Below are 56,003 nucleotides of genomic sequence, written 5' to 3'. Positions count from 1 at the left end.
CGGCTTCCATCTGGTTCACGACCGGCGCCTGGTTTGCTTTCGGCGCTTTGTTCACGACCTGGACGTCAGCGGTGCTGCTCAACCCTTTCGCGTCAGTGACCGTCAGGCGGAACGCCAGAGTCTGGTTACTGGTGACAGCGGCAACGTTGAAGGTCGCTTTCGCTTTGGTGCTGTTGGTGAGGGTCACCGACGGGCCAGAGATCTGCGTCCACTTGTAGGTAATGGCATCGCCATCCGGATCGGTAGAAGCCGAGCCATCCAGGGTCACCGTCGCCGGACCGGTTACGCTCTGGTCAGCGGAAGTCGCTACCGGCGCATGGTTGGTCACCACCGGATCAACCGGCGCAGCGCCGCCGCCTGTCAGGCTTTCATTCATCGCGTTCAGAATGTCTCCGGTATCGGAGTCGATAGACCAGGCAAACAGACCGCCCAGGTTTTTCGCCAGCACATACTGACCTTTCGCCGTTGCGGAACGCGCATCTTCATAGGTGATCAGATCGCCGGTGGTTTTGTTAAACAGATACGGCGCTTCAGCGGTGGCATCATAGTTGTATTCCCAGCCCGCTTTGCCTTTGTACTCGTTAACGATCTGACGATAGTCAACCACGCCCGGTTCCCAGGTCCCTTTCACCATGCCCGTTGCCGTGCCGGTGAACGGGTTGTTATTGCTGTAACCGTGAACGCCGGTCCAGCCGCGGCCATACATGGCCGTCCCCACGACAATTTTGCCGGGCTGTACACCCTGCGCCAGCAGCGCATTGACGCCGTTTTCGGTGGTGTAATTGGTATCCGGTTTGTTCGCCGGCGCACGCAGTGCCGCCTGGTGACCCAGATCGGTATTGCTCCAGCCGCCGTAGAAGTCGTAGCTCATCAGGAAGATGTGATCCATGTACTGCTGGGCAGTGGTGTAATCAACGTCTTCAATTTTGTCGCTGCCTGAACCGATTGCTGAGGTCAGTTCAAAGGTACGGCCGGTTTCGGCTGACAGTTCATTCATCATGGCGCGCAGTTCGCGCATCAGTGCGGTATACGTCTCTTTATCCTGCTGCGGGTTGCCCAGCGTTTCGTTCTGACCGCCGCCGCCCGGGAATTCCCAGTCGATGTCCACGCCGTCGAAGAATTTCCAGGTTTTCAGGAAATCTTTCACGGAAGCCACGAAGCGATCGCGGATCGCTTTGTCATGCATTTTGAAGAACGGATCGGAGAGGGTCCAGCCACCGATAGACGGCAGCACTTTCAGCCCTGGATTGGCTTTCTTCATTGCCATCAGCTGGCCGAAGTTACCTTTGTAGGGCTCGTCCCAGCTGTCGAGGCCAGTCCGGGATTGCTGCAGTGCGGCCCACGGGTCGTGAATCGCCACCTGGAAGTCCTGACGGCCCGCACAGGCGCGCTTCAGCGCTTCGAAGCTGTTACCCCCTTCGATGGTTTTCAGGCTGTCGTTGATGCCATCGCCGCCGCAGATTGGAATGAAGCCATACAGAATGTGGTTAAGGTTAGCTGCCGGGATTTTATCCACCGGGAATTTACGGTCATAAACGCCCCACTCAGGGAAATAGGCACCGACCACTTTATCGGTATGCTTAGAGAGGGTTTTATTATTTTCCTGCATGGTGGTGTTAAGCGGCAGCAGATGGCTACCGTCGGTATCCGCGACGATAATCAGTTTGCTGGCGCTGGTGCTGCACCCGCTGGCATTGCAGAGTTCAACCGTTTCCTGATAGCGACCGCCTTTGGTCACTTTAAATGTTGCCGTGCCGGACATGCTGCCTGCACCGGTCCAGACGGTTTTGCCGTCGAGCAACACTTTCGCTGAAGTCGGCGCCGCGCCGCTCCAGACATCCCACTGCACTTTAACATCGGCGCCATCATGAACTTTGACGAGGTTGTTGTAAGCAGTAGCAGACTGATCAACTTCGACAATGGCAAATTTATCATTACCACTGGCGATAGTTGCTTTACCTGGCACGGCTGCGAACACCGGGCTTGCAGCCGCTGCAACGAAGAGTGCCAGATATTTAGGCTTCAGAAATTTCATTATTTGATCCTGATAATACGATTTGTGAAATTAAATACCCATGCTTTTCCATTAAACATGGACAAACGTTATTTACTGATAAATTAATCGTGAACGTTTCTGGTTCGCGAAAGACCTGCTTATTATTGCGTTGTACCTTCCTCCACTAATAAAACCTTCGACAAATGTTTTATTGCGTAGAGAAGAATACAGCGGGGAATTTATTTTCGCCTTTCATTCCCCCGATGAAAAAATTTCAAAAAAAACTTGACTGCATTATTTAAAAGATGAGGTATGGGATTTGCGCGATAAATACAGCCAGCCCGGAAAATGCAATATATGGACCAAAGGAAATAAGGTTATTTTTATTCTCAAAGGGCTTTAACAGGCAATGCATGATAATGCCCCCCAGCGCCGCGATCAGCACAATAGAGGGCAACGCTTGCCAGCCGCACCAGGCGCCCAGCGCCGCCAGCAGCTTAAAATCACCATAGCCTAATCCTTCCCGGCCGGTCAGCAGGCGGAATGCCCAGTAAACCAGCCAGAGCGACAGATATCCCGCCACCGCGCCATAGATAGCATCGGTCAGCGGTAGCGTACGGAACAGGGCATGGAACATCAGCCCCGTCCACAGCAGCGGCTGGGTCAGACAGTCCGGCAGCAGCATATGGCGCGCGTCGATCACCACCAGCGGCAGCAGCAGACTCCACATCACCCACAGCGCGATCAGCGCCAAAAACGACGGCGCCAGCGCGGCGCTGGCGGCAAAGAAGAGAGCGCTACAGACTTCCACCAGCAGCAGTCGCAGCGGAATCGCGCTATGGCAGTGGCGGCAGCGGCCGCGCAGCGCACACCAGCTAATGATGGGAATATTTTCCCACGCGCTCAGGGCGTGGTTGCATTCCGGGCAGTGAGAGGCGGGAAACAGCAGATTGCCTCCCCCCTCTTCTTCCATTACCAGCGGCGGAATACGCTCCGCCACTACGCCGAGGAAACTGCCGAGGATCGCGCCCAGCGCTCCGCTCATGACGCACAGACCCGGCAGATTCGCCTGCTGCAACAGCATTAGTGGGCTCATGCGCTTTTCGCCCAGCTCAGCGTAATGTGCGCTTTCACGTCACTCTGACGATCCACCGGCGTCAACGCGAGTTTCTCCAGATGGATACCGGAAGAGACGTTCATCTCACGCAGCCAGTTTTGCAGGGCAGAAACGCTGACGCGCTCGACATCAAAGGTCAGCGACTGCTCTTCCTGACGCACGCTTGTCAACGCGACGTGCACGACTTTGGCACTTTCTTCCACCATGCTGCGCGGGTTCGGGGTATTGACGATTCTGGACTGGAGATGGTTTTTATCAATTTCCTGGCGCATCCAGTTCAGCGTCTGCTTCTGCTTAAATAACACGGCCTCGTTATTTTTGATGAGAGTATCGAGCGGCATCATCGCGCCGTAATAAACCATCGCGCAGCAGAGTGCCCCGCCGCAGAGTTTAAATAAATTACGCTCGCGTGGACTGTAATGTTGCCAGCGGTTTTTTAACTGGGCTATTTGCGTTTTCATTTATAGCTCCCGGTAATAATGGCGGTATAAGGTGCCTCGCCGGAAATCGGCTGCATCGTAAATTCAAAGGTTTCGGCGCTGCGGGCGACAAAATCCTGCAGGGTCTGTTTATCCATGGATTTCACATTCAGCGTCAGCTGATTTTGCTTTTCGTCATATTCCACGTTATTGATCTCCAGCGACGGCAATGACTGCCTGATTTGATTCAGCGCTTCGAGCTGCAGGAAGATCCCTTTCTTCGCCTTGCTGATATTTTGCCCAACGTAGTATTTCAGGTTGCTGGTCTGGCGCAGGGTCGGGAAATAGTGCTGCGCTACGGTGGTCATCTCCCGGTGGATCTCGTTTTGCTGATGCGTGAGCATCCACGCCATACCAACGCGGGGGCCGATCAGCAGGCCGACGCAAAGCAGCGCCGCCGCCGCGAGGGCCGTTTTCGCATGGCGAAAACGCGGACCGCTGGCGCTGCGCCCGGAAAACTCCCCGTGCAGCATGTTGATACGACAGCCCTGCCACTGGGGCTGGATCAGCACCAGCGGATGCTGCCACGCCAGCCGTTCATCCACCTGTACCTCCTGCGGCGCATCGCCGTAGCAGCACACCTCACCCGCCCGGCATTTACTCAACAGCAGCGGCAGCAGGACCGTATCGGCTTCGCCAGCGCTGCCGGGGGAAAAACGCAGCCAGTAGCTCTCCTCCAGGCTCACCAGCGTCGTGCCCCCTTCGCTCACCGGCAGCAGCCAGGCATCCGGCAGCGCCTGGGCCACCGTGAGCCCCGCCTGAGCGAACAGCTCCAGCCAGTGGCGCAGACGTTCAGCCTCGATGGCCACGGCATCCACCTCCGGCCCCTTTTTGTTCAGCACCGTCCAGTGCAGCGTATCTACCTCGCCGAGCAGCGTCTCTTCCGCCATCCACGAGAACTGCGCCGTCTGGGCGGAAAGTCCTTTTTTCGGCAGGGTAAAATGACGAAAGATCGTCTCGCTCGCCGGCAGCAGCAGGCACACCTGCTGAGAAAGCGGGTGGCAGGAAAGTTCGCTCAGTGCGCTCCAGCCCGTCAGATATTCCACCCGATCGTTACCGGATTCACACCACCAGATTTTGCCGTCCTCACGGGTGTCGGGACGAATAAAAAGCACCTTTTTCATTATCATCTACTTATCTTATTCAACCATTCGGTAGCGGCGTTGCCAGGTCACGACCTTGCCAGCCTCACTGTCAACGTGAAGCTGGCTGACGACGCGCAGCGTTAAATCATCGGTATTGCCGGTGGTTTCCACCCGAAAATAGCGACTGATGACCGCAACCCTGTCCTGAATCTGCGCCAGGATATCTTTGGTCTGCGGATAGTTGCTCTCCAGCACTTTGCTGAATGCCTCCAGCGACGCCCACCCCTCCTCCGGGCGTGAATCGATCAGGCGGGCAGCGTCGTCCGTGTTTAGCACGCCGGTAAAAACCGCCGCCAGCAGCGGCGCCTGTTCGCGTGTTAAGGTATTGACATTTATGGTGCCATCCGTATCCGGCAAGGCGCACAGCAGCTTGCCGACCTTCGGCCACGCTGCCTGCGGAAAGGCGGGCAGCAGTCTGATTTCGTTGATGGTGCGCATCATTTGATTCGCCGGACCGCGGGCGGGCGTCACGCTCGCCCAGGCGTCGACCTCCTGGCCCTGTTTCGCCGTCACGTCGTCGGCGTCAAGATAATCCACCAGCTGCTGGTAAATCTCTTCTGCCGCCAGCGTACCGACGCCACTTTCAGCCAGCAGCTGTTCGATAATCTGCTCTTTGACCGGTTTTTCCGGCAGCGCAGTTGGGTCGGCCGGGGCCGCTGGCGCCGCGTCCCCGCCCAGCAGACTATTGACGTTAAAGCAGGTCCGGGCATCCTCCACCTGACTCACCACGGTGTAATTATCCCCGTGGGTTTTCAGCGGCTGTGCCCAGTCACCTTGCGGCGACAGCCCCGCCCCTTCTGAACTGGCCGCTTTCTGCAACACGTTTTCCAGTACCTTCTGTTGACGGGCAATGGCCCAGCGCAGCGTCTGCTGGCTGACCTGATAATGCGTTTTTTGCAGGTGGCGGCAGAACTGCTGACTGATTTTCGCCGCCAGGGCGGACATCATCACCAGCAGGATCAGCACCACCAGCAGCGCCACGCCACGCTCTTTTCGCGCTGTTTTGCCGCTCATGAACTCACTCCTGGATCGGCTGCCGTATCGGGCTGCGGGGTTGTTACGGGCTGGGCCGCATGCTCCGCTGCCGGCTGCGCCGGGTCCGCATTCGTCTCTTTTGGCGCGGTCTGGATCTCAGGCATATCGCCGGGAGTGAGAAAAACCCAGCGCCAGGTTTCGCCGTTTTCCATGGTCAGATTCAGCTCAACGCCATCAGGCTGATGGGCGATGTCGGTCCATTTTTCCTGCCAACCTTCGTGCCAGAAGCGCCATTTCATCTCTTTCACATCGCTCAGAATCGGCACTTCTTCCGGCTGCGCGCTGGCGGGACCGTCGATAGCAGCCCAGACGTTGCGCCACAGGCGCTTGTCCTTTAACGTCCAGCTAACCCGCTCCAGCTGCACCTGGCCGCTGATGCCGTTCAGGGTTGTCATTTCCACACCATTCTGCTGCTGGACGAACACCTCGCCGCTGTTGCGCGGCGCGCGCGCCTGTTGCTGATAAAAGTCACGCGAGAGGAGGTTGTACGTGCGCTGAAGCGCCGTCACTTTTGTCGCAGCCTCGTCGCTGGCCGTCGAGGTGCGCATCGCGCCGTCGAGCGTTTGCCAGGCGAGAATGCTGATCACCGCGAAGATGGCCAGCGCAATCATAATTTCCAGCAGGGTAAAGCCCTGCTGACGCTGCACCTTACTCACGATCCACCTCCGGTTCGGCGAGCTGAAGCGCCACCACCGGTTGCGCATCGCTTGCTTCGCTGTAAACCCGTACCTCATCGGCAAAGGTATTTTCGGCGGTTTTCACCCGCTGGATATGCCAGGTCCAGGTTTGTCCGCCCATGGTTTCGGTACCCACCTGCTCGGCGTCCGGGAAGTCGGTCTGAGCCAGCTGCGCTTGCGCCAGTTGATTTTCCGCCACCCATCCGGCCTGCAGCGTTTCCGACAGGCTGTGGGTAAAGCGCACGTTAAGGGTGACGGAGTTCATCAGCGCCAGCGCCGCGGTGGAGAAAATCACCAGCGCCACCATCACTTCCAGCAGGGTCATCCCCTGCTCTTTGGTTTTGCGTTTAGTCATCGTTTTCCACCACCACGGGAACAGAGCCCTGTGACGTCACGTGAAAGCGCTGCTTTTTATCCAGGCTTTCGAGGCTGAGCGTGAAGCGGCTAAGCTCGCCGTCCGGCAAAAAAATGATTTGCGGTTCATCGTCCAGCGTGGCCGCCAGCGTTCGCGATGAGAGGGAGACATGCATCTCCTCAGGAAACTCGCCGCGTGTGGCGATCCGCCCCGACTTTAACGGTGCCCAGTGGCGCTCGCCGTTATTTACAACCTGCGTCACCAGTTCAAATTCTGACGAGGTCATCACCAGCCCGACAATATTTCCGTCCATTACCGCACGGTCAGAACCATATTCAACGAGGGATTTTAGCTGCTGACCAAATGTATCTGCGCCGCTGCGTGATGGAATGGTGGTGACCACCATCATGGCGCTCAGGGCGAATATCACCAGCGCCACGATAATTTCCAGCAGGGTAAATCCACGTTGCTTATTCATTACTTAGCTTTTTTATCAAAAGACCAGTTGCTGATATCGTCGGCAGTATTAGCTTCTGCATCCGGACCGGCTGAGAAAATATCGACAGCGCCATGCTCGCCCGGGCTGACCAGAATATAGTCATTGCCCCATGGGTCCTGCGGCAGGCGACGAATATAGCCATCGTCACGGTAGCCTTTCGGAACAGGCGCAATTTCAGGTTTGGTCACCAGCGCCTGCAACCCCTGCTCGGTGGTCGGATAGCGATGGTTGTCGAGTTTGTACATATCCAGCGAACCTTCCAGCGCCACAATATCGCTGGTCGCTTTCTGAATATCGGCTTTTTCTTTATTGCCCATTAAATTAGGCACAACCATACTGGCCAGCACACCGAGAATAACGATAACTACCATTAATTCGAGCAGCGTGAACCCCGCCTGACGCTTCAGGCTATTTTTTTTCAAAGACATGATTAACCCACCATATTATTAAGTTGAAGAAGCGGTTGTAATATTGAAAGAACGATAAATAAAACAACGGTCGCCATAGTTACTACCAGTGCCGGTTCAAATACCGACAGCGTTAACGTAATTCGATGCTGTAATGCAGATTCCTGGTTTTCCGCCGCACGATCCATCAGCGAGCCCAGCTCGCCGCTCTCCTCCCCGGAGGCCACCATGTAGAGCATGGTGGGTGGAAAAATTCTCGCCTGTTCCAGCGCGTTGTAGAGGGATGCCCCCTGGCGCACGGTGTCCGCCGCCTGCTCAAGCACCTGCCGGGCATAGAGGTTTTCAATCCCGTCCATCGCGATGTACATCCCTTCCAGCAGCGGAACGCTGCTGGCCTGCAAAATACTCAGCGTACGGATGTAGCGCGCGCTGTTGATGGCGCAGACCAGTTTTTTCAGCGGTGACTTTAGCAACAGCCACCGATGGTAAACAAACCGGTTCTTTTCTACTTTTATCCAAAATTTAAAGCTCGCCGACGCCCCGAACAGGCCGCTGGCGATAACGATGCCCCAGGCCTGTAAAAAATCGCTCACCGCAATCAGCGTGCGGGTGGTTACCGGCAGCTCTTGTTTCATGTGGGTGAACTGGTCGATGACCTGCGGCACCACGGCGACCAGCAGAATGGAGATCACCGCGATCGCCACCACCGTCAGGGTAATGGGGTAGACCATCGCCTGGGTGAGCTTGCTTTTCATCTTCTGGCGCTGCTCGTTGTACTCGGCGAGCTTTTCCAGCACGCCACCGAGATGACCGGTCTTTTCACCGGCCATTACCAGGGTGCAGTAGAGCTTGTCGAAGCTGCGCGGAAACTGGCTGAAGGCGTCGAACAGCGTGTGACCTTCTACAATCTTGTCGCGGATCTCGGTCACCATCGCCGCCAGGGTTTTATCTTCCGTCTGCTTCGCAATCGCCTTCAGCGCACTCTCCAGCGGCAGCGCGGCATTGACCAGCGTCGCGAGCTGTCGGGTAAACATCGACAGCACCGGAATCGACAGTTTTGCCCCTTTACGGGCGTTTTTTCCCGCCGCCGGATCGCTGGTCGGCGCAATGTTCACTGGCATCAGCTTCTGTTCGCGCAGCATCTGGCGCACCTGCTTTGGCCCTTCGGCCTGAAGGGTGCCGCGCTGAGTTTTCCCCGCAGCGTCCGTCGCGGACCACGCATACCAGGCCATTACGCATCCCCCCCGCGCTCGGCGGTGACGCGCATCACCTCTTCCAGCGAGGTCACGCCGGAGATCACCTTCAGCAGACCGTTTTCACGCAGGCTGTAGGCCTCTTTGAAAAGCTGCGTTTCGATGGACATCTCATCTTTGTCTTCATGGATCGCACGGCGCATGGCGCTGTCGACCACCAGAAATTCATGGATGCCTGCGCGTCCCTGGTAGCCGCTCTGGCGACACTGTTCACAGCCCACGGCGCGATAAATCGCTTTCGGCGGCGTTTCCATAAAGGTGAACAGCGCTTTCTCATTGTCATCCAGCGGACTGGTCGTGCGACAGTGCGGACACAGCCGACGCACCAGACGCTGGGCAATGACGCCAAGCAGCGACGAACCGATTAAAAATGACTCCAGCCCCATATCACGCAGACGGGTAATAGCGCCCGCGGCGCTGTTGGTGTGCAGCGTGGACATCACCAGGTGACCGGTGAGCGAGGCCTGTACCGCGATTTGCGCGGTTTCCCCGTCACGAATTTCCCCGATCATCACCACGTCCGGGTCCTGGCGCAGAATGGCGCGCAGTCCGCGCGCAAAGGTCATGTCCACGCGCGGGTTGACCTGGGTCTGCCCTACCCCTTCCAGTTCATACTCGATCGGATCTTCCACGGTCAGAATGTTGCGTTCATGGCCGTTAAGCGCCGACAGCAGCGCGTACAGGGTGGTACTTTTCCCCGAACCGGTCGGGCCGGTCACCAGGATGATGCCGTGCGGACGTTCAATCAGTCCCTTTAACTTCACCAGCTCTTCGTCAATCAGACCGAGCTTGTTGATGTCCGGCTTAAGGTTGCTTTTGTCCAGCAGACGCATCACCACGCGTTCGCCGTACTGAGACGGGATAGTGGAGACGCGCACGTCAATGGCCTTACGACCAATGCGCAGCGAGATACGACCGTCCTGGGGAAGGCGTTTTTCGGCGATGTCCAGTTTGGACATCACTTTGATACGCGACACCAGCAGCGGCGCGAGCTTGCGCGCCGGCTGCAGCACCGGACGCAGCACGCCGTCAACGCGAAAACGAATGCTCAGGGTGCGCTCGAAGGTCTCGATATGAATATCGGAGGCCCCCTCTTTCACCGCTTCGCCCATAATGGCGTTGATCAGGCGGATCACCGGCGAGTTCTCGTCGTTATCGAGCAGATCTTCGTTGTCAGGGATCTCCTCGGTTAACGCCATCAGGTCAATATCGGCGTCCATGTCGTCCACCAGCTGCTGCGAGACGCCGCTGTTCTGCTGCCAGATGTTGGTCAGCAGTTCGTCAAACGCTTCCGCCGTCAGGATCGTCGGGGCATAGGAGCGCCCCAGCACGCGGCGCATCTCCAGCAGGGCATACGCCTGCGCATCCTCGCGGATATAAACCTCATCGTTATAGAACAGGACCCCGTTCTCTTTCGCCCAGGTGCTGGTACAGAGCGCATTACTCATCTCGGTCATGTCGCTTGCGCCTTACTCTTTAAACGGGTTGCGGGACGACACCGGCGCACTGGCGCTCACCGGCGCGGCATGGCTCTGGGACGGATAGACTGGCAGCATCGGTGAATCCGCATTCTCTACGATGCCCAGCTTGTGCTCTTCCATACGCTGCTGCTGACGCGCCTGGATCTGCTCATATTTTTCTTTCGACGCCGCGCCGTAGTTGTCGTCGTCGCGCAGTACGGTGGTGTGGATAAACACCATCAGGTTACGTTTGGCGCTGTCCTGGGAGGTATAGCGGAACAGCTGACCCACAACCGGAATATCGCCCAACAACGGCACTTTCGAGACCGACTGTTTGGTGACGTTTTCCATCAACCCACCCAGCACCACCGTCTGCCCGCTGTGGACCATCACTTCGTTGTTGATGGTGCGGGTGTTGAACGTTGGGCCCAGGCTGGCATCGGCCGTCGAGGTGTTATCCACGCTGGAAACCTCCTGCTCGATCTTCAGATGGATCATGTCGCCATCGTTGATCTGCGGTACGATTTTCAGCTTCGTACCGACGGTTTTACGTTCCACCGAGTTAAAGACGTTATCGCCGCTGGTGGTCTGCGAACCGGAGAGGACCGGAACGTCCTGACCGACGTTGAACGACGCCTCTTTGTTATCCAGCGTCACCACGCTCGGCGTCGACAGAATGTCGTTTTTGCCGTTAGTGGACAGCGCCGTCATCAGCGCGCCAAAGTCGCCGTTAAAGAAACCGGTCGCCAGGCCCGTATAGCTGCCAATGACTTTTGACTTCTTGATCTGGCTGATCGGCAGGCCGGTCGAACCAAACTGAACCCCACCGTGTTTACTGGTCCACTGCACGCCCAGATCCAGACCGTTACCGTCCTGAACTTCGGCGATGATCGCCTCCACCAGCACCTGCGGACGGCGGATATCCAGCTTGTCGATCACTTTTTCCAGTGAATTCATGACGTTTGGCTGGGCGGTGATCACCAGCGAATTGGTAGACTCGTCGGCGGAAATATTCAGATCGCCTGCCATCGGCGCGGCTTTGCTCTTGCCACCGCCCGCTTTATCCTTCAATTGCTCGCCGATCCCCGTCAGCACCGGCACCACTTTGCTGGCGTTGGCGTATTTCAGGTAGAAGACGCGGGTGTTGCCCTCGTTGTTCTGCTCGCGATCGAGCTGGGAGATCAGCGTCCGGGTGCGCTGACGCGCGTCCGGGCTGCCGCTGATCACAAGGCTGTTGGTTTCATCGTCGGCGACCACTTTGGTCGCCAGCTGCGGGGCGTTTTGCCCTTTCTGCTCTTCATTGTTGAGGTTGTTCAACATGTCAGAAAGCTCTTTGGCCGAGGCAAAACGCAGTGGCACGATTTCACGGCGCTGGACGCCGCTTTGGTCCACACGCTGCACCAGATCCACCAGGCGGTTAACCACCGAGGCTTTGCCGGTTAACAGCAGCACGTTTGACGGTTCAAAATGGACCACGTTGCCGATGCCGGAGGCGTCGTTCAGCTGACGCAACAGGGGGGCCAGCTCACGTACCGGAACGTTCTCCATCCGCACCACGCGGGTGATGACTTCGTCGCCTTTGCCTGGGTTTTTGCTGTCGGCAATGGGTGCGCCCGACATGCGCGCTACCGAGGAGCGCACGACTTTCACCATCCCGTTATCCATCGGAATCACCGACAGACCATAGAGATCCAGCACGCTCAGGAAGAACTGGTAATATTCATCTTCCGTCAGTACGTTGTAGGTGCGAACCGACACCGTTCCCTGAACGGAAGGATCGACCAGAATGGTTTTATTGAGGTTACGCCCGACGGTATCGATAAATTCGCGGACATCGGTATTTTTAAAACTGGCGCTAAAGTTCGCCGCGAACAGCGAACCTGAATATAACGACAATGCGGTCAGCGCTACGCACGCCCATGGAAATTTCTTCATGTCTGTACACTTATTAATTGTTAAGAACATTGACCCGAATATTTTCAAGGTGAGCGTGACGCCAGATAACGACATCCGCTTCTTTCATTTTTGACCAGCGGGCAACGAGCTCTTTTGCCTGCGCCTCTTTAGTCATATCCACATCGTCAACTTTTACCACCACATCACCTTTTTCCAGGCCAGCATGGCTGTAGAAAGGCGACGCATTGCGTGGATTAATGTTGTAGCCTTCCAGCTGGCCTTTTTCGATTATTGGTTTTAACACCAGATAATCATCCAGATGCAGATTATCTAACCCTGCATCTTTCTTCGATTTGGTTACCGGGGCGCTGTCAACGCCGCCTTTGAAATAGTCCGGTTTTTTAAGTGAAATAACCTGCGGCGCGCCTTCATAATTCACCACCACATTATCAGGATGAATTTCGGCAATATAGGCATTGTCAAAACCGGCGAGCATTTCGCCCTCGCGATAGCTCTTTTGTCCTGCGGGAGTTTTTATCACCGCAAAGGACAGCCAGGCTTCATCGCTGCTGAGAATACCTTCGATTTCCGCACTGAGCGGCTTTTTCACCGCCGCTGGCTGTTTCGCTGGCATCACCGCCGGCGTAAAAAGCACAAACTGGGTTTCATCGTGACTTTTTTTTTGCATAGTCTTTTTTGAATCAGACAACCTGTTCGTCACTTTTTTATAATCTTTATAAACCATATACCCTTGCTGGCCGCAGAATATAAGCAGCACAAACATGACGCAGGGCATAATCAATAGAGTAACAAATGACATCCGCATTTTTTAACGAGCCTTTCTGCCAGTCAGTAATTCACAGCACAGGGCTGTATGAGTAAGTGGCGTAAATACTAATGTGTTTCCTCGCCCCCGCCCATTCACACTGCCGCTAACAATAATTTAGAAAAAGATTGATCGTTAAATAAACCTATGATAGAGGTCCAGACAGAATATTTTTATCCTGTATTCAAATTGCTCCTTTCGCCTATATCCTTTACTTTTCCGGCTCCTTGCTATGAATCAAAGAGACGGTAATACGCTATGTATATGCGCCATTTTAATTTCACTACCCAGCCTTTCCGGGCTATCACCCGGATGTCAGGTGATTTTTTTGTTCCGTATCATCAGGATGTGTTCGGTTTGCTGAAAGAGAAGTGCCAGACAACAGGCGTCACTGCGCTCTTTAGCGACGACAGCTATCTCGTGTCGCAGTTTTGCGATGCGCTGAAAAAGCATGACGGCACGCTGCTTGCCATTAACGCCTTCCCAAAACTCAGCGCCAGCGGCCTGCTCTATAAACTCAACGCCACCACTAAAGAGAGCAAAACCCGGATCCAGGCTATTGATGCCGTGCTGCGTCAGTGGCAGGACGAGATGTTGTCCCGCAAAACCACGCGTAAAGTGCTGGTCATTTCGCATATTCAGTCAATGAAAGCGAATTGCCATGAGGCACTGTCCATGCTGTTAACCCGCGCGCAGGAGCTGGATGTGCCTCTGTCGGTTGTGCTGATGGGATCGGCCGACCAGGAAGCCGCCCTCCAGCAGTGCGGGTTGCGTGAATATCTTCATACGCATCACACGCTCCGGCCCCCCACCTGCCGCGAGTCCCTGAGCTATATTCAGGCCCAGTGTGAAGCGCATGGCAGCGACGCGACGCCGTTCACCCGGGCCCGCATGCGCAGGATGCATGTTCTGACCAAAGGACAGACAGGCAAACTCAACGAGCTGGCGCACCTTGCGATGCTAGCCGCCTGGACCGAGCGTTCGGCGCAGGTATCGCCGCGCCATCTGCGCCTCGCCGCAGGAGAAGTTCTGCCGGCGAAACCTAAGGGCAAACGCCTTGCCGTTATGGGCCTTTTTGCCTCCGTACTGTTTGCCGCCTGCGGCTGGACATTGATGCCCACCATTACCGCCAGACTGCCGGTACAGCTGCCCGTGATGGCCAGCTGGAAACCGCAGGCACCAAAAACCGACGCCCCAGCGGTGCCGGTTATCGATAATGAAGTGGTGAATAAGCCCGATGCGATGCATCAGCTCTATACCATGTGGGGTTATGACGCCACGATGGAAGAGGCGCTCTGCCAGAACGCCGGGCAGGTCAACCTGATGTGTAAGGAGGGCAGCGCTCCGGTCGAAGAGCTGGCAAAAGAGGGTTACCCGTGGATCGGCGAGATCAAAACTGGCGATCACCTGAACTATGCCGTGGTGGCCAGAGTAGATGATAACTCGCTGGATCTGCTGATGAATAATCGCACCTGGCAGGTGAGCCGCAGCTGGTTTAACCAGCATGCAACCGGCAATTACACCCAATTGCACCGCCTTACGCCGCAGGGGAAAGATGCCGTGAGCGCCGAAAGCAGCGCCAAAGATCTGGGCTGGATGGATCAGCAGCTTAGCCTGGCGCTGAATCTACCTGAAACCCATACAAAGGCGTGGACGGCCGAACTGATGCAACGTACCCGCGAGTTTCAGCAGAAAATGCATCTGCACGTGGACGGGATTCCGGGTGAAGATACATTGATGCAGTTAATGCGTGAAACCAGGACTACGCCAAGCGTACTTATTCAGTCCGCAAATATATCTGCGACCCCCACCGCGCAGGAGAAACATTCATAATGTCGACGATTACTCTGGCTGCCCAGCGCAGCTATACCCTGAACGCACCGGTCTGGTTTTCTTACCGGCGCCCCTCGCTGAAAAAAGCGGTCTGCGCCACCCTGCTCTGGGTGGTGGGAATAGTGATGACGATCGCTGCGGGACTCTACGCTCATCTCTACTGGGATCTGCGCCATCCGGCACCTGAGCCAATAAAAGCGAGCGCCGTTAAGCCAGAAACGACGCTATCGGATATGCATTATGTCTATGTCAGTAAACCGTTCCCGCAGCCTGAACCAAAGCCAGAACCGGTAACAAAAGAGATGCCGCCGCTGCAGGAGATGCCCATTGATAGCGGCGATGCCGACTGGCAGCAGGCGCCCGACGGTGAAATGCCGAATAATCTTTCCCGGGATACATTGCCAGGGACAGAAGTGAGCCATTCTGCTATCCCCGAACGGGATAATACCGGTCAGACAGTTGATGACGGGGCGATCAAGGCATTATTGATGAAGGCGTTAAAAGAGCAGGAAAAAGATTATTCGCAAGGGAAAATGCCCGCGCCTCCTGTAGATGAATCCACGGCAGGAACGCAGGCAAATAATGTAATGAAACATAGCCCTCCTTTCAGTTAAAAAGGAGGTAAATAGCGATTAATATTTCTCTGGCAATACTGATAAATACATAAGGCGGCCTTTCTCAACCTGAATATAATTACCTTTCTTCAGGTCGGCTAGGATTTTAATAATGGTACTGCGGGCCAGGCTGGTATATTCCTGAATATAGTCATAAATATTGATATCGCGCTGATGGTGCACAATCAGTTCGTTAATTTCCAGCAAGAACTCGCGAACAATCGAGTACGCGCTGCGAGCCACCAGCACTTCGTCACGCTTGCTGAGCAGGCAAACGTACCAGGAGAGGACTTTACTCAAGGCTTCCCACAGGTTTTTTTCGCTTATCAGACGGACAAAATCATCTTTTTTAATGGTGCGCACCACGGTGTTGGCACGAACCAGGCCGTACATATGCGTTGAGTTGTAATAAATAGAGGAGAGACCAAAAATACATTTATTCTGTAAGGTGAACATACACAGTTCATCCGACTCGCGGCGGAATTCAACTTCACCGCTAACGATAAAATGAATATCTTCGTTGTTATCGGTACTGATACGCTGCCATTTGCGTAAGGTTCTTTCTTCAAAACCTTCAGTTGCCGCGATAAGGGCGTCAAGTTCTGCTTGTGGACGGCTATTTTTACTGTAGATACTTAACATTGTTATACCTATTAATATTAAATTGAAAAAGGTGAACGTGTGCAATCACAGCGCATAAACGCGTAGTCCATTTAACAAATGTAAAGTAAAGCTAAGACGTTAGAACATCCGTATTTCTTATTTGTCGTGCTGATATATTGTCAACCACGTTTGCGAGTAATTTCGACTGAGGAAACTATAAAACATTTACGACGTGAATGTGATTAAAAAATCAGTCCAAAAGAAGACCCTATAAAGGTGAAGTCGGGTAACCCGAAGGATTACCCCTGCCCGTAGCGCTCCAGCAGCGCCTCCGCGGTAGCCAGCGTTTCGCGATCGGCCACGCCGTCCCAGCGCGCCGGGCGAAAATGCATCTGAAACGCGACGATAACGCGCTTCTGCTGCGCGTTCGTCATGTTATCGGTCACCTCATAGCCGTAGCGCGACAGCAGATCGAGCAGCACCTTCGGCTCCACGAGCTCGTCGCGCGGCTTGCCGTTCAGGTAAAACGCCACCCGCGCCGGGTCGGGCCACGCCCCGATACCCTGCATGGCGAGCGCCTGCCACGGGAACAGCGGGCCGGGATCGTCTTTGCGCTGCGGGGCGATGTCCGAATGGGCCACCACATTTTCAGGTCTGATGTTGTAGCGGGCAATAATGTCTTTGGCGAGCGGAACCAGCGCCGCAATTTGCGCAGGCTCAAACGGCGTAAAATGCTTAACGCCCGACGTTTTTTGCCAGCCGCGGTTCTCCAGCTCAATGCCGACAGACGTATCGTTAATCCGGTTGGTGCCGCGCCAGAAGCTGATGCCCGCATGCCAGGCCAGTTCGCTTTCAGGCACCAGCTGCCAGATGCGGGGCTTACCGTCCGGTGCCGGGGGTTTAGCCGGGATCAAATAGTGAGAGCTGACGTTCTTATCCGTCAGCGTGGCCAGCGAGCTGTCAAAGTCATCTGCGGTGTAGTGGATCACCAGCACCTTGATGCGCGGGTAAGCCGCCTGCGCCTGATGACGCGTGTCCAGCTCGTAGGCGCCTTTGTCGATAATCCCTTTTTCCGTGACGCATCCTGCCAGCAACAGCGCCAGCAGGAGCGTGGCAAACGAACGCGTCATCGGAGGGTTTTCACCGCCGTACCGCTTACGCTCACCATCAGCATGCTGGCATCTTTCCCGACCGTTTCGTAGTCGATATCAATCCCCACTACCGCATCAGCGCCGAGGGCTTCCGCCTGCTCGCCAAGCTCTTTAAAGGCGATTTCGCGCGCTTTACGCAGCTCTTTTTCGTATGCGCCCGAGCGGCCGCCAACGATATCGCGGATACCGGCGAAAAAGTCGCGGAAAATATTGGCGCCGAGAATGGCTTCGCCGGTAACCACACCGCAATACTCGGTTATTGTTTGCCCTTCCAGGGTTGGCGTTGTTGAAAACTGCATGGTTTCTCTCCTTCTTTAGCGTTCAATGCCTTAGGCACAGCATTATCGGTTCGTTACGCTATGATTGAAAGGATAGTTAATAAATAAGGAAATCAACATGCGCTATTCTGCTTTAACACTTTTGGTGCCCTGCGCGCTGGTGCTCAGCGCCTGTACCACCACGGTCACGCCAGCCTTTAAGGATATCGGTACCCGCAGCGGCCCCTGCATTGAGGGCGGCCCGGACGCCGTGGCGCAGCAGTTCTATGATTATCGCATTCAGCACCGCAGCAACGATCTCACCGGCCTGCGCCCGTATCTGAGCGACGGTCTGGCAAAACTGCTTAACGACGCCACCCGCGATCCTCAGCACAACACATTGCTGAAATCCGATCCGTTCTCCAGCCGCACCACGCTGCCGGACAGCGCCGAAGTAGCCAGCGCGTCAACCATCCCAAATACCGATGCCCGTAATATTCCGCTGCGCGTGAAGCTGACGCAGGGAACCCAAACCTGGCAGGATGAAGTGCTGATGATCCGTGAAGGACAGTGCTGGGCGGTAGACGACGTGCGCTACGTTGGCGGCAGCGTTCATGCCCCGGCAGGCACGCTGCGCCAGTCGATTGAGAATCGCTAAACCCGCCGATACAACCCGGTAACCCCCGTAAAATGTGCGGCATTTCATGCGGAATGCCGACATTTATACTCGCCGACCTTACCGTTCGCTATTTTGTGCTATGTTTAAGAGGAAACACGGGTTATATTTAACTTTTAACGCATAAATATTGCATAACTATTCTGTCAACGGTACTATCTGCGGCCTCAATTGCTATAGATTGCCTGGATGAGTAAAGACTGCCCCGATGAGTATTAAACTAAACGGCATTAACTGCTTCTACGGCGCACACCAGGCGCTGTTTGACATCACGCTGAACTGCCCGGAAGGCGAAACGCTGGTTTTGCTTGGCCCAAGCGGTGCAGGCAAAAGCTCCCTTCTGCGCGTCCTTAATCTGCTTGAAATGCCCCGTTCAGGTACGCTGGCAATTGCCGGTAACCATTTTGACTTCGCTAAAACGCCGTCTGATAAAGCGATTCGCGAACTGCGTCAAAACGTCGGCATGGTCTTCCAGCAATACAATCTCTGGCCGCATCTGACCGTCCTGCAAAACCTGATTGAAGCGCCGTGCCGCGTGCTGGGGTTAAGCAAGGATCAGGCGATCGCGCGCGCTGAAAAGCTGCTGGATCGTCTGCGCCTTAAGCCTTACAGCGACCGCTATCCGCTGCACCTTTCCGGTGGTCAGCAGCAGCGCGTAGCCATTGCCCGCGCGCTGATGATGGAGCCTGCGGTACTGCTGTTTGATGAACCGACCGCGGCGCTGGACCCGGAAATTACCGCCCAGATCGTCAGCATCATTCGCGAGCTGGCGGAAACCAATATTACTCAGGTTATCGTCACCCACGAAGTGGAAGTGGCGCGTAAAACCGCCAGCCGTGTGGTCTACATGGAAAACGGGTATATCGTTGAGCAAGGTGATGCGAGCTGCTTCGCGAACCCGCAAACCGATGCCTTCAAAAACTATTTATCTCATTGATTGTGTCAGGGGAAATATAATGAAAAAAGTATTACTTGCCGTGCTGCTTGCTGGCGTTACCCTTTCCGCTACCGCAGCTCAGACCATTCGTTTCGCCACGGAAGCCTCTTACCCTCCGTTTGAGTCCATTGATGCGAACAACAAAATTGTTGGCTTCGACGTGGACCTGGCTAACGCCCTGTGTAAAGAGATCGACGCGACCTGTACCTTCAGCAACCAGGCGTTCGACAGCCTGATCCCAAGCCTGAAGTTCCGCCGTATCGACGCCGTGATGGCCGGTATGGACATCACCCCGGAGCGTGAAAAGCAGGTTCTGTTCTCTACGCCTTACTACGACAACTCCGCCCTGTTCATTGGTCAGAAAGGGAAATTCACCTCTGTCGATCAGCTGAAAGGCAAAAAAGTTGGCGTGCAGAACGGCACCACGCACCAGAAATTCATCATGGATAAACATCCGGAAATCACTACCGTTCCGTATGACAGCTACCAGAACGCGAAGCTGGATCTGCAAAATGGCCGTATCGACGGCGTATTTGGTGATACCGCGGTCGTAACTGAGTGGCTGAAAGCCAACGATAAACTGGCGCCAGTGGGCGACAAAGTGACCGATAAGGATTACTTCGGTACCGGTCTGGGGATTGCCGTTCGTCAGGGCAACACTGAGCTGCAGCAGAAATTCAACGCTGCGCTGGAAAAAGTGAAGAAAGACGGCACCTACGAAACCATCTACAAAAAATGGTTCCAGAAGTAATTCCTGATGAATGAAATTTTTCCTTTAGCAAGCGCCGCCGGGATGACCGTCGGCCTTGCCGTTTGCGCACTGATTATCGGCCTCGTGCTGGCGATGTTCTTTGCGGTGTGGGAATCCGCGAAATGGTTCCCCGTCGCCTGGACAGGCTCCGCGCTGGTCACCGTGCTGCGTGGGCTTCCGGAAATTCTGGTGGTCCTGTTTATCTATTTCGGCTCCTCACAGCTGCTGCTGACGCTGTCGGACGGTTTTACGATCAATCTTGGCTTTGCGCAAATCCCGGTGCAGATGCAGATTGAAAACTTCGACGTCAGCCCGTTCCTGTGCGGCGTGATTGCCCTCTCCCTGCTCTACTCCGCGTACGCGTCGCAAACCCTGCGCGGTGCGCTGAAAGCCGTGCCGCAGGGTCAATGGGAGTCGGGTCAGGCGTTAGGCTTGTCGAAATCAGCAATCTTCTTTCGTCTGGTCATGCCGCAGATGTGGCGCCATGCCCTGCCGGGCCTCGGCAACCAGTGGCTGGTGCTGCTGAAAGATACCGCGCTGGTGAGCCTGATCAGCGTTAACGATTTGATGCTGCAAACCAAAAGCATCGCCACCCGTACCCAGGAGCCTTTTACCTGGTACATTGTGGCGGCGGCTATCTACCTGGTGATCACGTTGCTCAGTCAGTACATCCTCAAGCGTATTGACCTGCGTGCGACGCGCTTTGAACGGAGACCAGGCTGATGCTTGAATATTTCCCCGAGCTGATGAAAGGGCTGCACACCAGCCTGACGCTGACCGTGGCGTCCATTATCGTGGCGCTGATCCTGGCCCTTATCTTCACCATCATCCTGACGCTGAAAACGCCGGTGCTGGTGTGGATTGTGCGCGGCTACATCACCCTGTTTACCGGTACGCCGCTGCTGGTGCAGATCTTCCTGATTTACTACGGCCCGGGCCAGTTCCCGTCGCTGCAGGAGTATCCGGTTATCTGGCATCTGCTTTCTGAACCGTGGCTGTGTGCCCTGATTGCCCTTTCGCTGAACAGTGCGGCCTATACCACCCAGCTGTTCTACGGCGCGATCCGCGCCATTCCGGAAGGACAATGGCAGTCCTGCGGAGCGCTGGGCATGAGCAAGAAAGACACGCTGGCGATCCTGCTGCCGTACGCCTTTAAGCGCGCGCTCTCCTCTTACTCCAACGAAGTGGTGCTGGTGTTCAAGAGTACCTCTCTGGCCTACACCATCACCCTGATGGAGGTGATGGGTCACGGACAGCTGCTGTACGGGCGCACCTATGACGTGATGGTGTTCGGCGCGGCAGGCGTGGTTTACCTGGTGGTTAACGGCCTGTTGACGCTGATGATGCGCCTGATCGAGCGTAAAGCGCTGGCGTTTGAGCGCAGATCGTAGGCCGGGTAAGCGCAGCGCCACCCGGCAAGAAGTGCATAAATGTGATTAATCAATGCGGATAACTTTTTGGTTATCCGCTTTTTTTTGCCATAAAAATAATACTTAATCATTTTTATTGCATATAAATTCATTAAATGGCATTGTACATCCATGCCGCAGACACGGCGCATAAATAAGACAGACGGGAGTATTACAATGAAAAAGTTAGTTCTGGCCGCATTGCTCGCCACCTTCGCCGCTGGCGCATCCGCAGCTGATAAAATCAATTTTGGCGTGTCCGCCACCTATCCGCCGTTTGAATCGCTGGATGCCAGCAACCAGATCGTGGGTTTCGACATTGACCTGGCGAAAGCGCTGTGCAAACAAATGCAGGCCGACTGCACCTTTACCAACCATGCCTTCGACAGCCTGATCCCGTCGCTGAAATTCAAAAAATACGACGCGGTGATCTCCGGGATGGACATCACGCCTGAGCGCAGCAAGCAGGTTGCGTTTACCGACCCGTACTACGCCAACTCGGCGGTCGTGATTGCGAAGAAAGGTGCCTATACCTCTTTCGATCAGCTGAAAGGCAAACGCATCGGGATGGAAAACGGCACCACGCACCAGAAATACCTCCAGGACAAACATCCTGAAGTGAAAACCGTGGCTTATGACAGCTACCAGAACGCGATTATCGACCTGAAAAATGGCCGCATCGACGGCGTGTTCGGCGATACCGCCGTGGTGAACGAATGGCTGAAAACCAATCCGCAGCTGGGCACCGCAACCGAGAAAGTGACCGATCCGCAGTACTTCGGCACGGGTCTGGGCATCGCGGTACGTCCGGATAACAAGGCCCTGCTGGAAAAACTGAACGGCGCGCTGAAAGCGATTAAAGCTGACGGTACGTATCAGAAAATCAGCGAGCAGTGGTTCCCGCAGTAAGATTTTTTTGCCGGGTGGCCCGGCCTACGGGGGTGGTAGTCTGTAGGCCGGGTAAGGCGAAGCCGCCACCCGGCACTCTCTCACAACGGCACAAAGAACCTGAACCGCGCCCCGCTCACCGACTCCATCAGCCTGATCCCACCGCCGTGCAGCTCCAGCATACGTTTCACGATTAACAGCCCCAGTCCGCCGCGATTCTCCCGCGATGCCTGGGTGTTCAACGCCGATGGCCGCTGGAACAGATCGTCGCGCAGCGAGGCATCCACGCCCGTTCCGCTGTCAGCCACTTCGACCTGAAGCCGTTCATTCTCCTGCCAGACCGCCAGACGAATTTCCCCGCCAGATGGCGTATGGCGCATCGCGTTATCGAGCAGGTTGGTCACCACGCGTTCGATCATCGACACGTCGGCGTTAATCAGCGGCAGCGGTCCCGGCACGTCAATATGCAGATTCACTTCTCGCGTGCGGGCGGTGAGCTCAAACTTCTGCGCCACGTCGGAAATCAGCTCCCCCATCGCGAAACGCTCGCGCTGCGGCTTAATGCCGCCGTGCTCAAGACGCGCCAGCTCGAACAGCTGCTGCGAAAGATGACGGACTTTTTGTCCCTGACGCAGCGCGGTGGCGAGATACTGCTGGTGCTCCTGCGGCGTCAGCGTTGCGGCTTTTAGCGACAGAGTTTCCAGATAGCCCAGCAGCGAGGTCAGCGGCGTACGGAGATCGTGCGAAATGTTGGCGATAAACTCCCGGCGCTGGCGATCGCTGTCGGCCAGCTGGTCCCACTGGCGGGTGATTTTGCGTGCCAGCTCGATAAAGCTGTTGCGCAGGATCGCCACTTCATCCTTTGCCGCCGCGTCCGACGGCTGCGCCGCCAGCTGTCTGATAGCGCTGATGCTGTCCTGCTCCAGCCCGGCGAGCTCCACCGTCAGCTGTTTTACCGGGCGCGTGACCCAGTACCAGATCAGTAAACCTGCCAGCAGGCCAAACAGCGCGACCCACAGCAATGACCACAGCACCGTGCTCCACAGCGCCTTATGCCAGGCCATTTCCGCCAGGGCGTTTGACTCTTCGCCCTGCAAAATAATGTACAGGTAGCCCTTAAGCTCGCCGTCCTGCCGCAGCGGCGTGGCGCTAAAGACCTTTTTATTTTGACTCCGAGGATCGTCGCCCAGGACCGGTATGGCGGTACCGCTCAGGAAGGTCTGAACCGGTGCCAGATCGATTTTTTGCCGCTGAATGTGGCCCGGCGGTGCGGCATCGGCCAGGATATCGCCGTCCGGGGAGACAACGTACAGCTCAACGCTCGGATTAAAGGTCATCAGCCGATCGAACAGCGGCTTGAGAGCCCTTCGGTCGACCCTGCCCTGCGCGTCCAGAATCGGTTCACGCTGGACTATCTGCTGCGCCAGCCCGCCCGACAGCCGCTGCACCATCGCGTTACCGTACTGCGTACTGGTGTAGAGCTGCACGGCGCAGGCGACGGTGGCGCAGAGAATCATCAGCAGAATGAACAGCAGCGTCAGGCGCTGACTCAGGCTAAAGCGGCGCATCATGATTTGGCTCCGCAAATTTATAGCCCTTGCCCCAGACGGTGCGAATAATCTCCGGCTCGGCGGCGTCCTTCTCAATCTTGATGCGCAGGCGGTTGATATGGGTGTTAACGGTATGCTCATAGCCTTCGTGCTGATAGCCCCAGACCTGCTCCAGCAGCGCCAGACGCGAAAAGACCTCGCCGGGATGACGGGCAAAAAAGTACAGCAGCTCGAACTCGCGCGGGGTGAGATCCACCACCTGACCGTGAAGCAGCACGCTGCGCGCCAGAGGATCGATGGTCAGACCGTGGGCCTGAATTTGACCGTCGGTTTGCGCCTGCCCCATCGCCTGCTGACGACGGAACAGCGCTTTTATGCGCGCAATGAGTTCCTGCACCGAAAACGGCTTAGCCAGATAATCATCGGCGCCGGTTTCCAGCCCGGTAATGCGGTCGGTCTCGCTGCTGCGGGCGCTGATGATGATCACCGGCAGGTAGCGCGTCATCTGACGGATACGGCGGCAAATCTCCAGACCGTCAACGCTGGGCAGCATCAGGTCGAGGATCACCGCATCCCACGGCTGTTTTTCAAGACGCTGTAAGGCCTTGCCCCCGTCGGGCTCGTGGGTGATGGCATAGCCTTCGTCTTCTAAATTGAGTCGCAGAAGCGCCGCGATATCGTGGTCGTCTTCCACCAGCAGGATCTGCTTCATGGGTAAGCCTTCAATCATTTCTTATGACGTAAGCTTACCTGATTTCGAGCGGGGGAAGAGTTCACATTTTGTTTAAGATTTCACGAGCAACGTCAACACTTCATAATGCGCGGTATGCGGGAACATATCGAAAAGCTGAACGCGTTCAATGCGGTAGCCCGGCAGGCTGGCGATGTCTTTCGCCATGGTCTGGGCGTTACAGCTGGAATAGACGATGTACTCGGGCGCCATCTGGCTCAGGTAGTCGCACAGCGCCTTGCCGATGCCGCGGCGCGGCGGGTTGACCAGCACCAGCTCCGGCACGTTGCCCTGGCCGGTCGCAAACTGCGTGGAGTCCAGCGCCTGGAAGTGCAGATTCGTTAACCCCAGCCCGGCGGCGGACTGTTTCGCGCAGGCTATTGCTTCGGCAGAAATCTCTATTCCGGTGAGCTGCATCTCTGGCGTGGCGCAGTGCAGGCCAAAGCCGCCCACGCCGCAGAAGAGATCCCACATATGATGGACGTTTAACGCACGAACCCAGTCGCGGGCGGTGGCGTACAGGCTGCTTGCCACGGTCGGGTTGGTCTGGAAGAAGCTTTGCGGGCGGATCCACAGCGGCACGCCGTTGAAGCTTTCGGCCAGCGCGTGCTGGTCGGTGAAGAAAATCTCTTTCTCCCCTTCCATGATCGCCATATGCACCGGCTGAATATTCGCCGTAATGACCTTCAGCTGCGGCAGCTGTTCCTGCAGCCACGGCAGCGCCGCGCGCAGCTGCTCCAGCTTGGCTTCCGAGCGCAGCACGAAGCGCAGCATCATGCCGCCGTCGAGTTGGCTTTCCGTCAGCAGAAGGTACTTCAGCTCGCCGCGCCTGCGGGCGACGCTGTAAGGCGTTAACCCTGCACGCGCGATAAACGGTTTCAGCGCGGCAAAGACGGGTTCAAACGAGGCGGGATACAGCGGGCAGCCGGTCAGGTCTTCCGGCGTGCCGTCGCGGTGCAGCATTCCCAGCAGCGGTTTTTCAACGCTGCCGCTGACCACCATTTTGGCCTTATTACGAAAGCCCAGCTCCGGGCCACTGACGGGTGCGCACCACTCGCCCACCGCTTGTGCTGCCAGCAGCTGTTGCAGGTCGGCCATTTTGGCGGTGAGTTGTTGAGAGACCGGCTGTTCTATCCACTGACAGGAGCGGCAGCGTCCGGCGTCATAGAGTGCGCACTGCATATGAAAACCTTAAGAATCACGAGGGCTGCGATTATACACATTATTGCAGGCGGAAGAACCGCCGGCTTGAGGCCGGAACGAAGAGTAGACAGAGCACCAGCATATCCGGAAGTTTTTGCATAAACAGCGCGCGCAGGATCTCGCGTTTGGATTCCCCGGCAATGCTGAACAGCTCCGGGTAACCGTATCCCAGCGAGGCGGCCCACAGATAGCTGGCGGCGGTAATTTGCGTCAGCAGATAGACCCAGCGCGCCCAGTTGCGCCCTTTGACCAGCGAAAACGCGCAGTAGATCTCGATAAACACCAGCACCAGGCTGCTCAAAAAGACCAGCGTCAGATTCCACGTCTGCACGCTGCGGTGAATGAATTCACCGATGCCGCGCACGCCCAGGGTGTTCAGAATCATCAGCACGTCCAGGCAGCGGATCATAATAATGGCGAGCGCCGCCACCTGAACCAGAGCAGGTACGTTAGGACGCGCGTGCGTAGTACGTGATTTTTTTAATAATCCCAATGTTTTACTTCCCTGAAAAACAGTGCCGCGTCATGCGCGGCACTTCACTGGAAATTTTAAATCCTTCAGCCGCGTCTTGCACGCTGGATATCGCGCACGCGCTGTTTTTCCGCGCGCGCCATCAAATACCAGGCGATAAATCCGACAATTCCGACCACGCCGAGGATGATGGAAGCCAGGGCGTTGATCTCCGGGTTGACTCCCATGCGCACGCTGGAGAAGACCAGCATAGGCAGCGTCGTCGCGCCCGGTCCGGAGACAAAGCTGGCGATAACCAGATCGTCCAGCGACAGCGTAAACGCCAGCAGCCAGCCGGAGATCACCGCCGGCATAATCATCGGCAGGGTAATGATGAAAAAGACCTTCAGCGGCGTCGCGCCAAGATCCATCGCCGCCTCTTCAATGGAGCGATCCAGCTCGCGCATGCGCGAGGAGATCACAACCGCCACGTAGGCCGTACAGAAGGTGACGTGCGCCAGCCAGATGGTGAGCATGCCGCGATCCGCCGGCCAGCCGATGGCGTGCGCCAGGGCCACGAACAGCAGCAGCAGCGCGAGACCGGTGATCACGTCCGGCATGACCAGCGGCGCGGTGATCATAAACGCGAACCCGTTTGAGCCACGAAAACGCCCGAAGCGTACCATCACCAGCGCGGCGATCGTGCCCAGCACCGACGCCATTGTCGCCGCAAGGGCAGCAATGGTCAGGCTCAGCCCCACCGCGCTCATCATCGCATCGTCGTGGAACAGCTCGCTGTACCAGCGCGTCGACCAGCCAGCCCAGACCGTTACCAGCTTAGAGCTGTTGAACGAGTAGATCACCAGCATCAGCATCGGCGCATACAGGAAGGTAAAGCCGATCACCAGGATCGCAATTCGCCACGGGGAGCGCACTACCGGTAAGTTGTTCATCCGTGGTCTCCCATCTGTTTCTGCTGATGCTTGTGGAACCACATGATCGGCACGATCAGCAGCAGGAGCATAACAATCGCTACCGCCGAGGCCACCGGCCAGTCGCGGTTATTGAAGAACTCCTGCCACAGCACGCGGCCAATCATGATGCTGTCCGGGCCGCCGAGCAGTTCCGGGATCACAAACTCCCCTACCGCCGGGATAAAGACCAGCATTGACCCAGCGATAATGCCGCCTTTGGTCAGCGGGACAATGACGCTGAAGAAGGTTTTTAACGGACGGGCGCCAAGATCGAGCGACGCTTCCACCAGCGAGTAATCAATACGCGTCAGGGCCGTGTAGATCGGCAGCACCATAAACGGCAGATAGGCGTACACAATGCCGATATAGACCGCGAGGTTGGTGTGCAGGATCGTCAGCGGCTGATCGATAACCCCGAGCCACATCAGAAAGTTATTCAGCACGCCGTTGTTTTTCAGGATCCCCATCCAGGCATAAACGCGGATCAGGAACGAGGTCCACGACGGCAGGATCACCAGCAGCAGCAGGATGTTACGCGTCGACGGTTTGCTGTGCGCCACCGCCCACGCCAGCGGGTAGCCCATCACCAGACAGCAGAGCGTCGAAATCGCCGCCACCTGCAGCGACTGCAGATACGCTTCGAAATAGAGCGGATCGTCGGTGAGCTGCAGGAAGTTGCCGAGATTAAGCGTCAGCGTCAGCTGCCCGTCGGCCCAGTCCAGCAGGTTGGTATAGGGCGGGATCGCCCGCGCCATTTCCGCCAGGCTTATCTTGAAAACAATCAGGAACGGCAGCAGGAACAGCAGGATCAGCCACACATACGGCATGGCAATCACCAGCTTGCGGCCGTGGTTCATCTGCAAGCGCGTTAGCCACTGGGCAAAACCGCCCGGCTTTTCTGCGCGAGCTGGAGGTTCAAGTGCACTCATTTGCAGCTCCTTATACCGTCAGCACGACGCAACTGTCAGCATCCCAGCACAGGCGCACTTCGTCACCCCATGTTGGCTGCCCCTTGCGGTAGCGATGTTCGTTCTGTAGCTGCGCGCTGAGCATCTGCCCGCTTTTCAGCCGCACGTGGTAGATAGACAGATCGCCCAGGTAGGCAATGTGCACCACTTCGCCCACGGCAAAGTTATAGCCATCGGCAGGCGGATCCTCACAGAGCATGATCTTCTCCGGACGCAGCGCGACGTAGACCGGCACGTTATCCACCACGGAGTTATCCGGATCGACCTTAAGCGGATGCTGCAGCCCCGGCGATTCGATGACCAGGCCATCCTCCTGACGATCTTTCAGCAGCCCTTCGAAGACGTTGACCGAGCCGATAAACTCCGCGCTGTAGCGGGTGGTCGGGTGCTCATAAATCTCTTCCGGCTCGCCAATCTGCACGAACTTCCCGCGGTTCATGATCGCGATGCGTCCGGCCATGGTCATCGCTTCTTCCTGGTCGTGGGTCACCATCACGCAGGTCACCCCCACGCGCTCGAGGATATCCACCACTTCGAGCTGCATACGGTCGCGCAGTTTTTTATCCAGCGCGCCCATCGGCTCATCGAGCAACAATAATTTCGGCCGTTTTGCCAGACTGCGAGCCAGAGCCACGCGCTGGCGCTGGCCGCCGGAGAGCTGGTGCGGCTTACGCTTCGCGAACTCCTGCATGTGCACCAGGCTCAGCATCTCGGCCACGCGCGCGGTAATTTCGGCCTTCGGCAGCTTGTCCTGCTTCAGGCCAAAGGCGATGTTCTGCTCCACCGTCATGTGCGGGAACAGCGCGTAGGACTGGAACATCATGTTAATCGGGCGCTGATACGGCGGCACGCTGGAGAGATCCACGCCATCAAGCATGATTTGCCCGGCGGTGGGCTGTTCAAAACCGGCCAGCATACGCAGCAGGGTCGATTTTCCGCAGCCAGAAGCTCCCAGGAGGGCAAAAATTTCGCCTTTATAGATAGTCAGGCTGACGTCGTCCACGGCATGCTGGCCATCGAAAGATTTGGTGAGGTTACGAATTTCAAGAAGCGGGGTCAGCGCTTTACGGACTTTCGCCTGCGGGCGGGGGATCGCGTCATTCACGGGGTGTTCTCCGGCATAGATCAGTACTGGTGCAAACGCACCGTCAGGGTGCGCATCGCCGGGCGGCGCTAACGCTTGCCCGGCCTACGGGTTGTACAGGCCCGGTAGGCGACAGCGCCACCAGGCAACAATACCCAACGCCGTTATTTACCGCTTTTCACCTTGGTCCACGCGCGGGTACGCACGCGGTCAATTTTTGGATCCTGCACTTTCAGGGTGAAGAGCTTGGCGAACACATCCGCTGGCGGATAGATAGCCGGGTTGTTACGGATTTCTTCGCTTACCAGCGGCACGGAGGCCTTGTTACCGTTCGCGTAGTAAACGTGGTCGCTGATGTGGGCGATCACCTCAGGACGCATCAGGTAGTTGAGGAACTGATACGCTTCGTCTTTGTTTTTCGCATCAGCCGGCATCGCGAAGACGTCGAAGAACGCCAGCGCCCCCTCTTTCGGAATGAAGTAAGAGACGTTCACGCCGTTTTTCGCCTCTTTCGCGCGGTTAGCCGCCTGCCACACGTCCCCTGCCCAGCCGATCGCGACGCAGATGTCGCCGTTCGCCAGGTCGTTAATGTACTGAGACGAGTGGAAGTAACGAATGTTTGGACGCAGCTTCAGCAGCAGATCGGTCGCCGGGCCGGTGTAATCATCGGCTTTACTGCTGTTCGGGTCTTTGCCCAGGTAGTTCAGCACGGTGGCGAAAATCTCTTCCGGCGCATCGAGGAAGGAGACGCCGCAGCTTTTCAGCTTCTCAAGGTTTTCCGGCTTCAGCACCACGTCCCAGCTGTCCAGCTTGACGTCCGGGCCCAGCACCGCTTTGACTTTATCCACGTTGTAGCCGATACCGGTGGTCGCCCACAGGTAAGGCATGGCGTATTTGTTGTCCGGGTCATGCTTCGCCACTAGCTTCAGCACTTCCGGATCGAGGTTTTTCCAGTTCGGTAACTTGCTCTTGTCCAGAGGCTGGAAGACGCCTGCCGTCAGCTGACGCTCGAGGAAGCTTGCGGAAGGCACCACGAGATCAAACCCGGTGCTGCCCGCCATCAGTTTTCCTTCCAGCACTTCGTTGGAATCGAATACGTCGTAGACCACTTTAATGCCGGTCTCTTTTTCAAAATTCGCCACCGTGTCCGGCGCGATATAGTCAGACCAGTTGTAAACGTGCAGCGTTTTTTGTTCCGCAGCGAGCGTGCCGGCAGAGACGGCCATCAGAGCACCCGCAACCAGACCCGATAACCATTTTTTATTCAAGGCGATCATATCTTTATTCCTTCTGAAAGCTCGTTAACAAACGAACTAAAACTGTGCAACCTGAAGATATGCAATAATCATGCATAGTTTGTCGCTCTGCCCAAAATAAAAAGAAACCTCTTTACCCGGCAGCTTCCGCTCGCTTTTTTAAGCATCGCAAGAATAACTGTAGCCCGTGTCTCCGGCTATAGCCCAGACGAAAAAACGCCTTTTATCAATTTTTTATGCAGGTTATGTCTACGTGATAAGCCGAAACGGCCTTCAGGGAGGTGAAAAATTCTTTAAAGAAAGGTTAAAAGCAGCAGAAAAAATGGCCTTCTGCAGCCGCTATGGCAGCGACTGCGCAAAAGTCAGACAGGCTTAGTGAAGAAAATTGGGAGATGCATCATTATTCTCTGCATCATCTTCCGCGCTATACAGCAGATGGTGTGCATTGGCTTCCATCATGACCATGGAAATTTGCTCTTCGCTCAAGCGCATAAACCAGGAGAACTGCTTGAACGACAGCCCGGCACCGGAGAATAAAGACTGGCAAACGACCAGTTTTGGCAGATTATCATCCTGTATGTCGAGAAATGCTTTCACCGTCAAAGAACTGGCGTTGATCGCTGACAGGTCGGAGGCCAGCGCCAGCAGCGCGGAGGGCTTCACTTCGGCCAGCGCGGAGAAAAGGATCACGTCGTTAATGAGATCGATTTTGGCATCGAAAATGCCGTCGAAATTCTGCATATGAGGCAGATGCAGCGCCTGGCAGGAATCGCATTCGAAGAACGTAATTCCGGCATCATCAAGCCATTGACGTAACGTATCCAGTGTAGGTACGACCTGTAAATCCATCGCTGTGCAGCCTCTTAATTAAAAACTTCGCATATACCCGTCATACTTCAAGTTGCATGTGCGTTGGCTGCGCTCGTTCACCCCAGTCACTTACTAATGTAAGCTCCAGGGGATTCACTCCCTTGCCGCCTTCCTGCAACTCGAATTATTTAGGGTATAGATTACGCAAAAAGTGCGTTCAATACCATTTAACCGCCCGTTTTCAGACAGTAGCCTGGCGTGGCATGACGCTCGATCCATGCGATCATTTTACCTGCAATATCGACACCTGTGGTTTTTTCTACGCCTTCCAGCCCCGGCGAAGCGTTCACCTCCATGACCAGCGGCCCGCGCGTCGCCCGCAGAAGGTCTACGCCCGCCACGTCCAGCCCCAGGGTTTGCGCCGCTTTGACGGCAATTTCCCGTTCGCGATCGCTAATATCAGCTACCCTCGCCACGCCGCCGCGGTGAAGGTTAGAGCGGAAATCGCCCTCTTTCGCCTGGCGCTCGATGGCCGCCACCACTTCATTGCCGACCACGAAGCAGCGAATATCGCGCCCTTTCGCCTCTTCGATGTACTCCTGCACCAGAATGTGGGCATTGAGACCCCGAAAGGCATCAATCACGCTCTCCGCCGCCTGACGCGTTTCCGCCAGCACCACGCCAATGCCCTGCGTGCCTTCCACCAGCTTGATGACCAAAGGCGCACCGCCCACCATATCGATAAGATCGCTGGTGTCGTCCGGTGAATGGGCAATCCCCGTAACCGGAAGATCGATCCCCTGACGGGCGAGGAGCTGCAGCGAGCGCAGCTTGTCGCGGGCGCGCGAAATGGCGACGGATTCGTTAAGCGGATAGCTGCCCAACATCTCGAACTGGCGCAGCGCGGCGGTGCCGTAATAGGTGATCTGGGAGCCGATGCGCGGGATCACCGCATCAAAGTGCGGCAGCTTGCGGCCTTTGTAGTGAATCGATGAGGCGGCCGGGTCAATGTTCATATAGCAGGACATCGGGTCGAGGATCTCAACCTGATGCCCGCGTTTCGCCGCCGCGTCTCGCAGGCGCTTACATGAATAGAGCGTTCCATCCCGGGACAATATGGCAATTTTCACCCTGCACCTCTCTGAAGACATGGAAAAAGCCTGCATATCATATACGCAGGCAGGCGCAGGCGGAATGGACTATCGCGTCGCCCAGCCCTGTTTGTGCAGGTAATCAAGAATAAACGGGCGGTTTTCTTTAATGATGGTGCGACGAATATGGTCAGTCCAGGTATCGCGACGGTTATTGCTGCCGCGCGTCAGGTAGTAGTTCGCCAGCTCTTCATCATATTGATTCAGAACGTCCTGATCGACCGGCTGGTAGTGGTTTTCGTGCACCAGCATGGCGGCAGGAATACGCGGCTTCAGATCCGGGTTATCCGCAGGCCAGCCGAGGCACAGGCCGAACAGCGGCAGGACGTGTTTTGGCAGCTTCAGCAGCTCGGTCACGCTTTCAATGTTGTTACGCAGGCCACCGATATATACGCCGCCTAATCCCAGCGACTCCGCCGCCGTAAAGGCGTTTTGCGCCATCAGTGCGGTATCCACCACGCCCAGCAGCAGCTGTTCGGCCAGCCCCAGCTCGGCCTCAGGGCAGATCTGCAGGTGGCGGTTAAAGTCGGCGCAGAACACCCAGAACTCCGCGGCCTGGGCCACATGCTTCTGTCCGCCGGTCAGCGCGACCAGCTGTTCACGCATGGCCGGGTCGGTAATGCGGATAATCGAGCTGCACTGCAGAAAGCTGGAGCTGGAGGTCGCCCTGGCGCTGTTAATAATCGCTTCGCGCTGCGCCTCGGTAATCGGCTCGTCGGTGAAGTGGCGAATGGAACGGTGGGATGTGAGCAGGTCTATGGTTGGCGTCATCTTGTCTCTCTTTGTCTTGCTTAAACCGTATGGCAGCCAGTATAGGCAATGATTTGCGCGGTGTAATTGGCGAAACATAGCCTTACTGTATCAAAGCGACAGGCGAAACCTTCTTTAATGGCGACAGGTTATCGGGCACTATATGTCCTATTCGCCGTCAGGCTTGTTTTTTGAGGAGAGAGAAATGTTTGCAGTAATTTTTGGTCGTCCAGGGTGCCCTTACTGTGTGCGCGCGAAAGAGCTGGCTGAGAAACTGACCGAAGAGCGCGATGACTTCAACTTCCGCTACGTGGACATCCACGCGGAAGGCATCACCAAAGCGGATCTCGAAAAAACCGTCGGCAAGCCGGTTGAAACCGTACCGCAGATCTTCCTCGATCAGAAACACATCGGCGGTTGCACTGACTTTGAAGCTTACGCCAAAGAGCATCTGGGCCTGTTTGCCGCCCAGTAATGCGAAGACGCCCTCACCCGGAGGGCGTTTTTATTTGTGGTGCCGTCGATGCTTAATCAGGCTGCATACAAACAAATAGCACAGCGCGCCGAGGGCGCACCAGAAGACGCCGCTCAGCAACCACGCCATCTCCTGCCAGAAACTTCGCGTTGATACATACAGCATGCGCATCAGCAGCAGACACAGCGGTGCCGCCAGCATTGCGCCAATAAGCGGCTTGACCACCTCCCCTTTACGGGAAAGAAAACTGGCTGCCGCTCCCGGCAGGGTAAAAAAGAGCAGCCCCAGCTCCGGGTGTCCGGCAGCCCTGAATGCCCCCTTCACATTAAAAGCGAGCGACATGCACACGACGGTAAACAGCAAAAAGCAGCTGATAACCCCCGCCCAGTTTCGTTTAATGTTCAAACTATCCTCCTGACTTATCTCTATCAAATACACCTTCGTCGGGTAGACGCCCAGTCAGATAAAGCAATGCGGCAATCCTTGCCAAAGTACGCACAGGGTGATGCGATAATAGGTAGCTGTCAGTAGCTAATACGATTAAACTATCGGCCAGCTAATGTTTTAGGGAATAAATTAGGTAACAGGGAGGGTTGAACACGTTCCCTGGCTCAGAAAACAGTAGCCCAAATAGTCCTTTCATTCAACAACTTACTGGTAAACAAGAAGTTAGCCTCCGTGAATATAAACGTCGCAGACTTGTTAAATGGGAATTACATCCTGTTATTATTTGTGGTACTGGCGCTGGGCCTCTGCCTGGGTAAATTGCGCCTGGGTTCAGTTCAACTTGGTAATTCCATTGGCGTTTTAGTCGTCTCCTTATTATTAGGCCAGCAGCACTTCAGCATTAACACGGACGCGCTCAACTTAGGCTTTATGCTGTTTATTTTTTGTGTTGGCGTGGAAGCGGGACCGAACTTTTTTTCAATTTTCTTCCGCGACGGCAAAAATTATCTGATGCTGGCGCTGGTGATGGTCGGCAGCGCGCTGCTGATCGCGTTAGGGCTGGGTAAACTGTTTGGCTGGGATATCGGGTTAACGGCCGGTATGCTGGCAGGCTCCATGACCTCCACCCCCGTGCTCGTGGGTGCCGGTGATACCCTGCGCCATTCCGGCATGGCCGGCGCGCAGCTCTCTACCGCCCTCGACCACCTGAGCCTGGGCTATGCCCTGACCTATCTGATTGGTCTGGTGAGCCTGATCGTCGGCGCGCGCTACCTGCCAAAACTACAGCACCAGGATCTGCAGACCAGCGCCCAGCAAATCGCGCGCGAGCGCGGCCTGGATACCGATTCCAAACGTAAAGTCTATCTCCCGGTGATCCGCGCCTATCGAGTCGGGCCAGAGCTGGTGGCATGGGCAGACGGCAAAAACCTGCGCGAGCTGGGGATTTATCGCCAGACGGGCTGCTATATCGAACGTATCCGCCGCAACGGCATTCTGGCGAACCCGGACGGCGACGCGGTGCTGCAGATGGGCGACGACATCGCGCTGGTGGGTTATCCGGACGCCCACGCCCGTCTCGACCCGAGCTTCCGTAACGGCAAAGAGGTGTTCGACCGCGACCTGCTCGACATGCGTATCGTCACCGAAGAGATCGTGGTGAAAAACCATAACGCCGTGGGCCGCCGTCTGGCGCAGCTGAAGCTGACCGACCACGGCTGCTTCCTCAACCGCGTGATCCGCAGCCAGATTGAGATGCCGATCGACGATAACGTCGTGCTCAACAAAGGCGATGTTTTGCAGGTCAGCGGCGACGCGCGACGCGTGAAAACCGTTGCCGACCGCATCGGCTTTATCTCCATTCACAGCCAGGTCACCGACCTGCTGGCCTTCTGCGCCTTCTTTATCGTTGGCCTGATGATCGGGATGATCACCTTCCAGTTCAGCAACTTCAGTTTTGGCATCGGTAACGCCGCCGGGCTGCTGTTTGCCGGGATCATGCTGGGCTTCCTGCGAGCCAACCACCCAACCTTCGGCTACATTCCGCAGGGCGCGCTGAACATGGTGAAAGAGTTTGGTCTGATGGTGTTTATGGCAGGCGTGGGCTTAAGCGCGGGAAGCGGTATCGGCCACAGCCTGGGCGCCGTCGGCTGGCAGATGCTGGTTTCCGGACTTATCGTTAGCCTGGTGCCGGTGGTGATCTGCTTCCTGTTCGGCGCCTACGTGCTGCGCATGAACCGCGCCCTGCTGTTCGGGGCGATGATGGGCGCGCGTACCTGTGCGCCGGCCATGGAAATCATCAGCGATACCGCGCGCAGCAACATCCCGGCACTGGGGTATGCGGGCACGTACGCTATCGCTAACGTACTGCTTACGCTGGCGGGTACGCTGATCGTTATCATCTGGCCGGGACTCGGATAACTCCTAAGTTTGCGCGCGGGGAAAATTATTTTCGTTACGCGCAGAACTTTTTTATCAGGGGGCAGTCATAACTAGTGCCACTGCTTTTCTTTGATGTCCCCAATTTGTGGAGCCCATCAACCCCGCCGTTTTGGTTCAAGGTTGATGGGTTTTTTGTTGCCTGAAATTCCCGTACCGCTCATCTCCGCTTCTATCCTGCAATCAAAACATATATGATTAAACATATATAAACCATTCCACCTGCAGGATCGCCCATGCTCCACCCACTCCAGCTCTTCAAAACCCTCTCCGACGAAACGCGGCTCGCCATCGTCATGCTGCTCCGCGAAGCGGGCGAGCTATGCGTCTGCGATCTCTGCTCCGCAACCACCGAGTCTCAGCCTAAGGTCTCCCGCCACATGGCGTTGCTGCGCGAGTCCGGGCTGGTTATCGACCGTCGCGAGGGGAAGTGGGTCTATTACCGTTTGTCTCCCAACATGCCTGCATGGGCGGCAACCGTTATCGACAACAGCTGGAACTGCCTGCGGGAAGAGACGCGCATGAAGCTGAAAAACCGACTCTCAGGCTCGTGCTAGGCAAAACACATTCACAAAAACAGATATAACGGGGTAGAAGATGTTTCTGGCAGGGGCTATTTTTCTGTTTACGCTGGTACTGGTCATCTGGCAGCCCAAAGGGCTCAGTATCGGCTGGAGCGCGACTATCGGCGCCGTACTGGCGCTGGCCAGCGGCGTGATTCACATTAACGATATTCCGGTCGTGTGGAATATCGTCTGGAACGCCACGGTAACGTTCATTGCCGTCATCATCATCAGCCTGCTGCTGGATGAGTCCGGCTTTTTCGAGTGGGCGGCGCTGCACGTCGCCCGCTGGGGGAACGGTCGCGGGCGATTGCTGTTTACGTATATCGTGCTGCTGGGCGCAGCCGTGGCGGCGCTGTTTGCCAATGACGGTGCGGCGCTGATCCTGACCCCTATCGTCATCGCCATGCTTCTGGCGCTGGGGTTCAGCAAGCAGGCCACGCTGGCGTTTGTGATGGCGGCGGGCTTCATCGCCGATACCGCCAGCCTGCCGCTGATTGTGTCTAACCTGGTCAACATCGTGTCGGCAGACTTTTTTAAGCTGGGGTTCAGAGAATACGCCTCGGTGATGGTCCCGGTAGATATCGCCGCGATTGCCGCAACGCTGGTGATGCTGCATCTGTTCTTTCGCAAGGAAATCCCCCCGGAATATGACCTGGCAAAACTCCGCGAGCCCGCGCGGGCCATTCACGACCTCCCGACGTTCAGAACGGGCTGGATCGTCCTGCTCCTTCTGCTCGTCGGTTTCTTTGTGCTTGAACCTCTCGGCATTCCGGTGAGCGCCATCGCGACCGTCGGCGCGCTGATTTTATTCGCTGTCGCAAAACGCGGACATGCGATAAACACCGGAAAAGTGCTGCGCGGCGCGCCGTGGCAGATCGTTATCTTTTCGCTGGGGATGTATCTGGTGGTGTATGGCCTGCGCAATGCCGGGCTGACGGACTCTCTCACAGGCGTACTGGATAGCCTGGCCGGACACGGGCTGTGGGCCACCACGCTGGGAACCGGGTTCATCACCGCGTTTCTGTCATCCATAATGAACAATATGCCCACCGTGCTGATTGGCGCGCTCTCCATCGAGGGCAGTACGGCGACAGGTTTGATCAAAGAAGCGATGATTTACGCCAACGTGATTGGCTGCGATCTGGGGCCGAAAATCACGCCTATCGGCAGCCTCGCTACCCTGCTCTGGCTCCACGTGCTGGCGCAGAAAAACATGACGATCACCTGGGGCTACTATTTCCGGACGGGCATCGTTATGACGCTGCCGGTCCTGTTTGTGACGCTCGCCGCGCTGGCGCTACGTCTCTCCTTCACACTGTAATGAGCCACTGATATGAGCCACATCACCATTTATCACAACCCGGCCTGCGGAACCTCGCGCAACACGCTGGAGATGATCCGCAACAGCGGCACGGAGCCAGAGATTATCCTTTATCTGGAAACCCCGCCGTCGCGCGATAAGCTGACCACCCTGATTGCCGAGATGGGCATTTCAGTGCGGGATCTGCTGCGTAAAAACGTGGAGCCCTATGAACAGCTCGGCCTTGCCGACGATAAGTTCACCGACGACCAGCTTATTGATTTTATGCTGCAGCACCCGATCCTGATTAACCGTCCGATCGTGGTGACGCCGCTGGGTACCCGCCTGTGCCGCCCGTCTGAAGTCGTCCTCGACATCCTGCCGGATGCGCAGAAAGGGGCGTTTACGAAAGAGGATGGCGAAGCGGTCGTGGACGCCAGCGGCAAAAAAATCTCGCCAAAGTAACTCATTGATAATGGCGCAGTAAGGCCTTCCAGCCGCATAACTCACCCACCGGCCGAGTTGCATCAGCCGAAACCCGGCACATACTTCTGAGGGTTAATCCTGGTGAGGGTATGCAGGTATGGGCTTTAGGAACAAAACCGCCGTCATCTTCGGCGGCAGCGGCGCCATCGGCAGTTCAGTGGCGCACGCTCTGGCGCGTGAAGGGGCGGATGTGTACCTCGCCGCACGCGACCACGCCAGGCTGGAGCAGGTCGCCAGCAGCATTCGCGCCGCGGGCGGTTCTGCCAGCACGTTTGTTTTCGATGCGCTCGAGGAGTCCTCGCTGCTCCCCGACCTTGCCCGCATTGATATCGTCGTCAACGCCACGGGCTTTATGCACGATCAGGGCAAACGCCTTGAGGCGTTAACGCTCGATGAGTTCAGGCAGGGTTTTGATCCCTTCCTGGCTGCCTACTTTAACATTGCGAAAGCCGTGTCGCCCCGCATGGGCGGCGAGCATGGTGGAGTCATTATTACCGTCGTCGCGCCTGCCGCGAACATGACGATCGCGGGCCACCTCGGGCATATCGTCGGCTGCGCGGGAACGGAAGCCTTGACCCGGGCGCTGGCGGCGGAGCTGGGGACACAAAATATTCGCGTGCTGTGCGTGCGTTCGCACGCGATAGCAGACGCGGTGCAGGCGGGTTCGTATGTGGGAGCCATTTTCGCCGCCAGGGCGCAGACGATGGGGATTACGGTTGAGCAGTTTCTCAGCGGTGCCGCGCAAAGCACCCTGACGCGTCGCCTGCCGACGCTGGCACAGGTGGCAGACACGATTACGTTTCTGGCCTCAGATGCGGCAGGCGCTATGACGGGAACCAGCGTCAATATGACCGCGGGCGCAACCTAGCGGCCGCCCTCGCCCGCAATTCTCCCCACCATCGCCCGGATCTCCTCCCGGGTTAACGGCGCCCGGTCGGTGACATAGTGCAGCGTCATCCCTTCGATAAACGCGTCCAGGGCGCGGGTGGTAACCGGGTCGAACCACTGCTCCAGCGTGGTCTGGCTCATTTTCATCCAGTCCTGCATCACCGTTTTGAGCGCCGCGCTGCGGTGCATAAAGGCGTAGAGCTGATACATCAGCGCCATGTTGTGCGGCGTGGTCACCTGCGAGCTGTGGATCAGGGTGGTGATGGATTCGCACGCCATTTCCGGCCCGGTGACGCCGGCGAAGAAATCCCGGTACTGCTGCGACATCTGTCGGGTAAACCACGTGAAGGCCTCCTCCAGCAGCGGCTCCATGCCGTCGAAATAGTAGGTCATCGACCCCAGCGGCACGCCCGCGCAGGTGGCGATTTTACGGTGCGTGACGGCGTGAATGCCGTGCTCGGCAATGGTATCGAGCGTTGCCTGCAGGATCTTCTCCCGGCGATGCGGATCGTTCGGTGGTCTGCTCATAAATTCCTCACGTGGTTTGTGTACAAATGTACACAAACTTGCTAGTGTTGTCGCTATTGTTGTACTTCTGGTGCTACCCCAATGACGCAGACCTCTCCCCGTAAAGCCCTGCAGCGACGCCTGTGGGCGCTGTTTATGTTCTTCTTTATTCCCGGCCTGCTGATGGCCTCCTGGGCCACGCGCACCCCCGCCATTCGCGATATTTTGTCCGTTTCTACCGCCGAGATGGGCATCGTGCTGTTCGGCCTGTCGATAGGCTCCATGAGCGGCATCCTCTGCTCCGCGTGGCTGGTAAAGCGCTTTGGTACGCGAGCGGTGATCCGCACCACCATGTGCTTTGCCGTGTTCGGGATGGGCATATTAAGCGTGGCGCTGTGGTGTGCCTCGCCGGTGCTGTTCGCCCTGGGCCTGACGGTATTTGGCGGCAGCTTCGGTTCGGCGGAAGTTGCCATCAACGTGGAAGGGGCGGCGGTCGAACGTGAGATGAATAAAACCGTGCTGCCGATGATGCACGGTTTTTACAGCCTCGGCACGCTGGCCGGTGCGGGCGTGGGGATGGCGCTGACGGCCACCGGCGTAAGCGCGAATCTGCATATCCTGCTGGCGGCGCTGGTGTGCATCATTCCGATCCTGACCGGTATCCGGGCCATCCCGGACGGCACCGGTAAAAACTCCGCTGACGAACATCACTCGGCCGAAAAAGGGCTGCCCTTCTACCGCGACTTCCAGCTGATGCTGATCGGCGTGGTGGTGCTGGCGATGGCGTTCGCGGAAGGTTCCGCCAACGACTGGCTGCCGCTGCTGATGGTGGACGGTCACGGCTTTAGCCCGACCTCCGGCTCGCTGATTTATGCCGGGTTTACGTTGGGGATGACCGTCGGGCGCTTCACCGGCGGCTGGTTTATCGACCGCTACAGCCGCGTGGCGGTGGTGCGCGCCAGCGCCCTGCTCGGCGGCCTGGGTATCGCGATCATCATCTTTGTGGACGTGGACTGGATTGCGGGCGTTTCCGTGATCCTCTGGGGACTGGGGGCATCACTTGGCTTCCCGCTGACCATTTCCGCCGCCAGCGACACCGGCCCGGATGCGCCAACGCGCGTCAGCGTGGTGGCAACCACGGGCTATCTCGCCTTCCTGGTCGGGCCGCCGCTGCTCGGCTTCCTCGGCGAGCACTACGGGCTGCGCAGCGCCATGCTGGTGGTGTTAGGGTTGGTCATCATCGCCGCGCTGGTGGCGCGTGCGGTGGCAAAGCCGGAAACGAATCAAACGACACTGGAGAAGGGATATGAGCGTTAAACTGATCGCCGTCGACATGGATGGTACTTTTCTGAGCGATGCCAAGACCTATAATCGGCCGCGCTTTCTGGCGCAGTACGCCCGCATGAAGGCGCAAGGAATCCGCTTCGTGGTCGCCAGCGGCAACCAGTATTACCAGCTGATCTCCTTTTTCCCGGAGATTGCGCATGAGATTGCGTTCGTCGCCGAAAACGGCGGCTGGGTCGTGAGCGAAGGTGAAGATGTCTTTAACGGCGAACTGTCGAAAGCCCATTTCGAGACCGTCGCGAACGTGCTAAACGAGGTTCCGGGCATTGAGATTATCGCCTGCGGGAAAAGCAGCGCGTACACGCTGAAATGCTATGACGAGGGCTTTAAGGATATCGCGGCGAAGTATTACCACCGCCTCGAAATGGTCAGCGATTTCGATAACCTGAACGATATTTTCTTCAAGTTCGGGCTTAACGTCTCTGATGATGAAATTCCGCGAATTCAGGCGCTGCTGCATGAAAAGCTGAGCGACATCATGGTGCCCGTCACCACCGGTCACGGCAGTATCGACCTGATTATCCCCGGCGTGCATAAAGCTAACGGCCTGCGGATCCTGCAAAAGCGCTGGAGCATTGACGATAGCGAAGTGGTGGCCTTCGGCGACAGCGGCAACGACGTGGAGATGCTGCGCCAGTCCGGGTTCAGCTTTGCGATGGCGAATGCCAGACCGCATATTAAAGCGGCCGCGCGTTTTGAAGCGCCGCACAATAACGATGAAGGCGTTTTAAACGTGATTGAGAAGGTGTTGAACGGGGAGGCACCGTTTAATTGACAGCGTGCGGTCTGGTGCCCTCGCCCCCCACCCTAGCCCTCTCCCCAAAGGGGAGAGGGAAAAAAGATTATGGTTGCAGGGCGTTCCCGACGCGTTTATCTTTCAGGAACACCACCATCAGGCCAACCCACAGCGCGCCGTTGGCGAGGTTAAACAGGCTGAACAGCCCGTTGCCGCCCATCGCGTAGGCATGCTTGCTCACTTCAATACCGACGGTAAAAATCAGCATCTGCAGCATTCCCATCGCCGCTGACACCGTGCCTTTACTCATCTCGCTGGCAAACAGCGTCAGGCGTACCAGCCCGGCGTTGGCCACGCCAATTCCGAAGGCATAGAGGCTGAGCCCCGCCGTCATCCACAGGTAGGCGTGGGATGACGCGACGGTCGCCACTGCAGCCAGAATCAGCCCTGCCGCAATCGGCCAGCCGCCCATGATAATCAGTGAACGCACGGTGCGGCGTGACGTCAGGCGTGCCAGCACCAGGTTCCCGATAATCAGCGCGCCAAAGATCGGCACCTGCAGCAGGCCATACTCGTAGCTGCTGAGCTTTTCACCGCTGATGATAATGACCGGCGACTGCGCGATCCACGCCAGCAGCGGCAGGCTAACGAACCCGGTCGCCAGCGCGCCCGCCACAAAGCGGCCGTTCTTCAGCACTTCTTTATAATCCCGACCCAGCTCTTTCAGCGAGAGTTTCTCGCCGATGCGGGTGGCCGTTTCCGGCATCGCCCGGTGCAGGCCAAAGAACGCGAAGGCGGCGAGAAGCGCAAAGAGCACAAACATCCCTTCCCACGGCGCAACGTGCACCCACGCGGCACCCACCAGCGGCCCGAGTAAGGGGGCGATCAGCGCCACGTTCGCCATCAGCGCGGTAATTTTGATACACACCGCCTCTTCAAACGACTCCTGAATGGCGGCATACCCCACGGCGCCGATAAAGCACAGGCTCACCCCCTGCAGGAAGCGCAGCAGGGTAAATTGTTCAATGTTTTGCGCCAGCAGCGTGGCGAGACAGGTGACGATAAACCACACCACGCCCGTCAGCATCACCGGACGACGGCCAATACGATCCGACAGCGGGCCTAACAGCCACTGTAAAAACATGCCGCCGGCCAGATAGGCGGTCATGGAGGTCGGCACCCACTCAATACCCGCGTTGTACTGCGCCACAACGGCCAGCATACCGGGCTGGATCATATCGTTGCCGATATAGGTAGAGAATTCGTAGAGCACCAGACACAGAGGGAAAAGCAACGCCTGACGACCCAGACGTGAACCAGAAGAAGAACGGTTTAACATGCAATCTCTTTATAATGACAAAATCGCGACGAGTTTAATGAAATGCCGCAGCCCGAGATAGTGATTTATCGAGGATAAACAGAAATAAAGCACATATCGTCTTCGTTTAAGGTTTCCTTAAGTTGACACTTTTATGATAGCGCGATTACTCGTCAACGATCCCAAATTATGGCACTCACCTCCAGCCGTTCAGAATTGTCTAACTTACAGACAAATAAGACAAAACGACTTTACCGCTTGCCGACCCGCTTTTATGGTTATCAGCTTTTCGTACTGATTGCCCTTGCCGTGGTCTTTACGTGGCTATCGCGCAGTGAAGCGCTCGACAGATGGATCACCGGCTTTTGGTATGACGCGGCAACGCAGAGCTTTCCGCTGCAGAAGGACCACCTGCTGGATCTGCTGAACCACCGCCTGGCGAAGTACATCGCCATCGGCTTAGGTGCCGTAGCGCTGTTTTACGGCGCCTACAAGCGCAACGCAAGGCTGGTGACGGCGGCGCTACTGATGGGCGTTGGCGCGCTGGTGGTAGGCGTGCTGAAAAGCGTGAGCCATCACAGCTGCCCGTGGGATCTGGTGGAATATGGCGGTAAGGCTATGTCTTATCCCCTGTTCAGCGCCGTCCCTGCTGACAGCGGTCCGGGGCGCTGTTTTCCCGGCGGTCATGCATCCAGCGGCTTTATGGTGATGGGGCTGTTTTTTGCCTTCTGGCGCGAGCGTCCGCGTCTCGCCTGGTGCTTCGTCGCGCTGGGCGTGGTGTTAGGTCTGGCGATGGGCTACGGCCAGGTCATGCGCGGGGCGCATTTTTTCTCTCACAACCTGTGGGCCGGGTGGTGGGTCTGGTTTTCCCAGGTGGTGGTCTACGGACTTATTTCCATCCGGTTTGCTAAAGAGTGATAACGCTATGTTAGAGAATCTGAATTATCAGCTGTTTTATCTGATCAACGCCACGCCAGCCTCGCCTGAGTGGACGATCGATTTTGCCACCTTTCTGGCAAAAGATCTGATCAGCATCGTGCCTGCACTGGCTGCGATTCTCTGGCTGTGGGGTCCCCGCAGCCAGGTGAAGGCGCAGCGCCAGCTGGTGATTAAAGTCGCGATGGCGCTCGGGGTAAGCGTACTGCTGAGCTACATTCTGGGTCACGCCTTCCCGCACGATCGTCCTTTTGTCGATCATGTCGGCTATACCTTCCTGCACCACGCGCCGGATGACTCGTTCCCGAGCGATCACGGAACGGTGATCTTTACCTTCGCGCTGGCTTTCCTGTTCTGGCATCGCCTGTGGTCCGGTGCGGTCCTGATGGTGGCGGCCCTGGCTATCGCCTGGTCTCGCGTTTACCTGGGCGTTCACTGGCCGCTGGATATGGTGGGCGGTTTCCTGGTGGGGCTGATTGGCTGCGTGAGCGCGGCTATCCTGTGGAGCCTCTTCGGTGAAGCGCTTTACCGCACGCTGTCTTCGCTTTATCGCGCCATTTTCGCTATCCCGATCCGCAAAGGCTGGATACGTGACTAACCCCAACCTGACAGGTTACACTTGAGCCCCCGCCCTGCGGGGGTTCACTTTTTTATCCCGAGGAACTATGGAAACACGTCGCGATGACCGCATTGCTCAGCTGCTACAGGCGCTGAAGCGCAGCGATAAGCTGCATCTTAAGGAAGCCGCCAACCTCCTCGGCGTCTCAGAGATGACCATTCGTCGGGATCTGAACAGCGAAAGCGCGCCCGTCGTGCTGCTCGGCGGGTATATTGTGCTTGAGCCGCGTAGCGCCAGCCATTATCTGATCAGCGACCAGAAGACGCGCCTGGTGGAAGAGAAACGCAAAGCCGCCCGGCTTGCGGCCTCACTGGTACAGCCGCACCAGACGCTGTTTTTTGACTGCGGAACCACCACGCCGTGGATTATCGAAGCCATCGACAGCAGCATCCCTTTTACCGCCGTGTGCTACTCCCTGAACACCTTTCTGGCGCTTCAGGAGAAACCGGAGTGCCGGGTGATCCTCTGCGGCGGCGAGTTTCACGCCAGCAACGCCATCTTTAAGCCGCTCAACCTGCAGGACACGCTCAGCAATCTCTGCCCGGATATCGCGTTTTATTCCGCCGCAGGCGTCAACGTGCGTCAGGGTGCGACCTGCTTTAACCTGGAAGAGCTGCCGGTGAAACACTGGGCGTTAAGCGCGGCCCAGTATCATGTGCTGGTGGTCGATCACAGCAAGTTTGGCAAGGTGCGTTCGGCAAGAATGGGTGAGCTGGCGCAGTTTGACGCCATCGTCAGCGACTGCCGCCCGGACGACGAGATCGTGGCCCACGCGAAGGCGCAGCAGGTGAAGTTAATGTATTAAGGGGGTGCGGTCTGATGCCCACACCCCGCCCCTCTCCCACAGGGAGAGGGAGAAAATCCATCAGGTTTAGCTAAACCAGCTGCCAAACCACCCGTGGAATTTCATCATCACGAAATCCCACATCCGGCTGAAGAAGCCGCCCTCTTCCACCGCTTCCATTACAATCAGCGGACGCTGTTCAATCGACTTACCGTTTAGCTGGAAATCAATCGTCCCGACCACCTGGCCTTTTTTCAGCGGAGCCGTGAGCTGCGGGTCGGTCAGGGTAAAGCTGGCCTTCAGATTTTTCAGCTGACCGCGCGGAATGGTCACCGAGCCGCCTTCACCCGCCCCGAGATTGACTTCACTCTTGTCGCCAAACCAGACGCGCTGGCTGACGAACGTGGCATCCGGTTTAATCGGCGTCACGGTTTCATAGAAGCGGAAGCCCCAGGTCAGTAGTTTTTCTGACTCATTAAAGCGAATACGGTCGGTTTTGGTGCCCAGCACCACCGAAATCAGGCGCATGTCGCCCTGGGTCGCGGAGGCCACCAGGTTATAGCCCGCGCCCGCCGTAGTGCCGGTTTTCATTCCGTCCACGTTAACATTGCTGCTCCACAGCAGGCGGTTGCGGTTCGGCTGGCGGATTTTATTGAAGGTAAACTCTTTCTCTTTATGGATTGCGTATTCATCCGGCACGTCGTGGATCAGCGCTTTCCCCAGCAGCGCCATGTCGCGCGCGGTACTGAACTGTCCCGGCGAATCCAGACCGTGAACCGTTTTGAACGTGGTGTTGGTTAAGCCCAGTTTCTGCGCGTAGCCATTCATCAAGCCAATGAATGAATCCTGGCTGCCGGCAACGTAATCGGCCAGCGCGATGCACGCATCATTTCCCGACTGAATAATTACCCCTTTGTTCAGATCGGAAACAGAGACCTGATCCCCAGGCTTCAGGAACATCACCGAAGAGCCCCGCAGCGCCGGGTTGCCGGTCGCCCAGGCATCTTTCCCGATGGTGACCATATCGTCCAGCTTGATCTTGCCCGCTTTCAACGCCTGGCCGACCACATAGCTGGTCATGATTTTGGTCAGGCTTGCCGGATCGAGTTTCTCATCCGCGTTGCCTTCCGCCAACACTTTACCGCTGGAGTAGTCCATCAGGATCCAGGCGCGCGCATCCACAGGCGGCGCTTCGGGCGCAGCCTGTTCAGCTGCGTAGAGCGTTGGTGCAAACAGGAAAAGGAGCGCAGAGCCTGTCGCAAGGCTGCGCAGAGAAGTCATTTTACGCGTCATAAATGCCACCCGAGTGTCCATTCAAAAATTACGTCACATCACCGTGTCGCAAGAAGCGATGAGTAATAGCGCACTAAAACGGTTAAAGAAACCCAACGAGGGTAAAGTTATTAAAGTTTATGCAATAACATTCAGATACGCTTTGATTCAGACGATTTTTTTGTCTTCTGTTGCGTAATTGTTAGGTTTATCTCACCATGGCGAAAGCTGACCCGGATTCACATCTCATCAGGAGTAAATATGATTACGCTATGGGGCAGGAACAACTCGACCAACGTTAAGAAAGTGCTCTGGACGCTCGAGGAGCTGGATTTACCGTTCAATCAAATCATGGCCGGCATGTCGTTCGGCGTGAACAAAGAGGCCGACTATCTGGCCATGAACCCGAACGGCCTGGTGCCGCTGCTGCGCGATGATGAAACCGACGCGACGCTTTGGGAATCCAACACCATTGTCCGTTACCTTGCCGCCCAGTACGGTCAGGGCCGCCTGTGGGTGGAAAGCCCGGCCCGTCGCGCCCAGGGTGAAAAGTGGATGGACTGGGCGAATCAGACGCTATCGCCAACCCACCGCGTGATCCTGATGGGGTTAGTCAGAACCCCTGAAGCCGAGCGCGACTATCCTGCCATTCATGCCGCTCAGGATGCGTGTGAAAACCTGTTTGCGATGATGGATGACGAACTGGCGAAGCACGCCTGGTTCTCCGGTGAGGCGTTCGGCGTGGGCGATATTGCCGTGGCGCCGTTCGTCTGGAACCTGACCAACCTCGGCCTGAAGTGGACGCCGCGCCCTCACCTTGAGCGCTGGCTAAAACAGCTGAGCGATCGCCCGGCGTACCGCAACGTGGTAATGATCCCGGTCACCTGATTACGCACCGGACGGGCTGACTTTTAACAGCTGCCCGTCCGTCTCGTCGGTCAGAACGTATAAATAGCCGTCCGGCCCCACCCGCACATCGCGAATACGTTTATCCCGGTCGCCGAGAATTCGCCCGTCCTCCGTCACCTTATTGCCGTCCACGCTCAGCACGATAACGTCCTTTTCCTTCAGCGCGCCGATAAACAGCTTGTTTTTCCACTGCGGGAAGACGTCGCTGTTGTAAAACGCCATACCGCTCACGGCAGGCGACACTTTCCAGACGAACAGCGGTTTTTCGGTTCCCTCAACGTGCTCGCCTTTGGCTTCCGGAATTTTCAGACCGCTGTAGTTAATGCCGTGCGTCGCCAGCGGCCAGCCGTAGTTCTTTCCTTTCTCCGGGATGTTGATCTCATCCCCGCCGCGCGGACCGTGCTCGTTCAGCCACAGCGCGTCGCTCCAGGGATTCATCGCCATCCCCTGCGGGTTGCGAATGCCGTAAGACCAGATTTCGGGTCGCGCGCCGGGGGTATTCACAAACGGGTTATCCAGCGGCACTTTTCCGTCTTCGGTGAGGCGCACCAATTTACCCTGCAATTTATCCAGATCCTGCGCCGTCGGACGCTGGTTATTCTCGCCGAGTCCGATAAAGAGCGAGCCTTTGCCGTCGAATACCAGTCGCCCACCAAAATGGTTCCCGGTGGAGAGTTTCGGCATCTGGCGGAACACCACCTGGAAGGCTTCAATGCGCGTCAGATCGTCACTCAGTCGGCCATAGCCCACCGCCGTTCCGGCCTTGCCGTCACTCCCGGCTTCGGCGAAGCTCAGCCAGATGCGGCGTGATTTTTTAAAATCCGGGGCGAGGACCACGTCCAGCAATCCTCCCTGACCGTTTGCCCAGACCTTCGGCACGCCGACAATCGGATCGGACAGCCCTTTTCCGGCCTGCCAGCGTTTGAGCTGACCGCCCTTCAGGGTCACCAGCAGGCCTTTATTGTCCGGCAGAAACGCCAGAGACCAGGGATGATCGAGTTTGTTTTGCAGCACCTCGACCTTGACTGCCTCTGGGGCAGCAAGAAGCGAAAACGGAATGAACAGCGCAGGCAGGGAAATTAGCGAGGATCGAGGCATAACGCGCTCCTTTATCGGCATATGGCATAAAGGTTAGCCACTGCATCCGGGCGCGTTACCACTTTTACAAAAGCTTAATCAGAAGGGGGAGTTGCCTCCCCCTGGGTCAGTGCTGTTCAAGCTTCTCGTGCTCGTTCAGGCACATGATGCATAGAGAGAGCGTGGTCAGGCAGTTTTCAAGCTTCTCCGCGTTAACAGCGATAAAATTCGGGCAGTCGTGGCGTCCGTTCATCAAACATACCCCAGCGATGGAAAGTACCTCAGCGGCGCGGCGCAGGGCGATCAGCTCACTTTCGCCGTATTTCGCCTTCAGGGTCGGTGCTTTTTCACGCATGAAATTGCAAAGTTCAAACAGGTTATCACGCAGATGTTCGCTTTCGCTGACTGACATATACCCTTTTGCCTTCCTCAACTGCAGGTACGCGGCCAGGTCGATTCGGGCGTTGATCAGCTTGTTAAGCAGATCGCGTTTTAGTCTGTCAACGGTCATGCTCTTTCCTCCTCTGTCAGCCATTGTGCATAGTCAGGATAAGTATATTTTTTGTACAGTTTAATGCCTGGGATCAATTTTTATTAACTGATTAACATTATTTACAATGTTACAACGTCTGCCCGGCGCATCCGCCTTGCAAAGAGTGTATAAATCCCCCGCGATACGCTGTAAAATCCCGCCCTGATAACTCCATAATTGATGAATTTTTAACCTATGAGCAATGTTACGCACCAGCCGAAAATCGGCTTCGTCTCCCTGGGCTGCCCGAAAAACCTGGTGGATTCCGAACGCATCCTGACCGAACTGCGCACCGAGGGCTATGACGTGGTGCCAAGCTACGACAACGCCGATATGGTGATCGTGAACACCTGCGGATTTATCGACAGCGCGGTTCAGGAATCACTGGAAGCCATCGGTGAGGCCCTGACGGAAAACGGCAAAGTGATTGTTACCGGCTGTCTGGGCGCGAAAGAAGACCAGATCCGCGAAGTGCACCCGAAGGTGCTGGAGATCACCGGCCCGCACAGCTACGAGCAGGTGCTGGAACATGTTCATCACTACGTGCCAAAACCAAAGCACAACCCGTTCCTGAGCCTGGTGCCAGAGCAGGGCGTGAAGCTGACGCCGCGCCACTACGCTTACTTAAAAATTTCCGAAGGCTGCAACCATCGCTGCACCTTCTGCATCATCCCGTCCATGCGCGGCGATCTGGTGAGCCGTCCGATTGGCGAAGTGCTGGCGGAAGCTAAACGTCTGGCCGACGCGGGCGTGAAGGAGCTGCTGGTCATCTCCCAGGACACCTCGGCTTACGGCGTGGACGTTAAACACCGCTCCGGTTTCCACAACGGCGAGCCGGTGAAAACCAGCATGGTCGGCCTGTGCGAACAGCTGTCTAAACTCGGTATCTGGACGCGTCTGCACTACGTCTATCCGTATCCGCACGTTGACGACGTGATCCCGCTGATGGCGGAAGGCAAAATTCTGCCGTACCTAGATATCCCGCTGCAGCACGCCAGCCCGCGCATCCTGAAGCTGATGAAGCGTCCTGGATCCGTTGATCGCCAGCTGGCGCGCATCAAGCAGTGGCGCGAGATCTGCCCGGATCTGACCCTGCGATCCACCTTCATCGTCGGCTTCCCGGGTGAAACCGAAGAAGACTTCCAGATGCTGCTCGACTTCCTGAAAGAAGCCCGTCTGGACCGCGTAGGCTGCTTCAAGTACAGCCCGGTTGAAGGCGCTACCGCCAACGAGCTGGCGGACCAGGTGCCGGAAGAGGTGAAAGAAGAGCGCTGGAACCGCTTCATGCAGCTGCAGCAGCAGATCTCTGCCGAGCGTCTGCAGGAAAAAGTGGGCCGCGAGATCATGGTCATCGTTGACGAAGTGGACGAAGAAGGCGCGATTGGCCGCAGCATGGCGGACGCCCCGGAAATCGACGGCGCGGTGTACCTGAACGGCGAAACCAGCGTTAAGCCGGGTGATATTATTCGCGTGAAGGTTGAAAACGCGGACGAGTATGACCTGTGGGGTAGCCGGGTTTAATCTCCTTTCCCCCTCACCCTAACCCTCTCCCCACTGGGGAGAGGGGACTGCTGGGTGCGGTTTTTCACCCTCGCCCCTTTGGGGAGAGGGCCGGGGTGAGGGGCAAGCAAAAGCCTACCCCTTAATCCTCGGATCCAGCGCGTCGCGCAGCCCGTCCCCCAGCAGGTTAAACGCCAGCACGGTCAGGAAAATTGCCAGACTCGGGAAGATCGCCACGTGCGGCGCAATCACCATATCCGCCCTCGCCTCGTTCAGCATCGCGCCCCACTCCGGCGTCGGTGGCTGCGCCCCTAACCCCAGAAACGACAGGCTCGCCGCCGAGATAATCGACACGCCGATACGCATGGTGAAATAGACCACGATGGACGACACCGTACCCGGCAGAATATGGCTGAACAGGATGGTGGCATCGCTGGCCCCCATGCTGCGGGCTGATTCGATAAACGTCTGCTGTTTCAGCACCAGCGTGTTGCCGCGCACCAGGCGCGCGAAAGCCGGAATCGAAAATACCGCGACCGCAATGATGACGTTCGCCATGCCGCTGCCCATGATCGCTACCACCGCAATCGCCAGCAAAATGCCGGGGAAAGCAAACAGCACGTCGCAGATACGCATGATGATGCGGTCCCACCAGCCTTCGTAATACCCGGCAACGAGGCCCAGCACGGTACCGATGGCCGCGCCGATCAGCACCGCGAACACCCCGGCGGCAAGCGAGATCTGCGCCCCGACCAGCACGCGGCTAAAGATATCGCGCCCGAGTGAGTCCACGCCGAACCAGTGCAGCATCGACGGTCCGTCGTTCAGACGGTCGTAGTCAAAATAGTTTTCCGCATCAAACGGCGCCACCCACGGCGCAATCACCGCCACCGCAATCAGCAGCAGCACAAACAGCCCTGCGGTCATCGCGACCGGCTGACGGCGAAAACGCCGCCAGAATTCAGACCACGGGGTGCGGACGTGGTCCGGTTTTAGCCCCGGCATCGCGTTTAAAACGGCCTGACGTCGCCAGTTCAACAATCGCATCTTACTTGTACCTGATGGCCGGGTTAATGGCGGCGTAGAGCACGTCCACCACTAAGTTGATAAGAATAAACTCCAGTGAGAAAAGCAGGACTTCCGCCTGAATCACCGGGTAGTCGCGCATCTCGACGGAATCGACCAGCAGGCGTCCCAGCCCCGGCCAGTTGAAGACCTTTTCCACGACGATCGAGCCGCCGAGCAGGAAGCCAAACTGCAGCCCCATCATCGTCACCACCGGGATCATCGCATTGCGGAATCCGTGCTTGAGAATGACCCACTTCTCGCTGACCCCTTTCGCCCGCGCGGTGCGAATATAATCTTCGCTCAGCACGTCAACGAACGAGGCGCGGGTAAAGCGGGCCATTACCGCCGAGACGGCAGCCCCCAGCGTCATGGAAGGCAGGATGTAATGCTTCCAGGTATCGGCCCCGACGGTCGGCAGCCAGCCCAGTTCGACGGAGAAGATATGCATCAGCAGCATCCCCAGCGCGAACGCCGGGAAGGAGATGCCGGTCACCGCCAGCGCCATGCCGAGCTTGTCCGGCCAGCGGTTGCGCCAGACGGCCGCGATAATCCCGGCGCCAAGCCCGAACACGACCGCCCAGCTCATGCTGGCTATCGTTAACCAGAACGTCGGCATAAAGCGGCTGGCAATCTCCTCCGACACCGGACGGCGCGACACCATCGAGATACCAAAATCGCCCTGCAGAACGTTGCAAATGTAATGGATGAACTGCATATACAGCGGCTGGTCGAGGCCAAGCTGCTTACGCACCAGGTCAATAACGGTGGCATCCGCCTCAGGCCCGGCGACCAGACGCGCCGGATCGCCCGGCAGCATATGGACAAACAGAAACACCAGGACCGCCACAATCAGCAGCGTCGGAATAAGCCCCAGCAGGCGTTTACAAACATAATTCAGCATGAGGTTTATTTTAAATCCGCATCGTCAAAGCTAAAGCCCGTGTCCGGCATGATGTAGAACCCGGTCAACGCTTTGTTATGGGCTGACACCAGTTTCTCCACCACCAGCGGCACCCACGGTGACTCTTTCCAGATAATATCCTGCGCGTCTTTATAGAGACGCGCCTTCTCTTCCGGTTTGGTGGTTTTCAGTGCATCGGCCAGGTCTTTGTCCACCTGCGGGTTGCTGTAAAACGCGGTGTTGAACAGGGTTGGCGGCCAGTTCTGCGAGGCAAACAGCGGCGACAGCGCCCAGTCGGCTTCACCGGTCGACGCCGTCCAGCCGGTGTAGAACATCCGCACGCCGCTCTCTTTCTGCCCTTTCCCCTCCACTTCTGCCGCACGCTGTCCGGCATCCATTGCGGTGACCTGTACCTTGATCCCCACCTGCGCCAGCTGCTGCTGGGTAAACTGCAGCACCTTCTGGGCGGTACTGTGATTATGCGAGGACCACAGCGTGGTGCTGAAACCGTTCGGGAAGCCCGCCTCTTTCAGCAGCTCGCGCGCTTTAGCCGGATCGTACGGCCACGGCTGATAGCTTTGCGCATAGGCGATCGCCGGCGGCAGCACGCCGGTGGCCGGAGTGGCATAGCCGGCAAAGGCGACCTTCACCAGCGCCTGACGGTTAATGGCGTAGTTGATGGCTTCACGCACCTTCGGGTTATCGAACGGCTTTTGCGTGACGTTCATGCTGATGTAGCGCTGCATGATCGACGGGCTGGCAACCAGCTCCAGCTTGCTATTTTTCTGCAAAATGGCGGCCTGCTCGTAAGGGATAGGGAAAGCAAACTGCGCCTCGCCGGTTTGCAGCATCGCCGCGCGGGTGTTGTTGTCCACCACCGGGCGCCAGGTGATGGTGTCGAGCTTCGGCAGCCCCTGCTGCCAGTATCCCGCGAATTTCTTCACCTTCACAAAATCGGTCTGGTTCCAGGTGAGCAGTTCGTAAGGGCCGGTGCCAACAGGGTGGAAACCGATCTCCTTGCCGTATTTCTTCAGCGCAGCAGGGGAAATCATCGCGGTTGCCGGATGCGCCAGGATATTGATAAACGCGGAGAACGGCTCTTTCAGGGTGATTTTGACCGTCGCCGGGTCGACCACCTCGGTGCTGGCGATATTTTTATACAGGTTATAGCGCTTGAGGCTATTTTCCGGATTGCTGGCGCGGTCCAGGTTAACCTTCACCGCCTCCGCATTGAAGTCTGTCCCGTCCTGGAACTTCACGCCGGTCCTGAGCTTGATGGTATACACCAGCCCGTCGTCGGACACGGTGTACCCCTCCGCCAGCACGTTTTTGAGCTTCATCTCTTTATCGAGGCCAAACAGGCCCTGATAGAACGATTTCGCCACCGCCTGAGAGAGCGTGTCGTTGGCGTCATACGGATCGAGCGTGGTGAAATTCGAGCCGACGGCAACCACCACGTCTTTGGCAGCGAACGCGGGGGCAGCGGCCAGGGCTGCCGTCACGCTCGCGGCTAACAACCATCTACGCGCTACAAATGTAACCATTGTGTTCTCCTGCCTGTTGTAAGTTATAACCGCGAAAAAGCGTTGTCCTGACGCGGGGGAGCGACGAAATGACCCGGCCCGACCTCGCGCAGCGTCACGCGCTCCACGGCCTCGCCGCGTTTATGAATATTGCTCGGCATTTCATCCTGCAGCAGCACGCGCTGGCCGTGACGATGCGCCGGATCGGCAACCGGGACCGCCGCGATAAGCTTGCGGGTGTACGGATGCTGCGGGTTTTCAAACACCGCCCTTCGCGGCCCAATCTCCACGATCTGCCCCATAAACATCACCGCCACGCGATGGCTGATGCGCTCGACCACCGCCATATCGTGCGAGATAAACAGGAAGGCGATGCCCATATCCCGCTGTAAATCCAGCAACAGGTTGATGATTTGCGCCCGGATAGAAACATCCAGCGCCGAGACGGACTCATCGGCAATCACCACTTTTGGATTCAGCGCCAGCGCGCGGGCGATGCAGATACGCTGCCGCTGCCCGCCGGAAAACTCGTGCGGATAACGCCATGCGTGCTCCGGCTTCAGGCCGACGCGCTCCAGCAGCCAGGCCACGCGACGCTGGGCCGCTTCGCCGTCGAGCAGGTTATGTACCCGCAGCGGCTCCATGATCGAATACCCCACCGTGTGGCGCGGATCGAGGGAGGCATACGGGTCCTGGAAAATAAACTGAATATCCCGCCGCACCGCCTGCAGCTTGCTGTCCGGAAGGGTATCAATGCGCTCGCCGTTAAAGGTAATGCTGCCTTCCTGTGATTCCACCAGACGGAGCAACGCGCGCCCGGTGGTGGATTTACCGCAGCCGGACTCCCCCACCAGCGCCAGCGTTTCGCCCGGCCAAAGATCGAAACTGACGTTTTCCACCGCGTGCACTTCGCGCTTAACGCGGTTTAGTACGCCGCTGCGCAGCGGAAAACGGGTGACCAGATCGCGCACTTCCAGAATGGGCTTACCCGGCACCACGGTGTCCTGCTCGCGCTCCTCCTCCTGTAGCTCAGACGCCTCAAGAGAAATCAGCGGGAAGCGGCGCGGCAAATCGCTGCCGTTCATCGCCCCCAGGCGCGGAACCGCCGCCAGCAGCGCTTTGGTGTAAGGATGCGCGGGCGCGTGAAAAATCTGCTCAACCGGGCCGGTTTCCACCGCGCTGCCCTTGTGCATCACCAGCACCCGATCGGCGATATCGGCGACTACGCCCATATCATGGGTGATGAATATCACCCCCATCTCCATCTCCTGCTGCAGCACTTTAATGAGCTGCAGGATCTGCGCCTGAATCGTCACGTCCAGCGCCGTCGTCGGTTCATCGGCAATCAGCACCGCCGGACGGCAGGAGAGCGCCATGGCAATCATCACCCGCTGGCGCATGCCGCCGGAAAGCTGATGCGGGTAGCGACCCAGAATGGCCTGCGCCTCCGGAATGCGCACCAGCTCCAGCATCCGTCGGGCCTCTTTGAGCGCTTCATCGCCGCTCAGCCCCTGATGCAGGCGGATGGACTCGGCGATTTGTTCCCCGACCGGGAAAACCGGGTTCAGGGAGGTCATCGGCTCCTGGAAGATCATCGCAATATCCGCCCCGCGCACGCCCTGCATCTGCGAACCGCTCAGCTCATTTAAATCAATGACCTGACGGTTACGGCGGCGCAGGAGCATTTTC

The 56,003-nt window shown here is 57.0% G+C and carries 58 protein-coding genes (2 of these 58 only partly in view); 21 read left to right on the top strand and 37 right to left on the bottom strand.

Annotated features, from left to right (window positions below; genetic code table 11):
- The 13 genes from HB664_RS10305 to gspC form a co-directional block, all read right to left on the bottom strand.
- Window positions 1–2,035: the 5' portion of a glycosyl hydrolase family 18 protein gene (locus HB664_RS10305; protein WP_219940750.1), read on the bottom strand. 734 nt of this gene lie to the left of the window's left edge; 2,035 of the gene's 2,769 nt are visible here — the first part of the coding sequence; the start codon lies at window positions 2,033–2,035; its stop codon lies beyond the left edge, outside the window.
- Window positions 2,036–2,294: 259 nt separating this feature from the next.
- A complete protein-coding gene (locus HB664_RS10300; protein WP_219940749.1) occupies window positions 2,295–3,092 on the bottom strand; it encodes an A24 family peptidase in 798 nt (265 codons plus the stop codon).
- Window positions 3,089–3,574, bottom strand: a complete 486-nt coding sequence (gene gspM, locus HB664_RS10295; protein ID WP_219940748.1) for a type II secretion system protein GspM — start codon at window positions 3,572–3,574, stop codon at window positions 3,089–3,091. Before gspM ends, HB664_RS10300 begins: the two co-directional genes overlap by 4 nt.
- The gene (gene gspL, locus HB664_RS10290; protein ID WP_039262120.1) at window positions 3,571–4,716 is read right to left on the bottom strand and encodes a type II secretion system protein GspL; all 1,146 of its coding nucleotides are present in this window, start codon (window positions 4,714–4,716) and stop codon (window positions 3,571–3,573) included. Before gspL ends, gspM begins: the two co-directional genes overlap by 4 nt.
- A 15-nt stretch (window positions 4,717–4,731) precedes the next feature.
- A complete protein-coding gene (gspK, locus tag HB664_RS10285; RefSeq protein WP_039261521.1) occupies window positions 4,732–5,751 on the bottom strand; it encodes a type II secretion system minor pseudopilin GspK in 1,020 nt (339 codons plus the stop codon).
- Window positions 5,748–6,428 carry a type II secretion system minor pseudopilin GspJ gene (gene gspJ, locus HB664_RS10280; RefSeq protein WP_039261518.1) on the bottom strand — a complete coding sequence of 227 codons (681 nt, stop codon included), beginning with the start codon at window positions 6,426–6,428 and terminating at the stop codon, window positions 5,748–5,750. Before gspJ ends, gspK begins: the two co-directional genes overlap by 4 nt.
- On the bottom strand, window positions 6,421–6,804 hold the full coding sequence (gspI, locus tag HB664_RS10275) for a type II secretion system minor pseudopilin GspI (protein WP_023310955.1): 384 nt from the start codon (window positions 6,802–6,804) through the stop codon (window positions 6,421–6,423). Before gspI ends, gspJ begins: the two co-directional genes overlap by 8 nt.
- Complete coding sequence (gene gspH, locus HB664_RS10270; RefSeq protein ID WP_023310954.1) at window positions 6,797–7,282, bottom strand: type II secretion system minor pseudopilin GspH; 486 nt, start codon at window positions 7,280–7,282, stop codon at window positions 6,797–6,799. The genes gspI and gspH overlap by 8 nt, the downstream gene beginning before the upstream one ends.
- Window positions 7,282–7,731, bottom strand: a complete 450-nt coding sequence (gene gspG / locus HB664_RS10265; RefSeq protein ID WP_072210895.1) for a type II secretion system major pseudopilin GspG — start codon at window positions 7,729–7,731, stop codon at window positions 7,282–7,284. Before gspG ends, gspH begins: the two co-directional genes overlap by 1 nt.
- Before the next feature lie 2 nt (window positions 7,732–7,733).
- Window positions 7,734–8,942, bottom strand: a complete 1,209-nt coding sequence (gene gspF / locus HB664_RS10260) for a type II secretion system inner membrane protein GspF (protein ID WP_039261514.1) — start codon at window positions 8,940–8,942, stop codon at window positions 7,734–7,736.
- Window positions 8,942–10,420, bottom strand: a complete 1,479-nt coding sequence (gene gspE / locus HB664_RS10255; protein WP_023310951.1) for a type II secretion system ATPase GspE — start codon at window positions 10,418–10,420, stop codon at window positions 8,942–8,944. The genes gspF and gspE overlap by 1 nt, the downstream gene beginning before the upstream one ends.
- Window positions 10,421–10,432: 12 nt before the next feature.
- Complete coding sequence (gene gspD, locus HB664_RS10250; RefSeq protein WP_112778088.1) at window positions 10,433–12,358, bottom strand: type II secretion system secretin GspD; 1,926 nt, start codon at window positions 12,356–12,358, stop codon at window positions 10,433–10,435.
- A gap of 13 nt (window positions 12,359–12,371) precedes the next feature.
- Complete coding sequence (gene gspC, locus HB664_RS10245; RefSeq protein ID WP_219940818.1) at window positions 12,372–13,103, bottom strand: type II secretion system protein GspC; 732 nt, start codon at window positions 13,101–13,103, stop codon at window positions 12,372–12,374.
- Window positions 13,104–13,403: 300 nt separating this feature from the next.
- On the opposite strand from gspC, the gene HB664_RS10240 reads away from it, so the two are divergent.
- Together HB664_RS10240 and HB664_RS10235 are read left to right on the top strand one after the other, a co-directional pair.
- Complete coding sequence (locus HB664_RS10240) at window positions 13,404–14,978, top strand: ExeA family protein (RefSeq protein WP_219940747.1); 1,575 nt, start codon at window positions 13,404–13,406, stop codon at window positions 14,976–14,978.
- Window positions 14,978–15,592: a hypothetical protein gene (locus tag HB664_RS10235; RefSeq protein ID WP_094934324.1), complete on the top strand. Its 615-nt coding sequence runs from the start codon at window positions 14,978–14,980 to the stop codon at window positions 15,590–15,592. Before HB664_RS10240 ends, HB664_RS10235 begins: the two co-directional genes overlap by 1 nt.
- Before the next feature lie 18 nt (window positions 15,593–15,610).
- On the opposite strand, the gene HB664_RS10230 is transcribed toward HB664_RS10235, so the two are convergent.
- From HB664_RS10230 to HB664_RS10220, 3 genes are all read right to left on the bottom strand, one after another.
- Window positions 15,611–16,234: a helix-turn-helix domain-containing protein gene (locus HB664_RS10230; protein WP_033145052.1), complete on the bottom strand. Its 624-nt coding sequence runs from the start codon at window positions 16,232–16,234 to the stop codon at window positions 15,611–15,613.
- A gap of 260 nt (window positions 16,235–16,494) precedes the next feature.
- On the bottom strand, window positions 16,495–17,325 hold the full coding sequence (locus tag HB664_RS10225) for an N-acetylmuramoyl-L-alanine amidase (protein ID WP_094934325.1): 831 nt from the start codon (window positions 17,323–17,325) through the stop codon (window positions 16,495–16,497).
- Window positions 17,322–17,645: a heavy metal-binding domain-containing protein gene (locus HB664_RS10220; RefSeq protein ID WP_023310944.1), complete on the bottom strand. Its 324-nt coding sequence runs from the start codon at window positions 17,643–17,645 to the stop codon at window positions 17,322–17,324. Before HB664_RS10220 ends, HB664_RS10225 begins: the two co-directional genes overlap by 4 nt.
- A 97-nt stretch (window positions 17,646–17,742) precedes the next feature.
- Between HB664_RS10220 and HB664_RS10215 the strand changes: the two genes are divergently transcribed.
- From HB664_RS10215 to artJ, 6 genes are all read left to right on the top strand, one after another.
- Complete coding sequence (locus HB664_RS10215) at window positions 17,743–18,261, top strand: lipoprotein (protein WP_045403666.1); 519 nt, start codon at window positions 17,743–17,745, stop codon at window positions 18,259–18,261.
- 226 nt (window positions 18,262–18,487) lie between these two features.
- Window positions 18,488–19,216 (top strand): arginine ABC transporter ATP-binding protein ArtP, encoded by a 729-nt coding sequence (gene artP, locus HB664_RS10210; RefSeq protein ID WP_023310942.1) that lies wholly within the window; start codon window positions 18,488–18,490, stop codon window positions 19,214–19,216.
- 19 nt (window positions 19,217–19,235) lie between these two features.
- Complete coding sequence (gene artI, locus HB664_RS10205) at window positions 19,236–19,967, top strand: arginine ABC transporter substrate-binding protein ArtI (protein ID WP_033145049.1); 732 nt, start codon at window positions 19,236–19,238, stop codon at window positions 19,965–19,967.
- Between the two features lie 6 nt (window positions 19,968–19,973).
- Entirely contained in the window at window positions 19,974–20,690 is a 717-nt protein-coding gene (artQ, locus tag HB664_RS10200) for an arginine ABC transporter permease ArtQ (protein WP_023310941.1), read from the top strand.
- On the top strand, window positions 20,690–21,358 hold the full coding sequence (artM, locus tag HB664_RS10195; protein ID WP_033145048.1) for an arginine ABC transporter permease ArtM: 669 nt from the start codon (window positions 20,690–20,692) through the stop codon (window positions 21,356–21,358). Before artQ ends, artM begins: the two co-directional genes overlap by 1 nt.
- Before the next feature lie 195 nt (window positions 21,359–21,553).
- A complete protein-coding gene (gene artJ / locus HB664_RS10190; RefSeq protein WP_021240923.1) occupies window positions 21,554–22,285 on the top strand; it encodes an arginine ABC transporter substrate-binding protein ArtJ in 732 nt (243 codons plus the stop codon).
- A gap of 80 nt (window positions 22,286–22,365) precedes the next feature.
- On the opposite strand, the gene HB664_RS10185 is transcribed toward artJ, so the two are convergent.
- From HB664_RS10185 to nfsA, 11 genes are all read right to left on the bottom strand, one after another.
- Complete coding sequence (locus tag HB664_RS10185) at window positions 22,366–23,835, bottom strand: ATP-binding protein (RefSeq protein WP_219940746.1); 1,470 nt, start codon at window positions 23,833–23,835, stop codon at window positions 22,366–22,368.
- Entirely contained in the window at window positions 23,819–24,526 is a 708-nt protein-coding gene (locus tag HB664_RS10180) for a response regulator transcription factor (protein ID WP_048979684.1), read from the bottom strand. Before HB664_RS10180 ends, HB664_RS10185 begins: the two co-directional genes overlap by 17 nt.
- A gap of 72 nt (window positions 24,527–24,598) precedes the next feature.
- Window positions 24,599–25,726: a 23S rRNA (uracil(747)-C(5))-methyltransferase RlmC gene (gene rlmC / locus HB664_RS10175; RefSeq protein WP_064672194.1), complete on the bottom strand. Its 1,128-nt coding sequence runs from the start codon at window positions 25,724–25,726 to the stop codon at window positions 24,599–24,601.
- Between the two features lie 40 nt (window positions 25,727–25,766).
- Complete coding sequence (locus tag HB664_RS10170) at window positions 25,767–26,240, bottom strand: YbjO family protein (protein ID WP_023310935.1); 474 nt, start codon at window positions 26,238–26,240, stop codon at window positions 25,767–25,769.
- 65 nt (window positions 26,241–26,305) lie between these two features.
- A complete protein-coding gene (potI, locus tag HB664_RS10165) occupies window positions 26,306–27,151 on the bottom strand; it encodes a putrescine ABC transporter permease PotI (RefSeq protein WP_029739447.1) in 846 nt (281 codons plus the stop codon).
- Window positions 27,148–28,101: a putrescine ABC transporter permease PotH gene (gene potH / locus HB664_RS10160; protein ID WP_033145043.1), complete on the bottom strand. Its 954-nt coding sequence runs from the start codon at window positions 28,099–28,101 to the stop codon at window positions 27,148–27,150. The genes potI and potH overlap by 4 nt, the downstream gene beginning before the upstream one ends.
- 10 nt (window positions 28,102–28,111) lie before the next feature.
- Window positions 28,112–29,245 (bottom strand): putrescine ABC transporter ATP-binding subunit PotG, encoded by a 1,134-nt coding sequence (gene potG, locus HB664_RS10155; RefSeq protein WP_024907855.1) that lies wholly within the window; start codon window positions 29,243–29,245, stop codon window positions 28,112–28,114.
- 143 nt (window positions 29,246–29,388) lie between these two features.
- Window positions 29,389–30,501: a spermidine/putrescine ABC transporter substrate-binding protein PotF gene (gene potF / locus HB664_RS10150; RefSeq protein ID WP_023335062.1), complete on the bottom strand. Its 1,113-nt coding sequence runs from the start codon at window positions 30,499–30,501 to the stop codon at window positions 29,389–29,391.
- A 351-nt stretch (window positions 30,502–30,852) separates the two neighbouring features.
- Window positions 30,853–31,329, bottom strand: a complete 477-nt coding sequence (locus HB664_RS10145) for a YbjN domain-containing protein (RefSeq protein WP_014169308.1) — start codon at window positions 31,327–31,329, stop codon at window positions 30,853–30,855.
- A 188-nt stretch (window positions 31,330–31,517) separates the two neighbouring features.
- Complete coding sequence (rimK, locus tag HB664_RS10140; RefSeq protein WP_033145042.1) at window positions 31,518–32,420, bottom strand: 30S ribosomal protein S6--L-glutamate ligase; 903 nt, start codon at window positions 32,418–32,420, stop codon at window positions 31,518–31,520.
- A gap of 69 nt (window positions 32,421–32,489) precedes the next feature.
- Entirely contained in the window at window positions 32,490–33,212 is a 723-nt protein-coding gene (nfsA, locus tag HB664_RS10135) for a nitroreductase NfsA (protein WP_033145041.1), read from the bottom strand.
- 184 nt (window positions 33,213–33,396) lie between these two features.
- Here nfsA and HB664_RS10130 point away from each other — a divergent pair, with 184 nt between their 5' ends.
- Complete coding sequence (locus tag HB664_RS10130; RefSeq protein WP_006809455.1) at window positions 33,397–33,666, top strand: GrxA family glutaredoxin; 270 nt, start codon at window positions 33,397–33,399, stop codon at window positions 33,664–33,666.
- 30 nt (window positions 33,667–33,696) lie between these two features.
- Here the strand turns inward: HB664_RS10130 and HB664_RS10125 are convergent, their stop codons facing one another.
- The gene (locus HB664_RS10125; RefSeq protein WP_033145040.1) at window positions 33,697–34,071 is read right to left on the bottom strand and encodes an inner membrane protein YbjM; all 375 of its coding nucleotides are present in this window, start codon (window positions 34,069–34,071) and stop codon (window positions 33,697–33,699) included.
- Between the two features lie 273 nt (window positions 34,072–34,344).
- Here HB664_RS10125 and HB664_RS10120 point away from each other — a divergent pair, with 273 nt between their 5' ends.
- The 5 genes from HB664_RS10120 (at window position 34,345) to HB664_RS10100 (ending at window position 39,268) form a co-directional block, all read left to right on the top strand.
- Window positions 34,345–36,030, top strand: a complete 1,686-nt coding sequence (locus HB664_RS10120; RefSeq protein ID WP_029739442.1) for an aspartate:alanine antiporter — start codon at window positions 34,345–34,347, stop codon at window positions 36,028–36,030.
- Between the two features lie 254 nt (window positions 36,031–36,284).
- On the top strand, window positions 36,285–36,605 hold the full coding sequence (locus HB664_RS10115) for a metalloregulator ArsR/SmtB family transcription factor (RefSeq protein ID WP_087822251.1): 321 nt from the start codon (window positions 36,285–36,287) through the stop codon (window positions 36,603–36,605).
- Window positions 36,606–36,645: 40 nt separating this feature from the next.
- Window positions 36,646–37,935: an arsenic transporter gene (locus HB664_RS10110; protein WP_094934328.1), complete on the top strand. Its 1,290-nt coding sequence runs from the start codon at window positions 36,646–36,648 to the stop codon at window positions 37,933–37,935.
- Between the two features lie 12 nt (window positions 37,936–37,947).
- Complete coding sequence (arsC, locus tag HB664_RS10105; RefSeq protein WP_058842143.1) at window positions 37,948–38,379, top strand: glutaredoxin-dependent arsenate reductase; 432 nt, start codon at window positions 37,948–37,950, stop codon at window positions 38,377–38,379.
- 118 nt (window positions 38,380–38,497) lie between these two features.
- Window positions 38,498–39,268, top strand: a complete 771-nt coding sequence (locus tag HB664_RS10100) for an SDR family NAD(P)-dependent oxidoreductase (protein WP_219940745.1) — start codon at window positions 38,498–38,500, stop codon at window positions 39,266–39,268.
- On the opposite strand, the gene HB664_RS10095 is transcribed toward HB664_RS10100, so the two are convergent.
- Window positions 39,265–39,816: a TetR/AcrR family transcriptional regulator gene (locus tag HB664_RS10095; RefSeq protein WP_033145035.1), complete on the bottom strand. Its 552-nt coding sequence runs from the start codon at window positions 39,814–39,816 to the stop codon at window positions 39,265–39,267. The genes HB664_RS10100 and HB664_RS10095 overlap by 4 nt on opposite strands.
- A gap of 81 nt (window positions 39,817–39,897) precedes the next feature.
- Between HB664_RS10095 and HB664_RS10090 the strand changes: the two genes are divergently transcribed.
- Complete coding sequence (locus HB664_RS10090; protein ID WP_219940744.1) at window positions 39,898–41,112, top strand: MFS transporter; 1,215 nt, start codon at window positions 39,898–39,900, stop codon at window positions 41,110–41,112.
- A complete protein-coding gene (locus tag HB664_RS10085) occupies window positions 41,102–41,914 on the top strand; it encodes a Cof-type HAD-IIB family hydrolase (RefSeq protein ID WP_219940743.1) in 813 nt (270 codons plus the stop codon). The genes HB664_RS10090 and HB664_RS10085 overlap by 11 nt, the downstream gene beginning before the upstream one ends.
- Window positions 41,915–41,981: 67 nt before the next feature.
- Here HB664_RS10085 and HB664_RS10080 read toward each other — a convergent pair whose 3' ends face one another.
- Window positions 41,982–43,214 (bottom strand): MFS transporter, encoded by a 1,233-nt coding sequence (locus HB664_RS10080; protein ID WP_032661345.1) that lies wholly within the window; start codon window positions 43,212–43,214, stop codon window positions 41,982–41,984.
- A gap of 168 nt (window positions 43,215–43,382) precedes the next feature.
- Here HB664_RS10080 and HB664_RS10075 point away from each other — a divergent pair, with 168 nt between their 5' ends.
- The 3 genes from HB664_RS10075 to deoR all read left to right on the top strand — a co-directional run bounded on the left by HB664_RS10075 (window position 43,383) and on the right by deoR (window position 45,553).
- Window positions 43,383–44,111 carry a phosphatase PAP2 family protein gene (locus tag HB664_RS10075; protein WP_058841660.1) on the top strand — a complete coding sequence of 243 codons (729 nt, stop codon included), beginning with the start codon at window positions 43,383–43,385 and terminating at the stop codon, window positions 44,109–44,111.
- 7 nt (window positions 44,112–44,118) lie between these two features.
- Window positions 44,119–44,727: an undecaprenyl-diphosphate phosphatase gene (gene ybjG, locus HB664_RS10070; protein ID WP_029739928.1), complete on the top strand. Its 609-nt coding sequence runs from the start codon at window positions 44,119–44,121 to the stop codon at window positions 44,725–44,727.
- A 67-nt stretch (window positions 44,728–44,794) separates the two neighbouring features.
- A complete protein-coding gene (gene deoR, locus HB664_RS10065; RefSeq protein ID WP_008503427.1) occupies window positions 44,795–45,553 on the top strand; it encodes a DNA-binding transcriptional repressor DeoR in 759 nt (252 codons plus the stop codon).
- Between the two features lie 66 nt (window positions 45,554–45,619).
- On the opposite strand, the gene dacC is transcribed toward deoR, so the two are convergent.
- Complete coding sequence (gene dacC, locus HB664_RS10060; RefSeq protein ID WP_047061880.1) at window positions 45,620–46,825, bottom strand: serine-type D-Ala-D-Ala carboxypeptidase; 1,206 nt, start codon at window positions 46,823–46,825, stop codon at window positions 45,620–45,622.
- A 240-nt stretch (window positions 46,826–47,065) separates the two neighbouring features.
- Here dacC and HB664_RS10055 point away from each other — a divergent pair, with 240 nt between their 5' ends.
- Entirely contained in the window at window positions 47,066–47,692 is a 627-nt protein-coding gene (locus HB664_RS10055; RefSeq protein WP_039261465.1) for a glutathione S-transferase family protein, read from the top strand.
- On the opposite strand, the gene HB664_RS10050 is transcribed toward HB664_RS10055, so the two are convergent.
- Both HB664_RS10050 and bssR read right to left on the bottom strand, forming a co-directional pair.
- Window positions 47,693–48,811, bottom strand: a complete 1,119-nt coding sequence (locus tag HB664_RS10050) for a PQQ-dependent sugar dehydrogenase (protein WP_219940742.1) — start codon at window positions 48,809–48,811, stop codon at window positions 47,693–47,695.
- Window positions 48,812–48,917: 106 nt separating this feature from the next.
- Window positions 48,918–49,301: a biofilm formation regulator BssR gene (bssR, locus tag HB664_RS10045; protein ID WP_023310914.1), complete on the bottom strand. Its 384-nt coding sequence runs from the start codon at window positions 49,299–49,301 to the stop codon at window positions 48,918–48,920.
- Window positions 49,302–49,517: 216 nt separating this feature from the next.
- Here bssR and rimO point away from each other — a divergent pair, with 216 nt between their 5' ends.
- Window positions 49,518–50,843 carry a 30S ribosomal protein S12 methylthiotransferase RimO gene (gene rimO, locus HB664_RS10040; protein WP_058841665.1) on the top strand — a complete coding sequence of 442 codons (1,326 nt, stop codon included), beginning with the start codon at window positions 49,518–49,520 and terminating at the stop codon, window positions 50,841–50,843.
- Between the two features lie 114 nt (window positions 50,844–50,957).
- Here rimO and gsiD read toward each other — a convergent pair whose 3' ends face one another.
- The 4 genes in view from gsiD to gsiA are tightly spaced (at most 23 nt apart) and all read right to left on the bottom strand, a layout consistent with a single transcriptional unit that may run on beyond the window.
- Window positions 50,958–51,869 carry a glutathione ABC transporter permease GsiD gene (gene gsiD / locus HB664_RS10035; protein WP_024908682.1) on the bottom strand — a complete coding sequence of 304 codons (912 nt, stop codon included), beginning with the start codon at window positions 51,867–51,869 and terminating at the stop codon, window positions 50,958–50,960.
- Between the two features lies 1 nt (window position 51,870).
- Entirely contained in the window at window positions 51,871–52,791 is a 921-nt protein-coding gene (gene gsiC / locus HB664_RS10030; RefSeq protein WP_219940741.1) for a glutathione ABC transporter permease GsiC, read from the bottom strand.
- Window positions 52,792–52,796: 5 nt separating this feature from the next.
- Window positions 52,797–54,335 (bottom strand): glutathione ABC transporter substrate-binding protein GsiB, encoded by a 1,539-nt coding sequence (gsiB, locus tag HB664_RS10025; protein WP_033145024.1) that lies wholly within the window; start codon window positions 54,333–54,335, stop codon window positions 52,797–52,799.
- 23 nt (window positions 54,336–54,358) lie between these two features.
- Window positions 54,359–56,003, bottom strand: partial view of a glutathione ABC transporter ATP-binding protein GsiA gene (gene gsiA / locus HB664_RS10020; RefSeq protein ID WP_087822233.1) — the 3' portion only. Its footprint extends 227 nt past the window's final position; the window shows 1,645 of its 1,872 coding nt (coding positions 228–1,872); its start codon lies off the right edge, out of view; it ends in the stop codon at window positions 54,359–54,361.

Source organism: Enterobacter sp. DNB-S2 (assembly GCF_019443845.1).
In the GTDB taxonomy this organism is placed as follows: Bacteria; Pseudomonadota; Gammaproteobacteria; order Enterobacterales; family Enterobacteriaceae; genus Enterobacter; species Enterobacter asburiae_B.
This window is presented reverse-complemented; position numbering and strand designations above follow the sequence as displayed.

What these genes read in the sequence shown, in the direction of transcription:
- HB664_RS10300 (WP_219940749.1), bottom strand. Translation starts at nt 3,092, where the DNA reads ATGAGCCCACTAATGCTGTTGCAGCAGGCGAATCTGCCGGGTCTGTGC.
- gspM (WP_219940748.1), bottom strand. Translation starts at nt 3,574, where the DNA reads ATGAAAACGCAAATAGCCCAGTTAAAAAACCGCTGGCAACATTACAGT.
- gspL (WP_039262120.1), bottom strand. Translation starts at nt 4,716, where the DNA reads ATGAAAAAGGTGCTTTTTATTCGTCCCGACACCCGTGAGGACGGCAAA.
- gspK (WP_039261521.1), bottom strand. Translation starts at nt 5,751, where the DNA reads ATGAGCGGCAAAACAGCGCGAAAAGAGCGTGGCGTGGCGCTGCTGGTG.
- gspI (WP_023310955.1), bottom strand. Translation starts at nt 6,804, where the DNA reads ATGACTAAACGCAAAACCAAAGAGCAGGGGATGACCCTGCTGGAAGTG.
- gspH (WP_023310954.1), bottom strand. Translation starts at nt 7,282, where the DNA reads ATGAATAAGCAACGTGGATTTACCCTGCTGGAAATTATCGTGGCGCTG.
- gspG (WP_072210895.1), bottom strand. Translation starts at nt 7,731, where the DNA reads ATGTCTTTGAAAAAAAATAGCCTGAAGCGTCAGGCGGGGTTCACGCTG.
- gspF (WP_039261514.1), bottom strand. Translation starts at nt 8,942, where the DNA reads ATGGCCTGGTATGCGTGGTCCGCGACGGACGCTGCGGGGAAAACTCAG.
- gspE (WP_023310951.1), bottom strand. Translation starts at nt 10,420, where the DNA reads ATGACCGAGATGAGTAATGCGCTCTGTACCAGCACCTGGGCGAAAGAG.
- gspD (WP_112778088.1), bottom strand. Translation starts at nt 12,358, where the DNA reads ATGAAGAAATTTCCATGGGCGTGCGTAGCGCTGACCGCATTGTCGTTA.
- gspC (WP_219940818.1), bottom strand. Translation starts at nt 13,103, where the DNA reads ATGTTTGTGCTGCTTATATTCTGCGGCCAGCAAGGGTATATGGTTTAT.
- HB664_RS10240 (WP_219940747.1), top strand. Translation starts at nt 13,404, where the DNA reads ATGTATATGCGCCATTTTAATTTCACTACCCAGCCTTTCCGGGCTATC.
- HB664_RS10235 (WP_094934324.1), top strand. Translation starts at nt 14,978, where the DNA reads ATGTCGACGATTACTCTGGCTGCCCAGCGCAGCTATACCCTGAACGCA.
- HB664_RS10230 (WP_033145052.1), bottom strand. Translation starts at nt 16,234, where the DNA reads ATGTTAAGTATCTACAGTAAAAATAGCCGTCCACAAGCAGAACTTGAC.
- HB664_RS10225 (WP_094934325.1), bottom strand. Translation starts at nt 17,325, where the DNA reads ATGACGCGTTCGTTTGCCACGCTCCTGCTGGCGCTGTTGCTGGCAGGA.
- HB664_RS10220 (WP_023310944.1), bottom strand. Translation starts at nt 17,645, where the DNA reads ATGCAGTTTTCAACAACGCCAACCCTGGAAGGGCAAACAATAACCGAG.
- HB664_RS10215 (WP_045403666.1), top strand. Translation starts at nt 17,743, where the DNA reads ATGCGCTATTCTGCTTTAACACTTTTGGTGCCCTGCGCGCTGGTGCTC.
- artP (WP_023310942.1), top strand. Translation starts at nt 18,488, where the DNA reads ATGAGTATTAAACTAAACGGCATTAACTGCTTCTACGGCGCACACCAG.
- artI (WP_033145049.1), top strand. Translation starts at nt 19,236, where the DNA reads ATGAAAAAAGTATTACTTGCCGTGCTGCTTGCTGGCGTTACCCTTTCC.
- artQ (WP_023310941.1), top strand. Translation starts at nt 19,974, where the DNA reads ATGAATGAAATTTTTCCTTTAGCAAGCGCCGCCGGGATGACCGTCGGC.
- artM (WP_033145048.1), top strand. Translation starts at nt 20,690, where the DNA reads ATGCTTGAATATTTCCCCGAGCTGATGAAAGGGCTGCACACCAGCCTG.
- artJ (WP_021240923.1), top strand. Translation starts at nt 21,554, where the DNA reads ATGAAAAAGTTAGTTCTGGCCGCATTGCTCGCCACCTTCGCCGCTGGC.
- HB664_RS10185 (WP_219940746.1), bottom strand. Translation starts at nt 23,835, where the DNA reads ATGATGCGCCGCTTTAGCCTGAGTCAGCGCCTGACGCTGCTGTTCATT.
- HB664_RS10180 (WP_048979684.1), bottom strand. Translation starts at nt 24,526, where the DNA reads ATGAAGCAGATCCTGCTGGTGGAAGACGACCACGATATCGCGGCGCTT.
- rlmC (WP_064672194.1), bottom strand. Translation starts at nt 25,726, where the DNA reads ATGCAGTGCGCACTCTATGACGCCGGACGCTGCCGCTCCTGTCAGTGG.
- potI (WP_029739447.1), bottom strand. Translation starts at nt 27,151, where the DNA reads ATGAACAACTTACCGGTAGTGCGCTCCCCGTGGCGAATTGCGATCCTG.
- potH (WP_033145043.1), bottom strand. Translation starts at nt 28,101, where the DNA reads ATGAGTGCACTTGAACCTCCAGCTCGCGCAGAAAAGCCGGGCGGTTTT.
- potF (WP_023335062.1), bottom strand. Translation starts at nt 30,501, where the DNA reads ATGATCGCCTTGAATAAAAAATGGTTATCGGGTCTGGTTGCGGGTGCT.
- HB664_RS10145 (WP_014169308.1), bottom strand. Translation starts at nt 31,329, where the DNA reads ATGGATTTACAGGTCGTACCTACACTGGATACGTTACGTCAATGGCTT.
- nfsA (WP_033145041.1), bottom strand. Translation starts at nt 33,212, where the DNA reads ATGACGCCAACCATAGACCTGCTCACATCCCACCGTTCCATTCGCCAC.
- HB664_RS10130 (WP_006809455.1), top strand. Translation starts at nt 33,397, where the DNA reads ATGTTTGCAGTAATTTTTGGTCGTCCAGGGTGCCCTTACTGTGTGCGC.
- HB664_RS10115 (WP_087822251.1), top strand. Translation starts at nt 36,285, where the DNA reads ATGCTCCACCCACTCCAGCTCTTCAAAACCCTCTCCGACGAAACGCGG.
- HB664_RS10110 (WP_094934328.1), top strand. Translation starts at nt 36,646, where the DNA reads ATGTTTCTGGCAGGGGCTATTTTTCTGTTTACGCTGGTACTGGTCATC.
- arsC (WP_058842143.1), top strand. Translation starts at nt 37,948, where the DNA reads ATGAGCCACATCACCATTTATCACAACCCGGCCTGCGGAACCTCGCGC.
- HB664_RS10100 (WP_219940745.1), top strand. Translation starts at nt 38,498, where the DNA reads ATGGGCTTTAGGAACAAAACCGCCGTCATCTTCGGCGGCAGCGGCGCC.
- HB664_RS10095 (WP_033145035.1), bottom strand. Translation starts at nt 39,816, where the DNA reads ATGAGCAGACCACCGAACGATCCGCATCGCCGGGAGAAGATCCTGCAG.
- HB664_RS10090 (WP_219940744.1), top strand. Translation starts at nt 39,898, where the DNA reads ATGACGCAGACCTCTCCCCGTAAAGCCCTGCAGCGACGCCTGTGGGCG.
- HB664_RS10085 (WP_219940743.1), top strand. Translation starts at nt 41,102, where the DNA reads ATGAGCGTTAAACTGATCGCCGTCGACATGGATGGTACTTTTCTGAGC.
- HB664_RS10080 (WP_032661345.1), bottom strand. Translation starts at nt 43,214, where the DNA reads ATGTTAAACCGTTCTTCTTCTGGTTCACGTCTGGGTCGTCAGGCGTTG.
- HB664_RS10075 (WP_058841660.1), top strand. Translation starts at nt 43,383, where the DNA reads ATGGCACTCACCTCCAGCCGTTCAGAATTGTCTAACTTACAGACAAAT.
- ybjG (WP_029739928.1), top strand. Translation starts at nt 44,119, where the DNA reads ATGTTAGAGAATCTGAATTATCAGCTGTTTTATCTGATCAACGCCACG.
- deoR (WP_008503427.1), top strand. Translation starts at nt 44,795, where the DNA reads ATGGAAACACGTCGCGATGACCGCATTGCTCAGCTGCTACAGGCGCTG.
- dacC (WP_047061880.1), bottom strand. Translation starts at nt 46,825, where the DNA reads ATGACGCGTAAAATGACTTCTCTGCGCAGCCTTGCGACAGGCTCTGCG.
- HB664_RS10055 (WP_039261465.1), top strand. Translation starts at nt 47,066, where the DNA reads ATGATTACGCTATGGGGCAGGAACAACTCGACCAACGTTAAGAAAGTG.
- HB664_RS10050 (WP_219940742.1), bottom strand. Translation starts at nt 48,811, where the DNA reads ATGCCTCGATCCTCGCTAATTTCCCTGCCTGCGCTGTTCATTCCGTTT.
- bssR (WP_023310914.1), bottom strand. Translation starts at nt 49,301, where the DNA reads ATGACCGTTGACAGACTAAAACGCGATCTGCTTAACAAGCTGATCAAC.
- rimO (WP_058841665.1), top strand. Translation starts at nt 49,518, where the DNA reads ATGAGCAATGTTACGCACCAGCCGAAAATCGGCTTCGTCTCCCTGGGC.
- gsiD (WP_024908682.1), bottom strand. Translation starts at nt 51,869, where the DNA reads ATGCGATTGTTGAACTGGCGACGTCAGGCCGTTTTAAACGCGATGCCG.
- gsiC (WP_219940741.1), bottom strand. Translation starts at nt 52,791, where the DNA reads ATGCTGAATTATGTTTGTAAACGCCTGCTGGGGCTTATTCCGACGCTG.
- gsiB (WP_033145024.1), bottom strand. Translation starts at nt 54,335, where the DNA reads ATGGTTACATTTGTAGCGCGTAGATGGTTGTTAGCCGCGAGCGTGACG.